This is a genomic window from Streptomyces sp. R44, from assembly GCF_041053105.1.
Classification (GTDB): domain Bacteria; phylum Actinomycetota; class Actinomycetes; order Streptomycetales; family Streptomycetaceae; genus Streptomyces.
Window position 1 is genome coordinate 3,779,553 of record NZ_CP163444.1, and the last position, 54,885, is coordinate 3,834,437.

Annotated in this window: 56 protein-coding genes (1 of these 56 cut by a window edge); 26 read left to right on the forward strand and 30 right to left on the reverse strand. The window is 71.1% G+C overall.

What is annotated here, in order from left to right:
* Both mqnE and AB5J54_RS17380 read right to left on the reverse strand, forming a co-directional pair.
* On the reverse strand, window positions 1-388 hold the start of the coding sequence (gene mqnE, locus AB5J54_RS17375) for an aminofutalosine synthase MqnE (protein ID WP_369144822.1). It extends 776 nt beyond the left edge of the window; only the first 388 of its 1,164 coding nucleotides appear in the window; it begins with the start codon at window positions 386-388; the stop codon falls past the left edge of the window.
* A gap of 49 nt (window positions 389-437) precedes the next feature.
* Window positions 438-893 (reverse strand): Lrp/AsnC family transcriptional regulator, encoded by a 456-nt coding sequence (locus AB5J54_RS17380; protein ID WP_017241016.1) that lies wholly within the window; start codon window positions 891-893, stop codon window positions 438-440.
* Between the two features lie 113 nt (window positions 894-1,006).
* Between AB5J54_RS17380 and AB5J54_RS17385 the strand changes: the two genes are divergently transcribed.
* Window positions 1,007-1,144, forward strand: coding sequence for a hypothetical protein (locus AB5J54_RS17385; RefSeq protein WP_189806327.1), 138 nt, complete (start codon window positions 1,007-1,009; stop codon window positions 1,142-1,144).
* Here AB5J54_RS17385 and AB5J54_RS17390 read toward each other — a convergent pair.
* The 3 genes from AB5J54_RS17390 to AB5J54_RS17400 are packed head-to-tail and all read right to left on the reverse strand — an operon-like array spanning window position 1,141 to window position 4,190.
* A complete protein-coding gene (locus tag AB5J54_RS17390; RefSeq protein ID WP_369144823.1) occupies window positions 1,141-1,809 on the reverse strand; it encodes a UbiX family flavin prenyltransferase in 669 nt (222 codons plus the stop codon). The two genes, AB5J54_RS17385 and AB5J54_RS17390, sit on opposite strands and share 4 nt — an antisense overlap.
* 30 nt (window positions 1,810-1,839) lie before the next feature.
* Window positions 1,840-2,742 (reverse strand): menaquinone biosynthesis prenyltransferase MqnP, encoded by a 903-nt coding sequence (mqnP, locus tag AB5J54_RS17395; protein ID WP_369144824.1) that lies wholly within the window; start codon window positions 2,740-2,742, stop codon window positions 1,840-1,842.
* Complete coding sequence (locus AB5J54_RS17400; protein ID WP_369144825.1) at window positions 2,739-4,190, reverse strand: menaquinone biosynthesis decarboxylase; 1,452 nt, start codon at window positions 4,188-4,190, stop codon at window positions 2,739-2,741. Before AB5J54_RS17400 ends, mqnP begins: the two co-directional genes overlap by 4 nt.
* Before the next feature lie 89 nt (window positions 4,191-4,279).
* Here AB5J54_RS17400 and AB5J54_RS17405 point away from each other — a divergent pair, with 89 nt between their 5' ends.
* Window positions 4,280-4,669, forward strand: coding sequence for a PLD nuclease N-terminal domain-containing protein (locus tag AB5J54_RS17405; protein WP_369144826.1), 390 nt, complete (start codon window positions 4,280-4,282; stop codon window positions 4,667-4,669).
* A complete protein-coding gene (locus AB5J54_RS17410; protein WP_369144827.1) occupies window positions 4,669-5,553 on the forward strand; it encodes a LysR family transcriptional regulator in 885 nt (294 codons plus the stop codon). Before AB5J54_RS17405 ends, AB5J54_RS17410 begins: the two co-directional genes overlap by 1 nt.
* On the opposite strand, the gene AB5J54_RS17415 is transcribed toward AB5J54_RS17410, so the two are convergent.
* Window positions 5,456-6,379 carry a DMT family transporter gene (locus AB5J54_RS17415; RefSeq protein ID WP_369144828.1) on the reverse strand — a complete coding sequence of 308 codons (924 nt, stop codon included), beginning with the start codon at window positions 6,377-6,379 and terminating at the stop codon, window positions 5,456-5,458. The genes AB5J54_RS17410 and AB5J54_RS17415 overlap by 98 nt on opposite strands.
* A 161-nt stretch (window positions 6,380-6,540) precedes the next feature.
* On the opposite strand from AB5J54_RS17415, the gene AB5J54_RS17420 reads away from it, so the two are divergent.
* The 5 genes from AB5J54_RS17420 to AB5J54_RS17440 all read left to right on the forward strand — a co-directional run bounded on the left by AB5J54_RS17420 (window position 6,541) and on the right by AB5J54_RS17440 (window position 12,301).
* Entirely contained in the window at window positions 6,541-7,161 is a 621-nt protein-coding gene (locus tag AB5J54_RS17420; protein WP_369144829.1) for a flavodoxin family protein, read from the forward strand.
* Between the two features lie 31 nt (window positions 7,162-7,192).
* Window positions 7,193-7,645: a nucleoside deaminase gene (locus AB5J54_RS17425; protein WP_369144830.1), complete on the forward strand. Its 453-nt coding sequence runs from the start codon at window positions 7,193-7,195 to the stop codon at window positions 7,643-7,645.
* On the forward strand, window positions 7,638-8,546 hold the full coding sequence (locus tag AB5J54_RS17430) for an isopenicillin N synthase family dioxygenase (protein WP_369144831.1): 909 nt from the start codon (window positions 7,638-7,640) through the stop codon (window positions 8,544-8,546). Before AB5J54_RS17425 ends, AB5J54_RS17430 begins: the two co-directional genes overlap by 8 nt.
* A gap of 139 nt (window positions 8,547-8,685) precedes the next feature.
* A complete protein-coding gene (locus AB5J54_RS17435) occupies window positions 8,686-10,749 on the forward strand; it encodes a hypothetical protein (RefSeq protein ID WP_369144832.1) in 2,064 nt (687 codons plus the stop codon).
* Window positions 10,750-10,753: 4 nt separating this feature from the next.
* Window positions 10,754-12,301 (forward strand): ABC transporter substrate-binding protein, encoded by a 1,548-nt coding sequence (locus AB5J54_RS17440; protein WP_369144833.1) that lies wholly within the window; start codon window positions 10,754-10,756, stop codon window positions 12,299-12,301.
* Between the two features lie 3 nt (window positions 12,302-12,304).
* Here AB5J54_RS17440 and AB5J54_RS17445 read toward each other — a convergent pair whose 3' ends face one another.
* The 8 genes from AB5J54_RS17445 to hemL all read right to left on the reverse strand — a co-directional run bounded on the left by AB5J54_RS17445 (window position 12,305) and on the right by hemL (window position 20,753).
* Window positions 12,305-12,835 (reverse strand): SRPBCC domain-containing protein, encoded by a 531-nt coding sequence (locus tag AB5J54_RS17445; RefSeq protein ID WP_369144834.1) that lies wholly within the window; start codon window positions 12,833-12,835, stop codon window positions 12,305-12,307.
* Window positions 12,836-12,880: 45 nt separating this feature from the next.
* Complete coding sequence (gene ccsB, locus AB5J54_RS17450) at window positions 12,881-13,966, reverse strand: c-type cytochrome biogenesis protein CcsB (protein ID WP_369144835.1); 1,086 nt, start codon at window positions 13,964-13,966, stop codon at window positions 12,881-12,883.
* Window positions 13,963-15,663 (reverse strand): cytochrome c biogenesis protein ResB, encoded by a 1,701-nt coding sequence (locus AB5J54_RS17455; RefSeq protein ID WP_369144836.1) that lies wholly within the window; start codon window positions 15,661-15,663, stop codon window positions 13,963-13,965. Before AB5J54_RS17455 ends, ccsB begins: the two co-directional genes overlap by 4 nt.
* A gap of 5 nt (window positions 15,664-15,668) precedes the next feature.
* Window positions 15,669-16,406 (reverse strand): cytochrome c biogenesis CcdA family protein, encoded by a 738-nt coding sequence (locus AB5J54_RS17460; protein ID WP_369144837.1) that lies wholly within the window; start codon window positions 16,404-16,406, stop codon window positions 15,669-15,671.
* Window positions 16,407-16,410: 4 nt separating this feature from the next.
* Window positions 16,411-17,028, reverse strand: a complete 618-nt coding sequence (locus AB5J54_RS17465) for a TlpA family protein disulfide reductase (RefSeq protein WP_369144838.1) — start codon at window positions 17,026-17,028, stop codon at window positions 16,411-16,413.
* 77 nt (window positions 17,029-17,105) lie between these two features.
* Window positions 17,106-18,386, reverse strand: a complete 1,281-nt coding sequence (locus AB5J54_RS17470) for a hypothetical protein (RefSeq protein ID WP_369149372.1) — start codon at window positions 18,384-18,386, stop codon at window positions 17,106-17,108.
* A 331-nt stretch (window positions 18,387-18,717) separates the two neighbouring features.
* Window positions 18,718-19,410 carry a histidine phosphatase family protein gene (locus tag AB5J54_RS17475; RefSeq protein ID WP_369144839.1) on the reverse strand — a complete coding sequence of 231 codons (693 nt, stop codon included), beginning with the start codon at window positions 19,408-19,410 and terminating at the stop codon, window positions 18,718-18,720.
* Complete coding sequence (hemL, locus tag AB5J54_RS17480) at window positions 19,407-20,753, reverse strand: glutamate-1-semialdehyde 2,1-aminomutase (RefSeq protein ID WP_369149373.1); 1,347 nt, start codon at window positions 20,751-20,753, stop codon at window positions 19,407-19,409. Before hemL ends, AB5J54_RS17475 begins: the two co-directional genes overlap by 4 nt.
* Before the next feature lie 231 nt (window positions 20,754-20,984).
* Here hemL and AB5J54_RS17485 point away from each other — a divergent pair, with 231 nt between their 5' ends.
* Window positions 20,985-21,587 (forward strand): hypothetical protein, encoded by a 603-nt coding sequence (locus AB5J54_RS17485; protein ID WP_369144840.1) that lies wholly within the window; start codon window positions 20,985-20,987, stop codon window positions 21,585-21,587.
* Between the two features lie 7 nt (window positions 21,588-21,594).
* On the opposite strand, the gene AB5J54_RS17490 is transcribed toward AB5J54_RS17485, so the two are convergent.
* On the reverse strand, window positions 21,595-23,544 hold the full coding sequence (locus AB5J54_RS17490; RefSeq protein WP_369144841.1) for an APC family permease: 1,950 nt from the start codon (window positions 23,542-23,544) through the stop codon (window positions 21,595-21,597).
* 106 nt (window positions 23,545-23,650) lie between these two features.
* Between AB5J54_RS17490 and AB5J54_RS17495 the strand changes: the two genes are divergently transcribed.
* Entirely contained in the window at window positions 23,651-24,061 is a 411-nt protein-coding gene (locus AB5J54_RS17495) for a MerR family transcriptional regulator (protein ID WP_369149374.1), read from the forward strand.
* A 16-nt stretch (window positions 24,062-24,077) separates the two neighbouring features.
* Here the strand turns inward: AB5J54_RS17495 and AB5J54_RS17500 are convergent, their stop codons facing one another.
* A complete protein-coding gene (locus tag AB5J54_RS17500; RefSeq protein ID WP_369144842.1) occupies window positions 24,078-24,908 on the reverse strand; it encodes an ABC transporter substrate-binding protein in 831 nt (276 codons plus the stop codon).
* 255 nt (window positions 24,909-25,163) lie between these two features.
* Between AB5J54_RS17500 and AB5J54_RS17505 the strand changes: the two genes are divergently transcribed.
* Together AB5J54_RS17505 and AB5J54_RS17510 are read left to right on the forward strand one after the other, a co-directional pair.
* Complete coding sequence (locus tag AB5J54_RS17505; RefSeq protein ID WP_369144843.1) at window positions 25,164-25,412, forward strand: hypothetical protein; 249 nt, start codon at window positions 25,164-25,166, stop codon at window positions 25,410-25,412.
* Between the two features lie 43 nt (window positions 25,413-25,455).
* A complete protein-coding gene (locus AB5J54_RS17510) occupies window positions 25,456-25,971 on the forward strand; it encodes a GNAT family N-acetyltransferase (protein WP_369144844.1) in 516 nt (171 codons plus the stop codon).
* Here AB5J54_RS17510 and AB5J54_RS17515 read toward each other — a convergent pair.
* Window positions 25,968-26,414: an N-acetyltransferase family protein gene (locus tag AB5J54_RS17515; protein WP_369144845.1), complete on the reverse strand. Its 447-nt coding sequence runs from the start codon at window positions 26,412-26,414 to the stop codon at window positions 25,968-25,970. The two genes, AB5J54_RS17510 and AB5J54_RS17515, sit on opposite strands and share 4 nt — an antisense overlap.
* A 116-nt stretch (window positions 26,415-26,530) precedes the next feature.
* On the opposite strand from AB5J54_RS17515, the gene AB5J54_RS17520 reads away from it, so the two are divergent.
* A complete protein-coding gene (locus AB5J54_RS17520; RefSeq protein ID WP_369144846.1) occupies window positions 26,531-27,385 on the forward strand; it encodes an NAD(P)H-binding protein in 855 nt (284 codons plus the stop codon).
* Between the two features lie 106 nt (window positions 27,386-27,491).
* Entirely contained in the window at window positions 27,492-28,232 is a 741-nt protein-coding gene (locus AB5J54_RS17525) for a Mut7-C RNAse domain-containing protein (protein WP_369144847.1), read from the forward strand.
* A 38-nt stretch (window positions 28,233-28,270) separates the two neighbouring features.
* Here the strand turns inward: AB5J54_RS17525 and AB5J54_RS17530 are convergent, their stop codons facing one another.
* Window positions 28,271-28,756, reverse strand: coding sequence for a MarR family winged helix-turn-helix transcriptional regulator (locus tag AB5J54_RS17530; RefSeq protein ID WP_369144848.1), 486 nt, complete (start codon window positions 28,754-28,756; stop codon window positions 28,271-28,273).
* Window positions 28,757-28,809: 53 nt separating this feature from the next.
* Entirely contained in the window at window positions 28,810-29,370 is a 561-nt protein-coding gene (locus AB5J54_RS17535) for a TetR family transcriptional regulator (RefSeq protein WP_369144849.1), read from the reverse strand.
* 128 nt (window positions 29,371-29,498) lie between these two features.
* Here AB5J54_RS17535 and AB5J54_RS17540 point away from each other — a divergent pair, with 128 nt between their 5' ends.
* Complete coding sequence (locus AB5J54_RS17540) at window positions 29,499-30,920, forward strand: FAD-dependent oxidoreductase (RefSeq protein WP_369144850.1); 1,422 nt, start codon at window positions 29,499-29,501, stop codon at window positions 30,918-30,920.
* 14 nt (window positions 30,921-30,934) lie between these two features.
* On the opposite strand, the gene AB5J54_RS17545 is transcribed toward AB5J54_RS17540, so the two are convergent.
* Complete coding sequence (locus AB5J54_RS17545; RefSeq protein ID WP_369144851.1) at window positions 30,935-31,396, reverse strand: hypothetical protein; 462 nt, start codon at window positions 31,394-31,396, stop codon at window positions 30,935-30,937.
* 96 nt (window positions 31,397-31,492) lie between these two features.
* Between AB5J54_RS17545 and AB5J54_RS17550 the strand changes: the two genes are divergently transcribed.
* The 3 genes from AB5J54_RS17550 to AB5J54_RS17560 all read left to right on the forward strand — a co-directional run bounded on the left by AB5J54_RS17550 (window position 31,493) and on the right by AB5J54_RS17560 (window position 33,684).
* Window positions 31,493-31,828, forward strand: a complete 336-nt coding sequence (locus AB5J54_RS17550; RefSeq protein ID WP_369144852.1) for a YnfA family protein — start codon at window positions 31,493-31,495, stop codon at window positions 31,826-31,828.
* A 64-nt stretch (window positions 31,829-31,892) separates the two neighbouring features.
* Window positions 31,893-32,657: an SDR family NAD(P)-dependent oxidoreductase gene (locus AB5J54_RS17555; RefSeq protein WP_369144853.1), complete on the forward strand. Its 765-nt coding sequence runs from the start codon at window positions 31,893-31,895 to the stop codon at window positions 32,655-32,657.
* Window positions 32,658-32,799: 142 nt separating this feature from the next.
* Window positions 32,800-33,684 carry an LAGLIDADG family homing endonuclease gene (locus tag AB5J54_RS17560; protein ID WP_369144854.1) on the forward strand — a complete coding sequence of 295 codons (885 nt, stop codon included), beginning with the start codon at window positions 32,800-32,802 and terminating at the stop codon, window positions 33,682-33,684.
* 52 nt (window positions 33,685-33,736) lie between these two features.
* Here AB5J54_RS17560 and AB5J54_RS17565 read toward each other — a convergent pair whose 3' ends face one another.
* Window positions 33,737-34,930: an RtcB family protein gene (locus tag AB5J54_RS17565; protein ID WP_369149375.1), complete on the reverse strand. Its 1,194-nt coding sequence runs from the start codon at window positions 34,928-34,930 to the stop codon at window positions 33,737-33,739.
* A 174-nt stretch (window positions 34,931-35,104) separates the two neighbouring features.
* Between AB5J54_RS17565 and AB5J54_RS17570 the strand changes: the two genes are divergently transcribed.
* The 3 genes from AB5J54_RS17570 (at window position 35,105) to AB5J54_RS17580 (ending at window position 38,267) form a co-directional block, all read left to right on the forward strand.
* On the forward strand, window positions 35,105-35,998 hold the full coding sequence (locus AB5J54_RS17570) for a DUF3558 domain-containing protein (RefSeq protein ID WP_369144855.1): 894 nt from the start codon (window positions 35,105-35,107) through the stop codon (window positions 35,996-35,998).
* Window positions 35,999-36,077: 79 nt separating this feature from the next.
* A complete protein-coding gene (locus AB5J54_RS17575) occupies window positions 36,078-36,821 on the forward strand; it encodes a DUF3558 domain-containing protein (RefSeq protein ID WP_369144856.1) in 744 nt (247 codons plus the stop codon).
* Window positions 36,822-36,941: 120 nt separating this feature from the next.
* Complete coding sequence (locus AB5J54_RS17580) at window positions 36,942-38,267, forward strand: DUF2637 domain-containing protein (RefSeq protein ID WP_369144857.1); 1,326 nt, start codon at window positions 36,942-36,944, stop codon at window positions 38,265-38,267.
* Between the two features lie 60 nt (window positions 38,268-38,327).
* Here the strand turns inward: AB5J54_RS17580 and lysS are convergent, their stop codons facing one another.
* Window positions 38,328-40,049, reverse strand: a complete 1,722-nt coding sequence (gene lysS / locus AB5J54_RS17585; protein WP_369144858.1) for a lysine--tRNA ligase — start codon at window positions 40,047-40,049, stop codon at window positions 38,328-38,330.
* A gap of 173 nt (window positions 40,050-40,222) precedes the next feature.
* Here lysS and argS point away from each other — a divergent pair, with 173 nt between their 5' ends.
* Entirely contained in the window at window positions 40,223-41,983 is a 1,761-nt protein-coding gene (gene argS, locus AB5J54_RS17590; RefSeq protein ID WP_369144859.1) for an arginine--tRNA ligase, read from the forward strand.
* A gap of 66 nt (window positions 41,984-42,049) precedes the next feature.
* Here argS and AB5J54_RS17595 read toward each other — a convergent pair whose 3' ends face one another.
* Window positions 42,050-42,319 (reverse strand): DUF1876 domain-containing protein, encoded by a 270-nt coding sequence (locus AB5J54_RS17595; RefSeq protein WP_116165466.1) that lies wholly within the window; start codon window positions 42,317-42,319, stop codon window positions 42,050-42,052.
* A 105-nt stretch (window positions 42,320-42,424) separates the two neighbouring features.
* Here AB5J54_RS17595 and AB5J54_RS17600 point away from each other — a divergent pair, with 105 nt between their 5' ends.
* Entirely contained in the window at window positions 42,425-43,207 is a 783-nt protein-coding gene (locus AB5J54_RS17600) for a DUF4253 domain-containing protein (protein WP_369144860.1), read from the forward strand.
* Window positions 43,208-43,213: 6 nt separating this feature from the next.
* On the opposite strand, the gene hemB is transcribed toward AB5J54_RS17600, so the two are convergent.
* The 6 genes from hemB to AB5J54_RS17630 all read right to left on the reverse strand — a co-directional run bounded on the left by hemB (window position 43,214) and on the right by AB5J54_RS17630 (window position 49,933).
* Window positions 43,214-44,218 (reverse strand): porphobilinogen synthase, encoded by a 1,005-nt coding sequence (hemB, locus tag AB5J54_RS17605; protein ID WP_369144861.1) that lies wholly within the window; start codon window positions 44,216-44,218, stop codon window positions 43,214-43,216.
* A gap of 334 nt (window positions 44,219-44,552) precedes the next feature.
* Entirely contained in the window at window positions 44,553-46,223 is a 1,671-nt protein-coding gene (locus tag AB5J54_RS17610; protein WP_369144862.1) for a uroporphyrinogen-III synthase, read from the reverse strand.
* Window positions 46,220-47,206, reverse strand: a complete 987-nt coding sequence (hemC, locus tag AB5J54_RS17615; protein ID WP_369144863.1) for a hydroxymethylbilane synthase — start codon at window positions 47,204-47,206, stop codon at window positions 46,220-46,222. Before hemC ends, AB5J54_RS17610 begins: the two co-directional genes overlap by 4 nt.
* The gene (locus AB5J54_RS17620) at window positions 47,203-48,561 is read right to left on the reverse strand and encodes a glutamyl-tRNA reductase (protein WP_369144864.1); all 1,359 of its coding nucleotides are present in this window, start codon (window positions 48,559-48,561) and stop codon (window positions 47,203-47,205) included. Before AB5J54_RS17620 ends, hemC begins: the two co-directional genes overlap by 4 nt.
* Window positions 48,558-49,364: a redox-sensing transcriptional repressor Rex gene (locus tag AB5J54_RS17625; protein WP_369144865.1), complete on the reverse strand. Its 807-nt coding sequence runs from the start codon at window positions 49,362-49,364 to the stop codon at window positions 48,558-48,560. The genes AB5J54_RS17620 and AB5J54_RS17625 overlap by 4 nt, the downstream gene beginning before the upstream one ends.
* A 272-nt stretch (window positions 49,365-49,636) precedes the next feature.
* The gene (locus AB5J54_RS17630) at window positions 49,637-49,933 is read right to left on the reverse strand and encodes a glutaredoxin family protein (RefSeq protein WP_369144866.1); all 297 of its coding nucleotides are present in this window, start codon (window positions 49,931-49,933) and stop codon (window positions 49,637-49,639) included.
* Window positions 49,934-50,027: 94 nt separating this feature from the next.
* On the opposite strand from AB5J54_RS17630, the gene AB5J54_RS17635 reads away from it, so the two are divergent.
* From AB5J54_RS17635 to AB5J54_RS17645, 3 genes are all read left to right on the forward strand, one after another.
* Window positions 50,028-50,975: an HAD family hydrolase gene (locus AB5J54_RS17635; RefSeq protein WP_369144867.1), complete on the forward strand. Its 948-nt coding sequence runs from the start codon at window positions 50,028-50,030 to the stop codon at window positions 50,973-50,975.
* Window positions 50,976-51,407: 432 nt separating this feature from the next.
* Window positions 51,408-52,199 carry an ECF subfamily RNA polymerase sigma factor, BldN family gene (locus AB5J54_RS17640; RefSeq protein WP_351188926.1) on the forward strand — a complete coding sequence of 264 codons (792 nt, stop codon included), beginning with the start codon at window positions 51,408-51,410 and terminating at the stop codon, window positions 52,197-52,199.
* Window positions 52,200-52,497: 298 nt separating this feature from the next.
* Window positions 52,498-53,739 (forward strand): DUF5667 domain-containing protein, encoded by a 1,242-nt coding sequence (locus AB5J54_RS17645; protein ID WP_369144868.1) that lies wholly within the window; start codon window positions 52,498-52,500, stop codon window positions 53,737-53,739.
* Window positions 53,740-53,794: 55 nt separating this feature from the next.
* Here the strand turns inward: AB5J54_RS17645 and AB5J54_RS17650 are convergent, their stop codons facing one another.
* Complete coding sequence (locus AB5J54_RS17650) at window positions 53,795-54,874, reverse strand: 1-acyl-sn-glycerol-3-phosphate acyltransferase (RefSeq protein WP_369144869.1); 1,080 nt, start codon at window positions 54,872-54,874, stop codon at window positions 53,795-53,797.
* Window positions 54,875-54,885 lie beyond the last annotated feature (11 nt).

Below are 54,885 nucleotides of genomic sequence, written 5' to 3' on the forward strand. Positions count from 1 at the left end.
TGAGCTCGGAGAGGGAGCGCGGGTAGTAGCGCCAGGGCAGGTTGGGGTGCAGCCCGTTGACGATGTGGAGCTCGGTGAGGTTCTCGTTCTCCATCGCCTTCGCGAGGCGCACGGCCTCCTCGATGCGCATGGTGTACGCGTCCTTCTCGCCCGGCTTGCGCTGGAAGGAGCAGTAGGCGCAGGAGGCGGTGCAGACGTTGGTCATGTTCAGATGCCGGTTGACATTGAAGTGGACCACGTCGCCGTTCTTGCGGGTCCGGACCTCGTGGGCCAGACCGCCGAGCCAGGCGAGGTCGTCGGACTCGTACAGGGCGATGCCGTCCTCACGGCTCAGCCGCTCACCGTCCCGGACCTTCTGCTCAAGTTCGCGCTTGAGTCCCGCGTCCATGTACGGCCGCCTCCCTTTATCTCCGAATTCAGGCTTGACCACCGTACTCTCAGCCCTCCTCAGGCAGCTCCCCGACCCGGTTCTCCCACTTCGTGGAGAGCACGATCGTCGTACGGGTGCGGGAGACGCCCTTGGTGCCGGAGAGCCGGCGGATCGTCTTCTCCAGGCCGTCGACGTCGTTCGCGCGCACCTTGAGCATGAAGGAGTCGTCGCCGGCGATGAACCAGCAGTCCTCGATCTCGGCGAGGTCCTTGAGTCGGCGGGCGACGTCCTCGTGGTCGGCGGCGTCCGAGAGGGAGATGCCGATGAGGGCGGTCACGCCGAGGCCGAGCGAGGCGGCGTCGACGGTCGCGCGGTAGCCGGTGATGACTCCGGCGGCCTCGAGTCGGTTGATGCGGTCGGTGACGGAGGGGCCGGAGAGCCCGACGAGCCGGCCGAGCTCGGCGTACGAGGCACGGCCGTTCTCGCGCAGAGCCTGGATGAGCTGCCTGTCCACGGCGTCCATAGGTATGAAGCCTTCCATTGTCCAGCGATACCGCGAGTTTAGGTATAGAATCTAAGGTACACAGGGGAGACACCCTGTGAATCTTTCAGCAGATCAAAGACGATCTTTCAGGAGTGGTGTTCACCGTGTACACGATCGAGATGGCCTACGCACGCATGCGCGAGCTGCAGGACCTGGCCAACCGCTCGCGTGCCCACCAGCCGACCGCCGCCTCGAAGCGCGCCGCGAAGAAGCGCGCCAAGAAGCGCTAATCAGACGAGAGGGCTCCACCGAGCTCTCCCTCCCACCGGCGGTACAGCTGGTGCGGCACTCCCGCCGCGTCCAGCACCCGCCCGGCGACGAAGTCCACCAGATCCTGGATGTGCGTCGCCCCCGCGTAGAACGCCGGAGAGGCGGGCAGCACCACGGCGCCCGCCTCGTCCAGCGCCACCATGTGCTTGAGCGTCTGTCCGTTCAGCGGGGTCTCCCGCACCGCGACCACCAGCGGACGCCGCTCCTTCAGCGTCACGCTCGCGACCCGCTGCAGCAGGTCCTTCGAGAGCCCGAGCGCCACTCCCGCCACCGCCGCGGTCGAGGCCGGCACCACCAGCATCCCCTTCGCCGGGTACGAACCGGAGGACGGCCCCGCGGCCAGATCCCCGGCCGCCCAGTACCGCACGTCGCCCAGGTCCACCGAGAACGTGTCCGGCTTCCCGTCGGCGCCCCGCGCCAGCCAGGCCGCCAGGTCCTCGCGCCAGTGCGCGTCCCGGAAGGCGATCCCCGTCTCGTCGAGCAGCGTCAGCCGCGAGGCCCGCGACACGACGAGGTCGACGCTCTCCCCCGCGTCCAGCAGCCCCCTCAGCACGGCGGCGGCGTACGGCGTACCCGACGCCCCGGAAACCCCGACGATCCAGGGGATGCGCTTGCCGTCGTTCATGCCGTCGACCCTATCCGTCCTCGCACCGGGCTACGGGGTGAGCCCGCGGACCAGCAGATCGAGCAGCGCGCACACGAACAGGCTGATCCCGATGAAGCCGTTCGTCGTGAAGAACGCCCTGTTCAGCCGGGACAGGTCGTGCGGCTTCACGATCGTGTGCTCGTAGCAGAAGGCGACGACCACGATCACCAGACCGACCCAGAAGAAGAGGCCCGCGTCCGTCGCCAGGGCGTACCAGACGAGGAGCCCGGTCGTCACGACCGCCGAGGCGCGGGCACCCCACAGCGCGGCCGGCACGCCGAAGCGGGCCGGGACCGACATGACGCCGTGCGCCCGGTCGGCCTGCACGTCCTGGCAGGCGAAGATGAGGTCGAAGCCGCCGATCCAGATGCCGACCGCGAGGCCCAGGATGACCGCGTCCCAGGACCACTCCCCGGTCACGGCCAGCCAGGCGCCGATCGGTCCGATGGACTGGGCGAGGCCCAGGATCGCGTGCGGGAAGTTCGTGAACCTCTTCCCGTACGGATAGACGACCATCGGGATGACGGCGAGCGGCGCGAGCGCCAGGCAGAGCGGGTTCAGGAGGGCGGCGGCGCCGAGGAAGACGACGACGGCGATCCCGGCCCCGGTCCACGCCGAGCGCACGGACACCGCACCGGTCACGATCTCCCGGTTCGCGGTCCGCGGATTACGCGCGTCGATCTCGCGGTCGATGATCCGGTTGCAGGCCATGGCGAAGGTCCGCAGCCCCACCATGCAGACGGTGACGAGGAAGAGCGTCCACCAGTGGATGTTCCGGTCGAGCTGGAACATCGCCGTGAGCGAGGCGATGTAGGCGAAGGGCAGCGCGAAGACCGAGTGCTCGATCATCACGAGCCGGAGGAACGCCTTGGTGCGCCCCGGCTGGGCGCCGGGCACGGCCGCGGTGGTCACAGCCCGTACTCCTTCCAGCGGCGGTCCACCAGGGCCGCGGTCGCCGGGTCCGACTCCACCATGTCCGGCCAGCCGCCGTCCCGGGTGTAGCCCTCCTCCGGCAGCTTCTTCGTGGCGTCGATACCGGCCTTGCCGCCCCAGAACTGCTGGTAGGAGGCGTGGTCGAGATGGTCGACGGGCCCCTCGACGACGGTGAGGTCGCGGGAGTAGTCCGTGTTCCCCAGCGCCCTCCACGAGACCTCGTGGAGATCGTGCACGTCGCAGTCCTTGTCGACCACGATGATCAGCTTGGTCAGCGACATCATGTGCGCGCCCCAGATGGCGTGCATGACCTTCTGCGCGTGCTTCGGGTACTTCTTGTCGATCGAGACGATCGCGCAGTTGTGGAAGCCGCCCGACTCCGGCAGGTGGTAGTCGACGATGTCCGGCACGATGATCTTGAGGAGCGGCAGGAAGAAGCGCTCCGTGGCCCGCCCGAGCGGCCCGTCCTCGGTCGGCGGCCTGCCGACGACGATCGACTGCAGCAGCGGACGCTTCCGCATGGTGATGCAGTCGATCTTCAGGGCGGGGAAGGGCTCCTGCGGGGTGTAGAAGCCGGTGTGGTCGCCGAAGGGGCCCTCCGGCAGCATCTCGCCGGGCTCCAGCCAGCCCTCGACGACGACCTCGGCGTTGGCCGGGACCTGGAGCGGGACGGTCTTGCAGTCGACCATCTCGATCCGCTTGCCCTGCACGAAGCCGGCGAAGAGGTACTCGTCGATGTCACCGGGCAGCGGGGCGGTGGAGGCGTACGTGACGGCCGGCGGGCAGCCGAAGGCGATCGCGACCGGCAGCCGCTCGCCGCGCTCGGCGGCGACCGCGTAGTGGTTGCGGCTGTCCTTGTGGATCTGCCAGTGCATGCCGATGGTGCGCTTGTCGTGCCGCTGGAGCCGGTAGAGCCCCAGGTTCCGCACGCCGGTCTCGGGGTGCTTCGTGTGGGTGAGGCCCAGGTTGAAGAAGGAGCCGCCGTCCTTGGGCCAGGTGAACAGCGCCGGAAGGAGGTCGAGGTCGACGTCGTCCCCGGTGAGGACGACTTCCTGGACCGGGGCGTCCTTCACCTTCTTCGGCGGCACGTGGACCATCGAGCCCAGCTTCCCGAAGGCCTCGCGGACCCCGACGAAGCCGTGCGGCAGCTCCGGCTTGAGGAGCCCGCCGATCTTCTCGCTGATCTCGCCGTACGACTTCAGACCGAGCGCCTTGAGGAGGCGGCGGTCCGTGCCGAAGACGTTCATCGCGAGGGGCATCGAGGAGCCCTTGACGTTCTCGAAGAGAAGCGCCGGACCTCCCGCCTTGTTCACCCGGTCGACGATCTCCCCGACCTCCAGGTACGGGTCGACTTCGGCCTTGATGCGCTTGAGGTCGCCTTCGCGCTCCAGGGCCCTGAGCAGCGAGCGGAGATCGTCGTAAGCCATAGGGGCCAGTATCGGTCACGGGCTAGGCTTGGCCTGTCACCGGGGCCGCCGCAACCGGCCCCGCCGCTGCTTCCAGGGGGCTGCACCACATGCTCAGGGCACTGATGTACATCCTGCCGCTGGCGCTGACGATCTACGCGTTCATCGACTGCCTGAACACCCCCGAGGACGAGGCCAAGCACCTGCCGAAGGTGGTCTGGGTCATCATCATCCTGCTGTTCTGGATCGTGGGCCCGATCGTCTGGTTCGCCGCGGGCAAGATGCGCCGCGCGCCCGCCGGAGGCCGTACGCCCTCCGAGTGGCACAGGAACCACCGCCAAGAGTGGGTCGCCCCGGACGACAACCCGGAGTTCCTGAAGTCCCTCCGCGAGGAGAACAAGAAGGACGAGTCGCTCCTCAAGGACTGGGAGGCGGACCTGCGCCGCCGCGAGGAGGAGCTGAAGCGGCGCGAGCAGGGCGAGGACAAGGGCGAGAGCTGATGGAGCTACGGCTCCTGGCGACCTTCGAGAAGGTGGCCGACGTCCTCTCCTTCACCCGGGCGGCGGCGGAACTGGGCTACGCCCAGTCGAGCGTCACGGCCCAGATCAGGTCGCTGGAGTCCTCCCTCGGGGTGGAACTCTTCGAACGCCTGGGATCCAGGATCCGCCTGACGGAGGCCGGGGAACGTCTCCTTCCGTACGCCCGCCGGATGGCGGACCTGGCGGAGGAGGCGCGTACGGCGGTGGCGGTCACGGAGGAGCCCGCGGGCCCGATCGCGGTCGGCACGATGGAGTCCCTCACCTCGTACCGGCTGCCGGCGCTCCTGGAGTACTTCCACCACCGCTACCCGAAGGTGCGGCTGACGCTGCGCCCCACGCTCGGCGACGAGACCCGGCAGGCGCTGCGGCAGGGCACGTACGACGTGGGCTTCCTGATGGAGCCGGAGACGGAACACGAGGGCCTGGAGTCGGAGGTCCTCGCGCCGGAGCCGCTGGTCCTGGTGGCGGCCCCGAACCATCCCCTGGTCGGGCGTACGGGTCTGACGAGCGCGGACCTGGCCGACGCCCGGCTCGTGGGCACCGAGCCGGGCTGCCCGTACCGCGACCTGTTCGAGGCGGAGCTGCGGGAGTGGGCGCCGCCGTTCATGGAGTTCGGCACGATCGAGGCGACGAAGCGGGGCGTGGCGGCGGGCCTGGGGGTGGCGCTGCTGCCGAGGGTGACGGTCGAGGAGGAACTGGCGGGCGGGACCCTGGTGCCGCTGTCCTGGGAGGCCCCGTTCACCCTGTTCACGCAGCTCGCGTGGCGGCGGGGGAAGCGGCTTCCGGCGCATGTGCGGCTGTTCGTGGAGCAGGCGCGGCGGCTGGTGTCCGAGCAGCGAGGGTGACCTTGAGGCTGGCGAGCACGATCAGCGGGACGCCGAGCGCCTGGACGAGCCCGATGTGATGCCCGTACACCGCCCAGTCGACGCCCATGGCGACGGCGGGGTAGGTGAAGGCGAGGACGGCGATCTTGCTGGTGGGCAGCTTGGCGTAGGCGGCGTACATCAGCACGTACATGAGCCCGGTGTGGATGAACCCGAGCCCGACGAGCCACCCCCACCCGCCCCCGCTGACGCCTCCGAAGCGGACGAAGGGCAGCAGCAACGGCATCCCGACGAGCACCTGGACGAGGGCGATGAGGTGGGGCCGTACGCCGGTGACGCGCTTGGTGACGAAGGTGGCGAGGGCGTAGAGGACGGCGGCGGCGAGGGCGAACCCGAGCCCGGCGAGGGAGCCGGTGTCGCCGGGCCGCACGCCGGACACGAGCACGAGCCCGCCGAAGGCGAGGGCGAGCCACCCGAGCTTGGACCGGGAGATCCGCTCCTTCAGGAGGACGGCCCCGAGGAGCACGAGGAAGAACGGCTGGGTGTGGTAGACGACGGTGGCGAGGGAGATGGAGGTGGCCGCGTACGCCTCGAAGAGGAAAACCCAGTTGAAGACGATGAACACTCCGCCGAGCGCCGCCAGGCCCAGCTTCCTCGCGGTGAAGCCGTGCCCGGTGAAGAAGCCCCGGACGAGGCTGTAGGCGCCGAGGGCGACGGCCCCGAAGAGGCAGCGGAAGAACACCACCTCGAAGGGCGAGGCCCCGGACTCGACGACGAAGACGCCGAGGGTGCCGGAGAGCACCATGGCGAGGGTCAGTTCAAGGGTTCCCCTGGTCTCGTTTCTCATGGGAACGACGCTACGAAGGGCCGGCGGCCCGGTCCACGAGCCAGTGGGGCGTCCTGCCGATGGGCCCGATCGGCGGAGCCGATGGGGGCCCGGAATACCTGCGGGAGAACCGGAGTTGGCACCGGGACACCCCTTGCCTCCCCCTTGGACCCGGAGCAGACATGACCCCCGAAGCCGCACGTGGCACGAACCGCTCGTTCCTCTTCGTCCTCGGCAGCTCCCGCGCCGACGGCAACTCCGAGGCACTGGCCCGCGAGGCCGCCGCGCACCTGCCCGCCGACATTCCGCAGCGCTGGGTGGACCTGAACCGCCTCTCCCTCCCCGACTTCCAGGACGGCCGCCACGAGGCCGCCGGCCGGCAGACCGACGAGGTGGAGGAGGAGCTGCGGCGGGCCACGGTGGAGGCCACCGACCTCGTGATCGTCTCGCCGCTCTACTGGTACAGCCTCTCGGCCCAGACCAAGCGGTACCTGGACTACTGGTCGGGCTGGCTCAACGTGCCGGGCTCGGACTTCAAGGAGCGCATGGCGGGCGGCACGCTCTGGGGCGTGACGGCGATGGCGCACGACGAGCACGAGGTCGCGGACGGCCTGGTGACGACCCTCAACCACTCGGCGGCCTACCTGCGGATGCACTTCGGCGGAGTCCTGAAGGGAAGCGCCTCCCGCCCCGGCCAGATACAGGAGGACGAGCAGGCCCTGATCCGCGCGAAGACCTTCTTCCACCAGCAGACCCCTCTCGCCCGCTTCCCCTACGAGGAGGAGTCCGACGCGGTCGCGTGAGGCCGGCTCCCCGGTGGGGAAGGCTCCCCGTATGGATCTGGAACTGGCGCGGCGGTGGCTCGGGGTCGCGGTCGGCGAGGCGCGGGCCGGGGGCTCCGAGGGCGGGATCCCCATCGGGGCCGCCCTCTACGGGCCCGACGGGGTGCTGCTCGGGCGCGGGCGCAACCGGCGGGTGCAGGACGGGGACCCGTCCATGCACGCCGAGACCGCCGCCTTCCGGGACGCCGGCCGGCAGCGCTCGTACCGGGGGACGACGATGGTCACGACCCTCTCGCCCTGCTGGTACTGCTCCGGGCTCGTGCGCCAGTTCGGGATCTCCCGGGTGGTGGTCGGGGAGGCCGAGACCTTCCACGGCGGGCACGAGTGGCTCGCGGAGCACGGGGTCGAGGTCGTCGTGCTCGGTGATCCCGGGTGCGTCGAGCTGATGCGTACCTTCATCGAGAAGAACCCGGCGCTGTGGAACGAGGACATCGGGGATGAGTGAAGCCGACCTTCCTGTCATCGACCTCGGCCGCGACCCGGCCCCGCAGCTGCCCGCCGTCGACCGTGCCCTGCGCGAGGCCGGGTTCCTGCTCGTCACCGGGCACGGTGTGGATGTCGGGCTGCGGGCGGAGATCCGGGACGTCGCCCGGCGGTTCTTCCGTCTTCCCGCCGCCGTCAAGGAGCCGTACGCCGTGCGGGTCGGCGGGCGGGGGTGGCTCGGACCGGGGGCGGAGGCCAACGGGTACGCGGAGGGTACGGCGACCCCGCCCGATCTGAAGGAGTCGCTCTCCTTCGCGGCCGACGAGCCGACCGGGGACCCCGCCGTGGACGCGGAGTGGTTCCTGCCCAATACGTGGCCCGCCGAGGTGCCCGAGCTCAGACCGCTCGTCGAGACCTACCTGGTCGCCATGAAGTCGCTCTCCGACCGGGTGCTCGATCTGCTCGGTGTCGCGCTCGGCGAGGAGCGGGACTTCTTCACCCGGCACACCGGACATCCCACCTTCGGTTTCAACGTGAACTGGTATCCGGGGCGGGAGCGGACCGGCGATCCGGAGCCCGGGCAGTTCCGTATCGGACCGCACACGGACTTCGGCACGGTCACCGTCCTCGACCGGGAGGCGGGGAAGGGGGGACTGCAGGTGTTCACCGACCGTGCCGGGTGGCAGGACGCTCCGTTCGACCCGGCCGCGTTCACCGTCAACATCGGCGATCTGATGGCGGGATGGACCGGTGGGCGGTGGCGGTCCGGTCGGCACCGTGTGCTGCCGCCGCCGGCCGACGCGCCCTCCGAGGAGCTGATGTCGCTGGTGTACTTCTACGAGTGCACGCCCGGGACGACGATCCACGGCATCGAGTCGCACGCGTACCTGCGCGCCCAGCTCGACGCCATCGCCGCCGACTGACCTGCCCCGGGCCCACTGCCGGCCGAAGCACCCCTGAAGAGAAGAACGAAAAGCCGGGCTACTTCCCAACACCCTGTCGATATCCTGGAATTGACGATGTGACGGGGCACATCTCGTGGGGAAGCAGGGGGGGTTGCGGGTGGACAGAGAGCTGTACGGCCGCGAGGCGGTCCTGGACGACGGCGGGCTCGTCGCGCGGCTCGTCGGGCTCACCGCCAAGGGGGCCGCGCGCGTCGCGTACGAGCACGGGGACGACCCGCCGGTCACCGTCTTCACCGGCGGGCGCGGCATGGGGAAGACCGCCCTGCTCAAGGAGGTCCGCAACCGCTACAAGGGCTACACCCCGCTCGCGTTGCTCGACTGCGCCCACCTCGAACCGCCCGCCGACCACGGCCCCGGCTGGACCCCGGTCACCGGCGCCCTCGCCGAGCTGGCCGTACAGCTGTCACCGAAGGTCCTCGGCGCCCGGCCCGTCCGCTTCCCCCGGCTCTCGCTCGGCCTGGTCGCGGTCGCCGCGCTCGGCTGGTCCCAGGAGGACGACGAGCGGGCCCGGCGCGACCTCCAGCGGCTCGGGCCGCTCCTCGCGACCGTCGACGCGACCCGCGGTGCCGCCGCCAACTGGGTCGGCAAGGTCCTCGCCAAGCTCGCCGCCACCTTCGCCGACGCCGCCGTCCCGCTCGCCGGACTGCTCGCCGAGGCCACCGTGGAGACCGTCCTGGAGGAGGTGTTCGGCCGGCTCCAGCGCGCCTCCGAGAGCTGGTACGGCGCCTATCGCAACGCCGGCGGACGCGGCAAGGCCGGACTCCAGCAGCTCGCCGTCGACTTCGAGCAGGGCGGCAGGCGCCGCCGCGAGGCCGAGGACTTCCTCGTCGGCGCCCTCACCGAGGACCTGCTGACCGCCTACACCGGCCTCCGCCGCGGCAGCCGGATCGGCAGGCCCCTGCTCCTCCTCGACAACGCCCACGAACCGCTCGGCCGGCAGCTCGTCGAGCCGATCCTGCGCGCCCGCTCCGCCGAGGGCCGCCGCGACAAGGTCGTCGTCCTCGCCGGCTCCCGGGTCCGCGACCACGAGGGCCTGCGCCAGGCCACCCGCACCCGGCTGCCGGAGACCGCGCACCGGGCGCCCTGCCCGCGCGGGACGAGCGTCGGCTCCGGCATCCTCGCCGTCGAACTGACCCCGCTCTCCCCCGCCCAGACCCGGTCCGCCTTCGACCGCCACGACCCGGCGGGCCGCACCCACGCCGAACTCTCCCGCGCCGTCCACCGGCTGACCGGCGGCCGCCCCCTCGGCGTCGCCCTCCTCGGCCAGGCCGTCCGCCAGACCCCCGCCGAACTGCGGGCCGGCCTCACCCCCGGCGGGCTCCTCGACCTCACCGTGGAGCTGCGCGAGGACGCCCCGCCGGTGCCCGTCGCCCCCACGCTCCTCGCCGAACTCCTGCCGGTGCGCCGACCGGGGCCGTACGCCGTGCTCGCCGCGACCCACGACGAGGAGTCCGCCCGGATGCTCGCCCACGCCCGGCTCCAGGCCGAGTCCCTGGACGGGGACGTGGCGCTGCGGGTCCGCGACCAGCTGCGCGCCGAGAACTGGGGCGAGGGCCCCGCCCACTTCGTCGCCGACCCGCTGCTGCGCGCGCTGCTCCTGTACCGGCTCCGCTTCGAGGACGACGACCATCCGCGGTACGCCGCCTGGCACGCCGTCCACGAGACCCTCTACCGGCACTACGGCCCGGCCCCCGGCCCGTACCGCCTCCACCACGCCCTCGCCCTCGGCCGCGCCGAGGAGGCCGTCACGCACCTGCGGGAGACCTTCCCCCGGCAGGACGTGCTCGGCTGGCTCGGCACGCTCCGGTTCGTCGCCGCCGCCCCGTATCCGCGTGAGCGCGGCCGGCCCGGCCCCGACCCGCGCCGTGCGGTCGCCCTCGGCGAGGAGCCGGCCGGCGCCCTCCCGGACGGCCTCGACGCCGACACCACCGCGCTCCACCTCTCCGTACGGCGCCTGCTGCACGCCGTATGGCTGCTCACCGATCCGCTCGCACTGCCCGACGACGAGGTCGCCGACCTGCTCGCGCACGAGCTGCGCCGGCTCTCCGGCCGCCATCTGACGGGCAGCGGTTCACTCTGGGACGCGGCGGGCCAGTGGCCGCGCGACATCCGTGCCTGGCGGGAGCTGTCGCTGCCGCCGGCCCGTGAGATCGGAGTCTGACGCCATGCCCGACCCCTTCACCCGCCGGCTGCGCCGGCGCGTCCGCACCCCCCGCCAGAAGCTCGTGGCCTCCCTGGCCACCGCCGCCGTCGTCCTCGGCCTCGGCGGTTACGGCTTCGCCCGGCTCACCCAGCCGGAAAACCGTTCCTGCGCACAGGGGGTGGCCCGCCCCGCCGACAGCGACGAATGCGTCGGCGTCAACGGCACCGGCCACGACTTCGGCTTCGCCGACCTCAAGGACATCGCCGAGACCATCCGCGCCGAGAACGCCACGCTGAAGGACGGCGAGTACGTCACCGTCGCCGTCCTCCTCCCCCTGACCTCCACCGACGCCGGCATGCGGATCAAGGTCCTGCACGAGGTCCAGGGCGCGTACGCCTACCAGCGCCGGGCCAACCAGGAATCCAACGGCCGGCGGCCCACGATCCGCCTCGTCCTCGCCAACACCGGCCAGGGCAACGCCCACTGGCGCACCACCGTCGACCAGCTCGTCGCCATGGCCGACGGCCCCGAACGGCTGCGGGCCGTCTCCGGCATCGCCACCTCCTCCACCGAGATGCGCGAGGCCGTCACCGCCCTCACCCGGGCCAAGGTCGCCGTCGTCGGCACCACCATCACCGCCGACGACATCGCCAACGGCCCCGGCCGCAAGCCCTACCCCGGCCTCGCCCGCGTCTCCCCCACCAACGGCGACGAGGCCAAGGCGCTCGCCCACTTCGGCCGCGTCGACGCCGCGAAGGCGCTCCTCGTCCAGGACACCCGCAGCGGCGACCACTACGTCGACACCCTCAAGGCCGCCTTCGCCGCGTCCCTCAAGAACGCGCCCCTGGAACCGCAGGAGTTCACCTCCGCCGCCGACCCCACCCAGGAGGGCACGACGGCCAACACCTTCACCAACATCACCCACCTGATCTGCGACACCCGCGCCGAGACCGTCTTCTTCGCGGGGCGTCACACCCAGCTGCGCCAGTTCATCAACGCGCTCGGCGACCGCGGCTGCGTCGACCGCGCCTTCACCGTCCTGACCGGCGACGAGGGCTCGTACCTGGGCGCGGACGCGAAGCTCGACCGGAAGGCCCTCAAGGGCCGGCTGACCGTGCGGTACGCGTCCCTCGCCCACCCCGACGCCTGGAAGCCGGCGCCCGGGCGAAAGGTTCCGGCGACGGGCGGCTCCGAGCAGGCGTACGCCGACTTCGTGCAGGACATCGCCAAGGCCGCCCCGAAGGACCGGCCGGTGGCGCTCGCGGACGGCCAGGCGATCATCGCGTACGACGCGATGGCGACGGCGGTCCACGCGATCCGCCAGGCCACCCCGGAGGGCGCCGCCCACCCGTCGAAGGAGGACGTCGGCACGCAGTGGCCGCAGGTCAAGGGTTCACTGCGGGTGGAGGGCGCGAGCGGCTGGATCTGCCTGGACAACTACGGAAACCCGTACAACAAGGCGGTCCCGATCGTGGAACTGACCCAGGACGGCGCCCAGCGCTTCGTCCAGATGGCCTGGCCGGAGGGACACCCCCCGACGGACACCTGCCTGCCGCCGAAGCGGGGGTGAGGCTCACGGCTCCCACTTGGGCCAGGCCGCCTCGTCGCGCTCGTACAGGTCCCGCAGGTGCTGCCACCGCTCGGGCGACCAGTCACGCCAGTCCGTGGGGTGACCGTCCAGCGCCGCGACGAGGCGCTCGAAGTGCTCGTGCCATCCGGCGAGGCAGTCCAGCCGGTACTCCGTCGACCCGGTGAACTCGTTCGTGAAACGCAGCACGGTCGACCCGTCGCCGTCGGACCCCGGCTCCAGATGGAACCGGATCCGCCCGTGCGAAGGGCCGACCGTGTACTCGGCCACCACGTCGGGGTCCCAGGCAGTCACCTGCCCGGAGACCTCCGTGTCGCTGTTGAGCCAGCGGAGAGTGACCTTCCCGCCCAGCCGCGGCTCCAGCGGATCCGCCTCGCAGAGCCAGCTCGGCAGGCCCTCGGGCGAGGCGACGGCCGCCCAGACCACCGGTACCGGATGCGGAAGGTCCACCACGAACCGCAGCAGGTGCGCGTCGCCGTCGTGGGTCTCGCTCCTGCCCCGGGGGATCTCGCTCATACCTCCAGCGTCACCCCGGGACAGGCCCGCTGCCAGCTCAGCGGCTCAGACGCCCGCGTACGAGTGCTTGCTGCTGACGAAGATGTTGACGCCGTAGTAGTTGAAGAGGAAGCAGCCGAAGGCGATGAGCGCGATGTACGCGGCCTTCCGCCCCTTCCACCCGGCCGTCGCGCGCGCGTGCAGGTACGCCGCGTAACCGACCCAGGTGATGAAGGACCAGACCTCCTTGGCGTCCCAGCCCCAGTAGCGGCCCCACGCGTCGCCGGCCCAGATCGCGCCGGCGATGATCGTGAAGGTCCAGAGCGGGAAGACGGCCGCGTTGACCCGGTAGGCGAACTTGTCGAGCGAGGCCGCGGCGGGCAGCCGCTCCAGGACGGAGCGGGCGAAGGAGCCCGGGTTGCCGCCGGTCGCGAGCTTGTTCTCGTACGAGTCGCGGAAGAGGTACAGCAGGGTCGCGACCGCGCCGATGTAGAACACCGCGCCGCAGAAGATCGCGGTGGAGACGTGGATCCACAGCCAGTACGAGTCGAGCGCCGGGACCAGCTGGTCGCTGGGGGTCTTCAGCCAGGTGACCGCCATGCCCAGGTCGAGCAGGACGGTGGTGACCAGGGGAAGGCCGATCCAGCGGACGTTCTTCTTCGCGAGGAGGAAGCCGAGGTACGCGCCGACCGCCACCGTCGAGAAGGTGGTGGAGAACTCGTACATGTTGCCCCAGGGGGCCCGCTGCACGGACAGCGCCCGCGAGACCACGCCCGCCGCCTCGATCGCGAAGGCGAGGACGGTGAGCGAGATGGCGATACGGCCGTACAGATCGCCCTTGACCGTGCCGCCGGCCGCGCCGGGACCGTCCGGCACGTCACGGGTGCCGGCCGAGGAGCGCGTGACGACCTTCGGCTTGTCGAGGACGGCGGTGCCGCCGGCCTTCTTGACCTGCACGGTCACGGCGGCGGCCGGGGCGGCGGAGGCCTGCTGCGTGAGGGCGGCGGCGGTGCGGCCGACCTTGCTGCGGCTGCCGAACACCCACTCGGCGATGTGGGCGAAGAAAGCCAGGGTGTAGACGGCCATCGAGGAGTAGATGAGCAGGTCGCTCATCCGCGCCAGGCTCTCGTTGGTCGTGGCGGCGAGGATCACTTGTCGGCCTCTCCAGAAGGGGCAGGGTCTTCTGCGGGTTCTTCCGCGGGTTCCGGTACTGAGGCCGTCGGCGGGGCCTGTGCCGTGAGGGCGAGGGCGAGGTCGCCCAGCTCCTCGGGCAGCTTGGCGGACTCGCTCCGGCCGAGCCCGGCCATCTCGACGACGGTCACGCCGTCCTCACCGCGCACGGCCCGGACCCAGACCCGGCGCCGCTGGATGAACAGCGAACCGGTCAGGCCGGCGATCGCGGCGATCGCGCCGGTGAGGGCGAGCCCGTTGCCGGGCTGCTGCGAGATCTGGAAGCTCGCCCACTCCTTGATGTCCTTCTCGAAGGTGATCGAGCCGGCGCCGTCGGGCAGCGTCATGGTCTCACCGGGCAGGAGCCGGTTGGCCTTGCCGGTGCCGCCCGTGACGTCGAACTGCTTCATCTTGGAGGAGTCGAGCTGGTACACGTTCTGCGGCAGGCCGGAGTTCACGCGCAGGTCGCCGTGGAAGCCGGTGAGCGCCATGACGGGGAAGTCGAGCGCGGGGAACTGCGAGAACATCGTGCCCTTGCCGGCGCCCGCGAACGTCGGCACGAAGAAGGCCTGGAAGCCCAGCTGCTCCTTGTCGCCGTTCTTGTCGCGGTAGCCGTCCATGACCTTGATCGCGCCGGTCGACGTGATGTTGTTGTCGATCGGCAGCAGCGGCACGGCGCCGTGGAAGACGGTCTTGCCGCGGCCGTCCTTGACGGTGACGACGGGCGCGTACCCGTGGGCGATCAGATAGACCTTGGAGTCGCCCACCTTCAGCGGCTCGTTGACCTTGATGACCGCCTTCTTGTCGGCGCCGCCCTGCGAGTAGCTGACGGCCGCCTCGAAGGTGCGCGGGGTGCCGCGCTGGGGGCCGTTCCTCTCGTACGTGCCGTTGAAGGACTCCAGCTTGAAGCTGAACGGCTCCAGCTCGTCGGTGCCGAACTGGGAGCCGGACTTGAAGTCGTCGTACTGGGTGAGCGTGTTGGAGAAGCCGTCGCCCTCGACGATCAGCTTGCCGCCCTCGGACTTGAAGAGCTGGCCCCAGGCGAAGGCGACGAGCATCACGATCAGGGCGACGTGGAAGGCCAGGTTCCCGGTCTCGCGGAGGTAGCCCTTCTCGGCGGCGACCGCGTTGCCTGCCGTGTGGGCGCGGAAGCGGCGGCCCTTGAGGACGGCGAGCGCGGCCTCGCGGACCTGCTCGGGCTCGGCCTCGGTGCGCCAGGTGGTGTACGCGGGGAGCCGGTCGAGGCGCCGCGGGGCGCCCGGCGGGCGGCTGCGGAGCTGGCCGACGAACTGCCAGCTGCGGGGCAGGATGCAGCCGATGAGGGAGACGAACAGCAGGATGTAGATCGCGGAGAACCACACCGAGCTGTAGACGTCGAAGAACTGCAGCTTCTCGTACAGCGGGGTGAGCGTCCGGTGGGCGTCCTTGAAGGTCTGCACCTTCAGCTCGTCCGCGCTGGTCTGCGGGATGAGGGAGCCCGGTACGGCGCCCAGGGAGAGCATGAACAGCAGGATCAGCGCGACCCGCATGGAGGTCAGCTGCCGCCAGAACCAGCGGATCCAGCCGATGACCCCGAGGGTGGGACCGCCGACGGCGGTGTCCTCCTGGGGGGCCGTCGACAGCTGCGCGCCGGCGCTGCCGAGGCTCTCCTGCTGCTCCGTCGTATCGGTCTTGCTCATGGAACTCAGATCCCCACCGTGAAACCGCTGGACCAGCCCTGCATCGTGGCCACCATGCTGTCCCACGCGCCCGTCAGGAGCAGGACACCGGTGACGATCATCATGCCGCCGCCGATCCGCATGACCCACACATAGTGCTTCTTCACCCAGCCGAACGCGCCGAGCGCCTTGCGGAAGGCGATGGCGGCGAGCACGAACGGTACGCCGAGACCGAGGCAGTACGCGAAGGCGAGGACCGCCCCGCGTCCGGCGCTGGCCTGCTCCAGGGCGAGGGCGTTGACGGAGGCGAGGGTCGGGCCGATGCACGGGGTCCAGCCGATGCCGAAGAGCGCGCCGAGGAGCGGGGCGCCGACGAGTCCGGCGACGGGCTTCCTGTGGAAGCGGAACTCCCGCTGGGTGAACCAGGGCATCAGGCCCATGAAGAAGACGCCCATGAGGATCATGAGCACGCCGAGGACCGTGGTGAGCGTCTCGCGGTACTCCTGGAGCGTCGACCCGAAGTAGCCGAAGAGCGCGCCGCCGGAGACGAACACGGCGGTGAAGCCGAGGACGAAGAGGACGGCACCGGCGGTCATCCGGCCGCGGCGGCTCTCGGCGAGGTCGGTGCCGGTGACCCCCGTCACGTACGAGAGGTAGCCGGGGACGAGCGGGAGCACGCACGGCGAGAAGAAGGAGACGAGGCCGCCGAGCACCGCGAGGGGCAGGGCGAGCAGCAGGGCTCCGCTGGTGACCGTCTCGTTCACGGGCTCACTTCTCCTTGAGGAGAGGCTCGATCATCGACCGGAGCTTCTTCTCGTCGAGCGCCATGAGGGAGCGGGCGGCGATCTTGCCCTCCTTGTCGAGGACGACGGTGGAGGGGATCGCCTGCGGGTTCAGCGTGCCCTTGGGGAAGCCGAAGAGGATGAGCTTGCCCTGCGGGTCGTAGAGGCTCGGGTAGGGGATCCCGTAGTCCTCTTCGAAGGCGATCGCGGGCTGCTTGTTGGGGTCGCGGGTGTTGAGGCCGACGAACTCGACGTCCTGCCCCTTGAGGTCCTTGGCGACCTTCGCGAAGTGCTTGGCCTCGGCGCGGCAGGGGCTGCACCAGGAGCCCCAGACGTTGAGGACGACGACCTTGCCCTTGAGGTCGGCGACGTCGAGCCGCTTCCCTTCGAGGGTTTCGCCGGCGATGTCGTTCGGGGCCGTGCGCTCGCCCTTGGCGACGGTGGAGATGCCCCCCGTGTTGGTCACGAAGTTGGTCTGGCCACCGCCGCCGGACTTGCCGTTGTCGTCGCCGCCGCAGGCCGAGAGCGTGAGGGCGGCGGCGGACAGCATTCCGACGGCGACCAGGGTGCGCCGGGTGCGTCGTGGGGCACGGCTAAGGCTCATGTGAAAAGTTTCGCATGGGCGTTTGGGGGATCTTGGGCGCCCCCCTACGTGCCCGTAAAGCCCCTTGTCAAGATCGTCTAAGCGGTCGGGGTGGAAGAGGTGGCGGGGGAATCGGGCCTGAGGAAGGCATTCCATCCGCCGGCGGGCTGCTGACCCACCTCCAGGCTGCGCAGTTTCTCCAGGATCTTCGGGTCCTGGACGTCGAGCCAGTCCACGAACTGCTTGAAGGAGACGAGCCGTACGTCCTTCTTTCCGGCCATTCCCTTGAGCGCCTCTTCGACGGCGTCCATGTAGATGCCGCCGTTCCACTGCTCGAAGTGGTTGCCGATGAAGAAAGGCGCGCGATTCGACTCGTACGCGCGCGTGAAGCCGGAAAGGTACGCCTCGGCCGCCTGCTTGCGCCAGCCGGGATAGCGCGAGGGCATGCCCTTGGTCGTGTTCTTCGACTGGTTGGCGAGCATGTTGTAGTCCATGGACAGGACCTCGAAGGAGTGCCCGGGGAAGGGCACGGCCTGGAGCGGCAGGTCCCAGACGCCCTGGCGCTTGGTGGGCCACATCTGGCGGCCGCCGGGCGAGCTGGCGTCGTAGCGCCAGCCGAGGCGCTTGGCGGTGGGGAGCAGGTTGTCCTGGCCGAGGAGGCAGGGGGTGCGGCCGCCGACGAGCTCCTTGGAGTAGTCGAAGGGCAGCGGGTCGAGGTCGGTCCAGCCGCTGTTGGTCTTCCACTCGGTGACGAACTTCGTCGCCTGGTCGATCTCGCTCTGCCACTGGGCCGGGGTCCAGTTGCCGACGGAGCCGGAGCCGCCGCAGAAGTGTCCGTTGAAGTGGGTGCCGATCTCGTGGCCGTCGAGCCAGGCCTGCCGGACGTACTTCAGGGTCTCCTTGATGTGCCCGTCGGTGAGGTAGCCGATGTCGGAGGCGCCGACGCGGTTGTTCGGCGGGCGGTAGAGGTCCTTCTTGGACTCGGGGAGGAGGTAGATCCCGGAGAGGAAGAAGGTCATCGCCGCGTCGTTGTTCTTGGCGAGTTCGAGGAAGCGCGGGAAGAGGCCGTTGCCGACCTCGCCGGCGCCGTCCCAGGAGAAGATCACGAACTGGGGCGGGGTCTGGCCGGGTTCGAGCGGGACGGGGGCGTCGGGCTGGTGCGGCTGCTTGCCGGTGTCGGCCGTGGAACCGTCACCGATGAGGCGGGCGTCGTCCTTGGTGGGGGTGGGCGTGCCCGGGTCCGCCGAGACGTCACCCCCCTTGCCGGGCCCGGAACGTCCCGGCTTGTCCTGACCGGGGGTACTGCATGCGGCGAGCCCCATCGCCGCGGCGGCCCCAACGCCTGCCCCGAGCAGCCCCCTTCGACTGATCCCGCTGATCCCGCGCATGACATCCCCATTCGCGCTGACGTATGACCGAAACGTCATCCAAACCGACAATGAGTGAGATGCCGGGAGGAACACGGAGGTTCCGGGAAATCGCACAAAAATTTTAGGGCGACCGGATGACGTGAACATCATCATCCGATCGCCCTGAACTGTGGACCCCGGGTCCACCGCTGTCCAGTGGCCGGCGCGTGAGGGTTTGTCGAGTGGCCGGCGCGTGAGGGTTTGTCCCGTGGCCCGCGTGAGGGTTGCCCGGTGGCCGGCGCGAGAGGGTCTGCCCCGTGGCCGGCGCGAGAGGGTCTGTCCAGCGGCCGGCGCGTGAGGGTTACGCGCCGAAGGCCTTCGACTTCCCCTTCACCGGCTTCGCGCCCGCGAGCAGGTGCGCCGGGACCAGGTCCCGGGCCGGCTCGCTGTACCCGACCGAGACGATCTTGTCGCCGCGGTACGTGAACGAGGTCAGCGAGGCCAGCGTGCACTGCCGGCGCCGCGGGTCGTGCCAGAGCCGCCGCTTCTCCACGAAGCTGCGGACGATCCAGATCGGCAGCTGGTGGCTGACACAGACCGCCTCGTGCCCGCGGGCCGCGTCCTTCGCCGCGTCCAGGGCGCCCATCATGCGGACGACCTGCTCGACGTACGGCTCGCCCCAGGACGGCTGGAACGGGTTGGTGAGGTGCTTCCAGTTCGCCGGCTTGCGCAGCGCGCCGTCACCGACACCGAAGGTCTTGCCCTCGAAGACGTTCGCCGCCTCGATGAGCCGCCCGTCCGTGGCCAGATCCAGACCGTGCGCCTTGGCGATCGGCTCCGCCGTCTCCTGCGCCCGCTCCAGCGGGGAGGCCACGACGTGCGTGATGTCCCGGCCGGACAGGTGCTCGGCGACCCGGTCCGCCATCTGCCGGCCCAGCTCCGAGAGGTGGTAGCCGGCACGACGCCCGTACAGCACGCCGTCGGGGTTGTGGACCTCGCCGTGGCGCATCAGGTGGACGACGGTGAGTTTCTGGTCACGGGTGTTCTCGCTCATGCCGTGGCCTCCGCGGCGGCACGGGCCGCGGCCGGCAGGGCGGCGGCGATGCGCTCGATCGCCCGCTCGTCGTGCGCGGTCGACACGAACCAGGACTCGAACGCGGACGGCGGCAGGTACACGCCGTCGGCCAGCATCGAGTGGAAGAAGGCGTTGAAGCGGAACGCCTCCTGCTTCTTCGCGTCGTCGTAGTTCCGCACCTCGTCCTCGGTGAAGAACACCGAGAACATGTTGGAGGCGGTCTGCAGCCGGTGCGCCACGCCCTCATTGGCCAGCGCGCCCGTGACCAGGCCCTGGATCTCCTTCGAGACCGCGTTCACCTTGTCGTACGCGGCCTCGTCGAGCAGCCGCAGCTGCGCGAGGCCCGCGGCGGTCGCGACCGGGTTACCGGAGAGGGTGCCCGCCTGGTAGACCGGACCGGCCGGCGCCAGGTGCCCCATGACGTCCGCGCGGCCACCGAACGCGGCCGCCGGGAAGCCGCCGCCCATGACCTTGCCGAAGGTCATCAGGTCGGGCTTCACGCCGTCGACGCCGTACCAGCCGGCCCGGCTCGTACGGAAACCGGTCATCACCTCGTCGGAGATGTACAGCGCGCCGTTCTCCCGGCACAGGTCCGCGAGCCCCTGGTTGAAGCCCGCCACCGGCGGCACGACGCCCATGTTGCCCGGCGAGGCCTCGGTGATCACACAGGCGATCTCGCCCGGGTGCGCGGCGAACGCGGCCCGCACCGCGTCCAGGTCGTTGTACGGCAGCACGATCGTGTCGCCGGCCTGAGCGCCGGTCACACCGGGCGTGTCCGGGAGACCGAAGGTCGCCAGACCGGAACCGGCCGCGGCGAGCAGCGCGTCCACGTGCCCGTGGTAGCAGCCCGCGAACTTGACGACCTTCGCGCGCCCGGTGAAGCCGCGGGCGAGCCGGATCGCGGACATGGTCGCCTCGGTGCCCGAGGAGACCAGGCGCACCTGCTCGACCGGCTCGATCCGCGCGACGATCTCCTCGCCGAGCGCGACCTCGCCCTCGCCGGGCGTGCCGAAGGAGGTGCCACGGGCCACGGCGGCCTGCACGGCGGCGGTGACCTCGGGGTGCGCGTGGCCGAGGATCATCGGTCCCCACGAGCAGACCAGGTCGACGTACTCACGACCGTCCGCGTCGGTGAGGTACGGACCGGAACCGGACACCATGAACCGGGGCGTTCCGCCCACGGCCCGGAAGGCACGCACCGGTGAGTTCACGCCGCCGGGCGTCACGAGGGAAGCGCGGTCGAAAAGCGTCTGTGAGACTGGGGCTTCGTATGAATACGGCACTGTGATCCTGACCTGCGAGAACGACTTCGGGCACGACATCGGGAACGGAGGGACGGTGGTGAGCATCCTCTGTATTACGCCGGGGCGCTCGCCCTCCGCGTCTGCGAAACTGGGGCGTCATAGGGATGGCTCACGGAATCCATGGTGTCAGAGGCCACGGCGTTCTTGCGGACAGGTGTTTCACCGTACGAACGCGGGGGAGGTCACTGACACGATGATCGGGTTGCGCGGCGGGGTCGTGTTGCCGAGAAAAAGCAGTCGGGTGGAGATATGCATCGCGGTGGCGGACCGGGCGAGGGGACGGGCGACCTGGGTCCGGAGTCTGCCCGGCGGGGGAGGCACCGGCGCCGGCGTGCGGAGGAACCCACCTCGGCGGAGGGCCGGCCGAAGCCGGAGCCCGCTGCGGAGCCGCCCCCTGCGACCGGGGGCCGGAGCTTGGGGGTGACGTACAAGTACTTCGGCGCGCCCAACAGCGCCACGGCGGCGCAGGTCCCGATCTCGATGCGCCCCGAGGAGCTCGGCGGGGACGAGCTCGGCATGGGCGGCATGTTCACCAAGATCAAGCCCGAGACGATAGCGGCCATGGTCCTGACCGGCATCCAGGGCATGCCCCTGCACAAGGTGCCGCCGCTCGAGCTGGTGGTGCTGCACCCCGACTACGCGGTGGTGAAGCTGCCGATGACCGTGGTCGACCCGCTGCGCGGGATCGGCGAGGAGTCGGTCGGCGCGGCCGCCTTCATCTGGTCGACCGTCCCGGACCGCGGCGGCCCGCGCGACGCCTTCGACGTCTACCAGCTCCTCCACGAGTGGCAGGACTTCTCGGTCCGCCTCCACGAGGCGGGACACCAGCCGTACTGTCTGGTCTGGCCGTGACAGCCCCCTAGCGGGAGGACGCCTCCGCGCGCTCGGCGGCCAGCTCGCGGGCGGAGGCGAGCCGGTAGGGGACGTCGATGACCACGACGTTCTTCATGAACAGCAGACGGGTCTTGAGACGCAGCGCGCTCTGGTTGTGCAGCGGCTGCTCCCACCAGCGCCCCACCACGTACTCGGGGATGACCACCGAGATCACCGAGTCCGCCGTGCGCTCGGGCGCGTCGCGGATGTGCCGCAGGACGGGCTGGACGATCGAGCGGTACGGGGAGCTGAGCACCCTCAGCGGTACGTCGATGCCGTGCGCCTCCCAGGTCGCGCGGAGCACCTCCACCTCCGCCGGGTCCTCGGCGACGGTGACGGCGGTGAGCGAGTCGGGGCGCAGGGTCTTCGCGTACGACAGCGCCCGCAGGCTCGGCGCGTTGACGGAGGCCACCAGGACGAGGACGTGGTTCTCGGCGAGGGTGTGCGGCCGGTCGCCGGGGGCGACGGCGACCTCGGCGGCGACGGTGTCGTAGTGCCGCCGCACCCCCTTCATCCCGGCGTAGAGGACGGGCATCGCGATGACGACCAGCCAGGCGCCGTGGGTGAACTTGGTGATGAGGACGATGACGAGGACGACCGCCGTCAGACAGGCTCCGAAGGCGTTGATCGCGAGCCGGCGCCGGATGTTGTGACGGTCGGCGGCCCCGGCGGGGGTGGCGAGTTCTCGCCTCCAGTGCTTGACCATGCCGGCCTGGGAAAGGGTGAAGGAGACGAAGACGCCGATGATGTACAGCTGGATGAGGCGGGTCAGCTGCGCGTCGAAGGCCACGATCAGGGCGATCGCGGCGAGCGCGAGGAGGACGATGCCGTTGGAGTAGACGAGCCGGTCGCCGCGGTGGACGAGCTGCCGGGGCGCGTAGCGGTCCCGGCCGAGGACCGAGGCGAGCATCGGGAAGCCGTTGAAGGCGGTGTTGGCCGCCAGGACCAGGACGCCCGCGGTGACGGCCTGGAGCGCGTAGAAGAGGACGTGCCAGTCGCCGAAGGTGGCCCGGCCGATCTGCGCCAGCGCGGTGGACATCGGGGTGCCGGGAGGCAGACCGAGCTCGGTGGGGTCCTCCGCGACGTGGACCTCGTAGACCATGGCGAGCACCGTGATCCCGAAGAACATGGTCGCGGAGAGCGCGCCCATGATCGCCAGCGTCATGGCGGCGTTGCGGCTCTTCGGCTTGGCGAACGCCGGTACGCCGTTGCTGACGGCCTCGACGCCGGTCAGCGCGGTGCAGCCGGAGGCGAAGGCCCGCAGGGCGAGCAGCACGAGCGCGATCCCCGAGTAGGTGGAGACCTTGTCCACGGGCAGGGCCGCGGACTCGGCGCGGATCGTCGCGCCCGTCGCCATGCGTACGGCCGCCACGGCGAACATCAGGTAGATGACGGCGATGAAGGCGTAGGTGGGGACGGCGAACCAGCGCCCCGACTCGCGGACCCCGCGCAGGTTCATCCAGGCGAGGAGCGCGACGAAGAACACCGACATGGCCACGGCGTGCCCGTCGAGCGAGGGGGCGGCGGAGGTGATGGCCGCGACCCCGGAGACGACGGAGACGGCGACGGTCATCACGTAGTCGATGAGCAGCGCGGAGGCGGCGGTGAGCGCCGCCCGCTGCCCGAGGTTCTCGGCGGAGACCACATAGGCCCCGCCGCCGCCCGGGTAGGCGTAGCAGGTCTGCCGGTACGAGGCGACGACGACCAGGAGCAGGACGACGATGCCGACCGCCGCGTACCAGGCCAGATGGAGCACGGCGAGGCCGCCGAGCGCCAGGACGAGGAGGATCTCCTCGGTGGCGTAGGCGACCGAGGAGAGCGGGTCGCTGCAGAAGACCGGGAGGGCGACCCGCTTGGGCAGCAGGGTCTCCCCGAGCAGTCCGCTGTCCAACGGACGACCTACCAGCAGGCGTTTCGCCGCACTTCCAGCTCTCATAAGTGCTGAAGTTAGGACGAATGGTATGTAATGCGCGGAAGCCGCGCCCTGTGGGTTGCCCGTACGTCCCCGACGAGGAAGGACCTGACGCGTGAGCGGAGTACGCATGACCGGCCGGCCGATGCAGATCGGCGAGGTCGCCGCACGGACCGAGCTGTCGCTGCGGACCATCAGGCAGTACGAGGACAGCGGCCTGGTCGTACCGTCCGCGGCCTCGCCGGGCGGCTTCCCCCTCTACACGGACGCGGACGTGTCCCGGCTGATGGTGGTCCGGCGGATGAAGCCGCTCGGTTTCACCCTCGACGAGACCCGCGAACTCCTCACGGCCGTGGACCGGCTGGCCGACGACCGCCCGGGCACGGCCACCGAGCTCGAACCGGACGAGCGGGCGGCACTGGTGGCCCGTGTCCGCCGCTACGAGACGGCGGCGGCGGAACGGGTCGCCGCACTGCGGGCCCAGCTCGCCCGCGCGGAGGAGTTCGCGGACTCGCTCCGCACCAGCCTCGGCGCGGCTTAGCCCGGCACCTCACGGCTCAGGTCAGCGCCTCCGCGAGAACGCGGAAGAACCGGGCGTAGGCGGCGGGGCTGGGCGGGGTCTCCGGGCTCCAGGGCGTCAGACGGACCCCGGCGGGGAGCTCGTACGGCGGCGTCGCGTGCTCCCGCTCGTCGAAGAGGACCAGACCGGGGCGGAGCTCGGCGGCCCGGGCCCAGTCACCGCTGAGCCAGTTGGCGCCGGGCCCGGGGCCGGGGTCGAGCAGCCGGACGCCGAGACCGGCGAGGTGTGCCAGCTCGGGCCAGGCCTGCGGACGGGCCAGGTGCACCTGCTCGGGCCCGGCCCCGGAGAGCGCGAGGACGTCGAGCCCGGACCGGGCGGCGACGCCCCGGAGGGCTGCCTCGGCGGCGGCGAGCTCGGCCTTCCGGTCCTCCACGGGCTCCGCCCCGAGCGTGGCGGCCAGCGCCGCGAAACGCCCCAGGATGGCCGGCAGGGCGAGCTCGTTGCCCACGGACAGCGCGACGAGCGGAACCCCGAGCCGCTCGGCGAGGGCCTCGTCGAGCGCGTACGGGCTCTTGCCGTCGTAGGTCACGTCGACGATCACGTCGGGGCGCAGCTCCCGCAGCGGCCCCTCGTCCAGCGCGCGCCCCGGCCCGACGTACGGCACCCCGGCCTCCGCGAGCCCGCCCGCCTTGGCCGGATCGAGCCCCTCGCCGTCGTGCCCGGAGCCGTACACCGCGACGGGCGTCACCCCCAGGTCGAGCAGCGCCGCACCGGCCCGCGCGTACGCGACCACCCGCAGCGGCACGCGGGCCGCCCCCAGCTCCGTGCCCCTGTCGTCCGTGAATCCCCATGCCTGTGCTCCGGACATGCGGCTGCTCCCTCCCCGGCCGGAATCTCCCTCGCCCGTCACCTTGGAGGGGTTCCGGGGCCCGCACAAGAGGGCCTCCGAGGCGGCGCGGTCCGGGACTTCGGTCCCGGATCCCCCTGCCGAAAGACCCCCAGGGTGGTGTTAACTGAACGGGTCGGGAGGAAGCAGCAGGAATCGCCAGTGCCGTCGTGCACGCGCGCGCCACCTGCCGGGGCGCGCCGGGTACGGGCGGCCCTCACGCCCGTGGAGTGAGCCATGTCCTTGCCCGGCCAGTTCTCGGACCCCCGTGTGATCACTCTCTTCGGCCTGCTCGCCGTCTCGACGGTGGCGTGGCTGGCGCTGAGCCTGCGCGCCCGGGCCGCCGCCCGCCACGAGCGGGCGGGCACTCCGCTGGAGCGGGTCTGGCACCCGCAGGAGTCGGTGGAGCTGACGCCGGCGGAGGAGCACGCCTTCGACCAGGTCGTCTCCCGGCTCTCCCCGGGCCGGCCGGGCCGCCTGCGCTGACGGCGTCCGGGGCACTGTCAGTGCCCCCGCGTACGGTACGGACATGACCGACGACACATCACGGGTACGGCTCGACCGCTGGTCCGAGGGGGACGCGGGTCTGCTGCGCGCCCTGAACGCACCGGAGCTGACGGGGCACCTCGGCGGCCCGGAGACCGAGGAGCAGCTCGTGCGGCGGCACCGGCGGTACGTGGACCTGAGCGCCGACGACACGGGCGCGGGGCGCATGTTCCGGATCGTGCTGCTGCCGGAGGAGGCCGTCGTGGGCAGCATCGGCTTCTGGGCGCAGACCTGGGACGGCGAGCCGGTGTACGAGACGGGGTGGGCGGTGCTGCCGGGCTTCCAGGGCCGCGGCGTGGCGACGTCCGCCACGCGCGCGGTGATCGCCGAGGCCCGGGCCGCGGGGCTGCACCGCCGGCTGCACGCCTTCCCGTCGGCGGACAACGCCGCGTCGAACGCGGTGTGCCGCAAGGTCGGTTTCGAGCTGCTGGGCGAGCGGGACTTCGAGTACCCGCCGGGGCGCCCGATGCGCTGCAACGACTGGCGCTACGACCTCTAGGAGGCGTCCGGGCCGGGGAGCGGCCGGGTGAAGTGGAAGGCCACGATGTCGAAGCGCTCGCGCAGGTAGAAGCGGTGGGCGCCGGTGCGGTGGGTGCCGGAGTCCAGATTGAGCTCGTGGCAGCCGGCCGCGCGGGCGTGGCCGTCCAGGTGGGCGATGAGCGCGTGCCCGACGCCGGTGGACCGTTCGGCGGCGGCGGTCACCAGGTCGTCGACGTAGAGCTTGCGCAGGGAGCTGGTGTTGTTGATGATCCGCCACCCGGCCGCGCCGACGCAGCGGCCGTCGTCCGTGTAGGCGGCACTGAACCGCAGCCCTTCGGGGTGCCCGGCCTCGTAGACCTCGCGGAAGAGCTCCGGGGTGAGGTGGGGGCGGAGCTCGGAGAGAACCGGCAGGAGCTCGCTCTCGAGGCGGGGGTCGCCGGGCGCGAGGTCGATGATCTTCATGCGGGGACGGTACCCCAGGTTTTTTCAGGGTTGACGGGCAGCGGGGAGTCACGGATATTTATCTGCACAGCGCAGTCGATGCGCAACGCAGCAACTATCCATGGGAGGGACTCCTCATGACCGTTCTCGTCACCGGCAGCCGCGGCCGCGTCGCTTCGACCCTGCTCGGCCTGCTGGACGCCGCGGGCGTCGAGGCCAGGGCCGGCTCCAAGAACCCCGCGGACCTGTCCCCACCACCGGGCGTGGACACCGTGCACTGCGACCTCGGCGACCCGGCGACCTTCGACACCGCGCTGAAGGGCGTCGACTCGGTCTTCCTGTACGCCGAGGCCGCGCACCTCGGCACGTTCGCCGACCGGGCCCGCGCGGCCGGCGTCGAGCACATCGCCCTGCTCTCCTCCAGCTCCGTCCTCGCGCCGGACGCCGCCGAGAACCCGATCGCGGCGTCCCACCTCGCGGCCGAGCGCGCCCTGTCGGCCGCCGCGGCATCGGGCGCCTTCGAGGCCACACACCTCCAGCCGGGCGCCTTCGCGACCAACGCCCTGCAGTGGGCGGGGGCATTGAAGGAGGGCCACGTCCCGGCGCTGCCGTACCCGCACGCCCACAGCGACCCGATCCACGAGCGCGATGTCGCCGAGGCCGCCTTCGCTGCCCTCACCGAGCCCCGCCTGCGCGGCTCGTCGTACCTGCTGACGGGCCCGGAGTCACTGGACTTCACGGAGCAGCTGGCGATCCTGGCGGAGGTGACGGGCCGCCCGGCGCGGTACACGACGGTGACCCCGAAGGAGTGGAAGAAGTCGGTGGCGCCCTTCATCCCGGAGCGGTTCGCGGACGCCCTCCTCTCCTACTGGTCGTCCCACGACGGCCGCCCGACCCCCCTGACGAACACGATCGAGGACCTCACGGGCCACCCCGCCCGCACGTTCACCACCTGGGCGGAGGACCACGCGGAGGAGTTCCGCCCCGCCTGAACCCGCACCACCTGCACCGAGCCGGCGGTGCGGGCACGCACACGAGCACGACGGGGGGACCGAATTCCCTGGCGACCCCCGACCCCCCGATGACATCCTGGTCCCCGTGAACGGACCGGAGATCCAGATCAGCTTCGCCCCCGCCCTGCACCTCTTCGTCCCGGCGGAGCGCCGCGCGGGCCGGACCCCCCTGACCACCGACGGCACGTCCTCGCTCGGCCACGTCGTGGAGTCACTGGGAGTGCCGCTCACGGAGACCGGCCGGCTCCTGGTCGACGGTCGCCCCGTGGACACCTCGCACGTCCCCGCCGCGGGCGAGACCGTCGAGGTGGAGGACGTCGTCCGCCCGCAGCCGGCACGGCCCGGCGCACCGCTCCGGTTCCTGCTCGACGTGCACCTCGGCACCCTGGCCCGGCGACTGCGCCTGCTCGGTGTGGACGCGGCGTACGAGAGCGAGGACATCGGCGACCCGGCCCTCGCCGCACTCTCCGCGAGCGAGCGGCGCGTGATGCTGTCGCGGGACCGGGGCCTGCTGCGCCGCCGGGAGCTGTGGGCGGGGGCCTACGTCTACAGCGACCGCCCGGAGGACCAGCTCCGCGACGTACTGGAGCGGTTCGCGCCGCCGCTCGCGCCGTGGACGCGCTGCACGGCGTGCAACGGGGAGCTGAGCGACGCCGACAAGGACACGGTGCGCGAGCAGCTGGAGCAGGGCACGGAGAAGACGTACGACGTGTTCGCGCAGTGCGTGGAATGCGGCAGGGTCTACTGGCGCGGCGCCCACCACGCCCGCCTGGAGGCGATCGTCTCGGACGCGGTACGGGAGTTCGGCGAGCCGGCGGCCCGCTGAGGGACCACCGGCCCAGCCCGCCCGGCCCCGGCACCAGGTCAGTCCAGGTCGCCGCCCCGCAGCCGCTCGATCTGCGCGGCGCTGACCTCGACGGTGCGCCGCATGTGGGCGATGAGCAGGGCGAGCTCGGCGTCGCTGTACACGCCGAACATCGTGCCCCAGGTGCTGTTGAGCTTCCGCCAGAGCGTGCCGAGCTCGGCCATCCGCTCGGGGACGAGCGAGACGAGCACCCGGCGCCGGTCCTCGGTGGAGCGCTCGCGGGTCACGTAACCGGAGCGTTCGAGCCGGTCGACGAGCCGGGTCGCGGAGCCGGTGGTGAGCCCGGTCAGCTCGGCGACCCGCCCGGTGGTGACCGGCCCCTCCTCCAGGCTGAGGAGGTTCAGGCACTGCACATCGGTCGGGTGGAGCCCGAGGTGGTCGGCGACGGCCTGGTTGAACAGGGCGTAGGCGGCCATGTAGCGGCGGGCCTCCCCGTACAGCTCGGTCATGAGCGCCTCGCGCCGGACGGAACTCTTCTGCGTCATGCAGAGATTGTACGGTTCAGGCACCGTCCGGTCACGCCCCGGTCCCGGACGGCTCAGGGCGTCTCGGCGGTCAGATAGCGCTGCACGGTGGGGCCCAGCCAGGCGACGACGTCCTCGGTGGACATCTCGACGGCCGGCGGCAGGCGCAGCACATAGCGGGCGAAGGCCATGCCGAGGATCTGGGAGGCGACGAGCGCCGCGCGGCGCGGGGCGTCCGCCGGGTCGGGGCAGACACCCCGGGCGATCGGCCCGACCTGCTGGGCGAAGATCTCCTGCATGCGCGCGGCCCCGGCCTCGTTGGTGACGCCGACCCGCAGCATCGCGGTGAGGATCTCGTCGCGCTCCCAGCGCTCCAGGAAGTGCGTGACCAGGACGGCCCCGATGTGCCGCGCGGGCAGGGCGGCCAGATCGGGCAGGCCGATCTCGACCTCGGAGGCGGCGGCGAAGAGCCCCTCCTTGTTGCCGTAGTAGCGCATCACCATCGACGGGTCGATCCCGGCGTCGCGGGCGATGGCCCGGATGGTGGCGCGCTCGTACCCGTCGGAGGCGAAGCGCTCGCGGGCGGCCTCCAGGATGGCGGCCCGGGTGGCGTCGGAGCGGCGGACGGTCGTCATATCAACAACTGTAGGCCAACAAGCGTTGACACGCCATGCGGACCGGCCTACCTTTACCAACAAGCGTTGACCAACAAGCGTTGACCAACACCTGTGGGCAAACGATCGCGGGCACCCCGGAGGCAGCCATGAGCACCAGCACCACGGACACCGACGTACTCGTCATCGGCGCGGGCCCCACCGGCCTCCTGCTCGCCGGCGACCTCGCCGCCGCCGGCATCGACGTCACCCTCGTCGAGCGCCGCCCCCACGGCCTCGGCAACATGACCCGGGCCTTCGGCGTCCACGCCCGCACCCTGGAGCAGCTCGACGCCCGCGGCCTCGCGGACGAACTCCTCACCACCGGCACCACCCTCACCACGGCCCGGCTCTTCGGCCGCCTCGACCTGGACCTGAGCCGCCTGCCCAGCCGCTTCAACCACCTCCTCGTCACCCCGCAGTACGAGGTCGAGCGCCTCCTGGAGCGCCGGGCCGTCGCCGCGGGCGTCACCTTCCGGTACGGGACGGAACTGCGCGGACTGCGCCAGGACGCCACCGGCGTCACCGCGGAGCTCACCGACCCCGACGGCACCCCCCTCACCGTCCGCACCCAGTACCTGGTCGGCACGGACGGCCACCGCAGCGCGGTCCGCACCGCCCTCGGCCTGCCGTTCCCCGGCCACTCCGTGATCCGCTCCATCGTCCTCGCCGACGTCCGCCTCACCGAGCCGCCCGCCGACGCGTTCAGCGTCCGCGGCTCCGGAGACAGCTTCGCCTTCCTCGCCCCCTTCGGCGACGGCTGGTACCGCGTCATGGGCTGGACCCGCACCCGCCAGGTCGCCGACACCGAACCCGTCGACCTCGACGAGATCCGCGAGATCGCCCGCAAAGCCCTCGGCACCGACCACGGCATGCACGACCCCCGCTGGATCTCCCGCTTCCACAGCGACGAGCGCCAGGCCCCCGCCTACCGCGTCGGCCGCGCCTTCCTCGCCGGAGACGCCGCCCACGTCCACTCCCCCGCCGGCGGCCAGGGCATGAACACCGGCCTCCAGGACGCCGCCAACCTCTCCTGGAAGCTCACCGCCGCACTCCGCGGCGAGGCACCCGACCCCGAGGCCCTCCTCGACAGCTACCAGGCCGAGCGCCACCCCGTCGGCGCCATGGTGCTCCGCAGCAGCGGCGCCATCGTCCGCCTCGCGATGGCCCACACCCCGCTCACCCGCGCCGCCCGCTCCCTCGCCGCCCGCTTCCTGAACGCGGTCCGGCCCGCCTCCGCCCGCGCCATGGGCATGCTCAGCGGCATCGGCATCTCCTACGCCCCCGCACCGGGCGCCGGGCGCCCCTCCGGCCGCCGCGCCCCGGACGTCCAGCTGCGCGAAGGACGACTCTACGAACTGCTCCGCCAGGGCGAGTTCGTCCTGATCGCCCCTGAGGGAGCGAGCCCGACACTGCCGACGACCGCCCCCGTCACCCCGAAGCACCTGGTACGAGCCACCTGGACGGACCCGACGAAGCGGGCAGCCGTCCTGATCCGCCCGGACGCCTACGTCCACTGGACCAGCGTCTGACCCACCCGCACGCCTCAGAAGACGTAGGGATCCCCGGTGGCGAGCACCAGCACGCGATGCCGGTCGTTCCGCGGATTGCGGTCGGCGACCCCGTCCCGCCAGACCGTGGCGATCTCGACCGTCATCTCGTCCGGCAGGGCCGCGGTCCGCAGGTCGAGCGCCAGCTCACCGGAGCCCCCCGCGGCCCGCAGCGCGCCCGTCCGGCAGGACACCACCCGGTCACTGCTCCACAGACAGGCCGGCGGCAGCTCCTGCCCGCCGGCCATCGGCGCGGAGAAGGCGAGCCGGACCGTCGCCTGGGAGACATCGGAGGGCCCGTGGTTCTCGCTGACCAGCCAGACACCGACCCGCCCGTCCCAGAGGGAGATCTGACCGTGATGGGACAGATCCGCCTCCCCCCGGGCGACCCGCCCCGCAGCACCGGCGGGCACACCGGCCCCCATCACCACCACGGCCGCGAGAACGACCCCGAACACACCCTTCCGCAATCCACACATAACCCCAAAATACCGACAGTCGATAACATCCCCTGACAACCCATCAGCCCGCGTGTCCCATGGCACGCTGCCCCCATGCTGATCGCCCGCTCCACCGCCCTGTTCGCCCTCGCCGCCCTCTTCGAGATCGGCGGCGCCTGGCTCGTCTGGCAAGGCGTCCGGGAACACCGGGGCTGGATCTGGATCGGCGCGGGAATCATCGCCCTCGGCATCTACGGCTTCGTCGCCACCCTCCAGCCCGACGCCGAATTCGGCCGCGTCCTCGCCGCCTACGGCGGAGTCTTCGTCGCCGGCTCCCTCGCCTGGGGCATGGCCGCCGACGGCTACCGCCCCGACCGCTGGGACGTCATCGGCGCCCTCGTCTGCCTCACCGGCATGGCCGTGATCATGTACGCCCCGCGAGGGCGCTGACGCGCCCCGCCTATCCTGACCGGGCGATCCACCCGCAATCGACCACACGCGCGAGGAGCACGTCATGACTGCCGCCGGCACCCCCATCGCCGTCATCACCGGAGCGAGCAGCGGAATCGGCGCCGCCACCGCCCGGCAGCTGGCCGCCGCCGGCTACCGAGTGGTCCTCACCGCCCGCCGCAAGGACCGCATCGAGGCCCTCGCCGCCGAGATCAACGAAGCCGGCCACCAGGCCACCGCCTACGCCCTCGACGTCACCGACCGCGCCGCCGTCGACGACTTCGCCACGGCCTTCCGCACCCTCGCCGTCCTCGTCAACAACGCCGGCGGCGCCCTCGGCGCCGACCCCGTCGCCACCGGCGACCCCGAGGACTGGCGCCAGATGTACGAGGTCAACGTCCTCGGCACCCTCCACATGACCCAGGCCCTGCTCCCGGCCCTCACCGCGAGCGGCGACGGCACGGTGGTCGTCCTCTCCTCCACCGCCGGCCACTCCACCTACGAGGGCGGCGCCGGCTACGTCGCCGCCAAGAACGGCGCCCGCGTCCTCGCCGAAACCCTCCGCCTGGAGATCGTCGGCACCCCGGTCCGCGTCATCGAGATCGCCCCCGGCATGGTCAAGACCGACGAGTTCGCCACCACGCGCTTCCGCGGCGACACGGACAAGGCGGCCAAGGTCTACGCCGGCGTCGCCGAACCCCTCACCGCCGACGACGTCGCCGACACCATCACCTGGGCCTGCACCCGCCCCCCGCACGTCAACATCGACCTCCTGGTCGTCCGCCCCCGAGCCCAGGCCTCCAACACGAAGGTCCACCGCGAACTCTGACACGTCAGGGTGAATCCCCTCGATCACCCACACGCCACCCGAAGACGCGCCCTAACGTCGAAAACAACTCCATACAGAACGGCCCCCGGCAGGGATTGCAGTCCCAGCCGAGGGCCTCACCAGCAGGAAGAGACGACTTCCCATGGCTGAACAGGACCCTAGCGCGCCCGCACTGTTCGACATCAGCGCACTGACACCCACCGCGCCGTCCTTCATGGACCTCAAGGACCCCGAGTACGCCTACATGTACGGCTTCCTCCAGGCCGACGGCCACCTCAGCCAAGGCACACGGGACCGGGGACGACTGGCCGTCGAGATCAACATCCGGGACATCTCCATCCTCCGCGAGTTCCAGCGACTCACCCCGTACAACAGCAGCATCACCGAACGCGTCAGGGCCACGAACTTCTCCGTGGAACACCACTCGGCGACCTGGTCTCTGTGCGCACTGGAAGCACGCACGCTACTCAACGAGCTCGGGCTTCCCTACGGCAAGAAGTCGACGAAGATCAAGCCGCCCCGTTTCGAGTTCTCCCGCCGCGACTACCTGCGGGGCGTGATCGACGCGGACGGCTCAGTCGGGTACACGGGACAGGGCCTCCCGTTCATCTCACTGACCACGTCCAGCACGGCAGTCGGTGCCTACCTCTGCCACTACGCGAAGAAGGTCACCGGCACAGAACGGCGAATCAGCCGGAACGCACGGGACGGGGTCTACAACATCGTGTACCTGAAGGAAGCGGCCATCACGCTGGCAGAACACCTCTACTACCCCGGCTGCCTCGCCTTGCAGCGAAAATTGGACGCCGCCGCGTCGCTGTCGTCCTGGGTGCGCCCTGCGGCGATGCGTGTCAGGCCACCAGGACGCCGGTGGAACGCCCGAGAGGACCGCATCCTCCTCGCTCACGGCAATGCTGCATCGGCCGCCGAAGAGCTGGGCCGGACCGAGCAGAGCTGCTCGCTGCGTCTGTGGCGGCTGAAGACGGGACGTGTCCCCATGCCGCCTCAGGCGCCCGAGCTCCCCTGACCGCAGACGGTGGGCCCTGGCGCACACGCCAGGGCCCACCGTCATGCCGCTCTCAGCCCTTCACACAGATGAACTGCTTCAGCTTGGCGACCACCTCGACCAGGTCCCTCTGCTGCTCCATCACCTGCTCGATCGGCTTGTACGCGCCCGGGATCTCGTCCACGACGCCCGAGTCCTTACGGCACTCCACGCCCCGTGTCTGCTCCTCCAGGTCCCGCACCGTGAAGCGCCGCTTCGCCGCGCTCCGGCTCATCCTGCGCCCCGCGCCGTGCGAGGCGGAATTGAAGGCCTTCTCGTTGCCGAGCCCCTTCACGATGTACGAGCTGGTGCCCATCGAGCCGGGGATGATCCCGAAGTCGCCACGGCCGGCACGGATCGCGCCCTTGCGGGTGACCAGGAGGTCCATACCCTCGTACTGCTCCTCCGCCACGTAGTTGTGATGGCAGGAGATCTCGGTCTCGAAGGTCACCTTCGCCTTCCGGAACTCCCTGCGGATCACTTCCTTCAGGAGCGCCATCATGATCGCGCGGTTGTACTTCGCGTACTCCTGCGCCCAGTACAGATCGTTCCGGTAGTCCGCCATCTGCGGAGTGTCCGAGACGAACACCGCCAGGTCGCGGTCGACCAGCCCTTGATTGTGGGGCAGCTTCTGAGCCACACCGATGTGGTGCTCGGCGAGCTCCTTGCCGATGTTCCGGGACCCGGAGTGCAGCATCAGCCAGACCGAACCTGACTCATCGAGACAGACTTCGATCATGTGATTGCCACTTCCGAGCGTTCCCATCTGCTGACTTGCACGTTCGCGACGGAACTTGACCGCTTCGGCGACGTCGTCGAACCGCGACCAGAAGTCCTCCCACCCCGCCGTCGGGAACTGGTACAGCCGCTTCGGGTCCACCGCCTCGCGGTGCAGGCCCCGGCCCACCGGGATCGCCTGCTCGATCTTCGAGCGGAGGCGGGACAGGTCGCCCGGCAGGTCGTTGGCCGTCAGGGACGTCTTGACCGCCGACATCCCACAGCCGATGTCCACACCGACCGCCGCCGGACACACCGCACCCCGCATCGCGATCACCGAACCGACCGTCGCGCCCTTGCCGTAATGCACGTCCGGCATCACGGCCAGGCCCTTGATCCACGGCAGCGTCGCCACGTTCTGCAGCTGCTGCATGGCGCCGCCCTCCACCGAGGCAGGGTCGGCCCACATCCTGATCGGTACTTTCGCGCCCGGTACCTCTACATACGACATACTTCCTCGATTCCCCCGAAAAGTCTGATAACGCAAAAACTGGAGCCAAAGCCCGTACAGGTGACAGCGGACCGGCATCAACAGCTGCGTGTGCGATAGACATTGTGTCCACCGGCCGGGTTCGCGCGGCAAACAGTTTTCGGGAACGACTTCGGGTGAAGGGAGCCTGGGACCGTGCAGCGAAAGAGGTACGCACCCGGCCGCACCGGGTCCACGGCGCGCACCGCCGTCGCCCTCGCACTCGGCCTCGGTCTGGGCGCCGGCCTGACCGCCTGCTCGGCCGGCGCCCCCGCCGACGACATCGCCGTCGACGCCAAGGCCGGCCCCGCCGCCGCCCCCGTCGCACCCCCCGGCCGCTACCGCACCCTCTTCGAGCCCTGCGGCGCCGTCCCGCAGGCCACGCTCAAGGATCTGCTGCCGGGCGCCGCCGCGCTGCCCGACGGGGAGCGCGAGAAGGCGTACCGGGGCGTCGCGGCCGTCACGTACGACACGGACCGGCGCGTCGGCTGCTCGTGGAAGGCGGACACCCCGGACGTCTCGCACCGGCTCACCCTGGACATCGAGCGGGTGGTCTCGTACGACGCGGCCGTCAGCGACGACAACCGGGCGCAGGAGGTGTACGTCCGCAAGCAGCTCGCGGCGGGCATCCCGGTGCCGCCCACGGCCGCGCCCACCCCGACGGAAACCCCCACGGGAACACCCACGGGAACCCCGACAGGAGCGCCCGCGGGGACGCCGGGAGCCCCCTCCGCCACGGGCAAGCCCACCGCGGCCACCACCCCGGCGGGCACGCCGCCCACCGGCTCCCCCGACCCGGAGACGACCGGTCTGGAGCCCCGCGTCCTCGAAGGTCTCGGGGACGTCGCGTACGTCGACGACGTGCTGAGCACGGTCGGTGCGAGCAGTCATCAGCGTGCCGTGAGCGTGGTGTTCCGCACATCGAACGTGATCGTGACGGTCTCCTACCGGGAGCAGACCACGGGTTCGACCGAGGCCCCGGACAGCGCGGAACTGCAGGAAAAGGCCCGGAATCTGGCCCGGCAGCTCGCGGAGCGGCTTGAGGAGTAGCCGTTCGCATCCGCTCCGTGAGCGGAGGGTGAGCACGTAACGTGTCGGCCGGACCGTACGACAAGCGACTGAAGGAACCATGCAGCGATCAGCTCAGCGAACGCGACTCTCCCGCATACTCGCCTGCGCCGCCGTCCCGGTGATGCTCGTCGCCGCGGGGTGCTCCTCGGACTCCGGCGACTCCGGCAAGAAGGAGGGCGGGGGGCAGGACAAGACGTCGGCGTCGGCGTCCGCGGCGCCTTCGGCGTCGCAGTCGACGAAGACGGTGGAGCCGGCGAGGTTCGCGAAGCTGCCCGAGGTCTGCAAGGCGATCTCCGCGAAGACGACGGCGGCGCTCGTGCCGAAGGCGAAGACGAAGAACGGCACGCCGGCTCCGTCCAGTGACCTGACCAGCCGTGGTGGCTGCTCGTGGAACGGTCTGGACGACAAGGGCGTGAAGGGTTCGCAGTACCGCTGGCTGGATGTGTCGTTCTACCGGTACGACTCCGACGCGGCGCTGGGCAGCGGTCAGGAGCGTGCGCAGGAGAACTTCGCGAAGGAGCTCGCGAAGGTCCAGGGGACCGAGGGCGCGAAGAACCTCCGTACGTTCGAGGCGTCGGGCGTCGGTGACGAGGCGAAGACGGTGACGTACCAGCTGCGGAAGACGGACGCGGACTTCGTGTACGCGTCGATCGTGGCGCGTACGGGCAATGTGCTGGTTCTGCTGTCGTACAACGGCGCGGGTTACGCGGGCGCGGCGAAGCCGTCGGACCGGACGATCGCGGAGGGTGCCCTGAGCGCGGCCAAGGAGGCGGTCGCGGCGGTCGCGGCGGCCAACAAGTAGTCACAAAACGTCACAGACGGATGTGTTCGTGCGGAGCCCGTCCCTCCCCCGGGGGCCGGGCTTCGCGCACATGTGCCAGTCTGTGCGCGCCGGATGTCGATTGACGGGAGGGGATCGCGGGTGGCCGCGATGCAGCTGACACGCACACACCGAATACTCATCGGCCTCGTCATCGGCGGTGCGCTGATCATCGCGGGGATCGGTTTCGCGGGTTCGTACGCCGCCGTGCGCGAGCTCGCTCTGCAGAAGGGCTTCGGTACCTTCTCGTACTTCTTCCCGATCGGCATCGACGCGGGCATCTGTGTGCTGCTCGCTCTGGATCTGCTGCTGACCTGGCTGCGGATCCCGTTTCCGCTGCTGCGTCAGACGGCCTGGGTGCTGACCGCGGCGACGATCGCGTTCAACGGCGCGGCGGCGTGGCCGGACCCGCTGGGTGTGGGTATGCACGCGGTGATCCCGGTGCTGTTCGTGGTGGCGGTGGAGGCCGCGCGGCACGCGGTGGGGCGGATCGCCGACATCACGGCGGACAAGCACATGGAGGGTGTGCGGATCACCCGCTGGCTGCTGTCGCCGGTGCCGACGTTCCGGTTGTGGCGGCGGATGAAGCTGTGGGAGCTGCGTTCGTACGAGCAGGTCATCAAGCTGGAGCAGGAGCGGTTGATCTACCAGGCGCGGCTGCAGGCCCGTTACGGGCGGGGCTGGCGGCGCAAGGCTCCGGTGGAGGCGCTGATGCCGCTGCGTCTCGCCCGGTACGGGGTGCCGCTGGCGGAGACGTCTCCGGCGGGTCTGGCGGCGGCGGGGATCGAGCCGGCGGTTCTGCCGGCGGATCCGCAGTCGGCGTCGCAGCCGCAGCCTGTGGCGCTGGCGCAGCCCCAGCAGGCGGCGCTGCCGGCGCAGGTACAGGTTCCGGTTCCGGGCCAGGTACAGATGCCGGGCCAGGTACAGATGCCGGGTCAGGTACAGGTTCCGGCGCAGGTGCAGGCGCCGGGCCAGGTGCAGGCCCCGGTCCCGGCGGGGCCGGTGGGGGCGGCGGGGCCGGTGAATCACGAGAGCCACTGGTTCGACGCCTCGCAGGTCTCCCCGGAGTCGTACGAGGGCAGCTACAACCCGCAGATCGTGGAGGGCCTGGAGCCCATGCCGGTCCCGGTGCCGCAGGGGCCGGAGGACGTCCCCCCGGCGGGTCCGGAGGAGTTCGTGGAGTACCCGGAGTACGTGGAGGAGCCGGAGCCGCGGAACGACGAGTTCGAGGACGTCGTCTACAAGGTGATGGGTTCGTACGTGCTCGAGCACGAGCGGTTCCCGGCCGAGGCCGAGCTGGCGCGGCTGGTGGCCGAGCAGTACGGCCTGCCGGAGTTCCCGGCGTCCGACATCGATCTGCTGCGGCAGGCGGTGCCGGCCGCGCAGCAGCGGGTCCAGCAGGCGAGGGCCGACGTGGACACCCCGTAGGACGTACGCGAAAGGGGCCGCCACCCGGATGGATCCGGGTGGCGGCCCCTTTTCACTGCGTCAGGCGCCGAGCAGCTTCCTGACTCGCTCCGCGCCCACCGCGAGCAGCAGCGTCGGCAGACGCGGGCCGGTCTCGCGGCTGACGAGGAGCTTGTAGAGCAGGGCGAAGAACGCGCGCTGGGCGAGCTTGAGCTCGGGCGTGGGCTTCGCCTCGGGGTCGAGGCCGGCCATGACCTTCGGGACGCCGTAGACGAGGGTGGTGAGCCCGTCGAGCGACCAGTGGGTGTCGAGGCCCTCCAGGAGGAGGCGGAGCGATTCGCGGCCTTCGTCGTCGAGGGAGCCGAGGAGTTCGGTGTCGGGCTCGTCGCGGACGATGGTGCGCTGGTCGGCCGGGACCTGGTTGGTGATCCAGTTCTCGGCGCGGTCGAGGCGGGGCCGGACCTCGTCGAGGGTGGTGACGGGGTTCTCGGGGTCGAGTTCGGTCAGGATCCGCAGGGTCTGCTCGTCGTGGCCGGCGGTGATGTCCATGACCGAGGCGAGCGTGCGGTACGGGAGGGGGCGCGGGGTGCGGGGCAGCTCTCCGGCGGCGGTGCGGGCGGCACGCGAGTGCGCCGCCGCGTCCGCGGGCAGGACGGAGCCGTCGGCGACCTTGGCCTCCAGCTTGTCCCACTCGTCGTAGAGCCGCTGGATCTCCTGGTCGAAGGCGATCTTGAAGGACTGGTTGGGCCTGCGGCGGGCGTAGAGCCAGCGCAGGAGCTGGGGCTCCATGATCTTCAGTGCGTCGGCCGCGGTGGGCACGCCGCCCTTCGAGGAGGACATCTTGGCCATGCCGCTGATGCCCACGAAGGCGTACATGGGGCCGATGGGCTGGACGCCGTCGAAGATGCGGACGATCTGGCCGCCGACCTGGAACGACGAGCCGGGCGAGGAGTGGTCGACGCCGGAGGGCTCGAAGATGACGCCCTCGTAGGCCCAGCGCATGGGCCAGTCGACCTTCCAGACCAGCTTGCCGCGGTTGAACTCGCTGAGCTTGACGGTCTCGGCGAAGCCGCAGTTGGTGCAGGTGTAGGCGAGCTCGGTGGTCTCGTCGTCGTACGAGGTGACCGTCGTCAGGTCCTTCTCGCACTGCCCGCAGTACGGCTTGTACGGGAAGTAGCCGGAGGCGCCGCCGGAGCCGTCGTCCTCGGCGGCGGCGCCGGAGCCCTCCTCGGCCTCCAGCTCGGCCTCGTCGACGGGCTTCTGGGACTGCTTCTTGGGGGCCTTCTTCGTCCGGTACTGGTCGAGGATGGCGTCGATGTCGCCGCGGTGCTTCATCGCGTGCAGGATCTGCTCGCGGTAGGTGCCGGCCGTGTACTGCTCGGTCTGGCTGATCGGGTCGTACTCGACGCCCAGCTCGGCGAGCGACTCGACCATGGCGGCCTTGAAGTGCTCGGCCCAGTTGGGGTGGGGCGAGCCGGCGGGGGCCGGGACGGAGGTCAGCGGCTTGCCGATGTGCTCGGCCCAGGACGCGTCGATGCCCTCGATGCCGTTGGGCACCTTGCGGTAGCGGTCGTAGTCGTCCCAGGAGATGAGGTGCCGGACCTCGTACCCGCGGCGGCGGATCTCGTCGGCGACCAGGTGCGGGGTCATGACCTCGCGGAGGTTGCCGAGGTGGATGGGGCCGGACGGGGAGAGGCCGGAGGCGACGACGACCGGTTTGCCAGGCGCACGTCGCTCCGACTCGGCGATGACCTCGTCCGCGAAACGGGAGACCCAGTCGGTCTCGGTGCTGCTCTGAGCCACGGTCGGTACGTCCTTCTTCCTGAGGGGTTCTGCCTGACAGCCCTACGTGAGCCATTCTCCCAGACGGAACGAGACTCTCCGAGGTTGTCCACAGGCGGGGAAATCACGTTGCGCCGCCATGGGACACTTGACAAGCGAATTAGACCTGACGGACTCAACAGGAACGGAAGCTCATGGCCTCGGTCCCTTCCCTCGCTTCGACCGTGCAGCAGCGCCTCGCGGACGGCCTCTCGGCGGCTCTGCCGGACGCCGCGTCCGCCGACCCGCTGCTGCGACGAAGCGACCGGGCCGACTTCCAGGCCAACGGCATCCTGGCGCTGGCCAAGCAGCTCAAGGGCAATCCGCGTGAGCTGGCGACGAAGGTCGTCGAGGCGATTCCGGCGAACGACGTGCTGAAGGAGATCGAGGTCTCGGGCCCCGGCTTCCTGAACATCACGGTGACGGACGCGGCGATCATCGACACCCTCGCGGCCCGTGCGGCGGACGCGCGTCTGGGCGTTCCGTTCAACGAGTCGGCGGGCACGACGGTCATCGACTACGCCCAGCCGAACGTGGCGAAGGAGATGCACGTCGGCCACCTGCGGTCGGCCGTGATCGGCGCGGCGATGGTCGAGATCCTGGAGTTCACGGGCGAGACGGTGGTCCGGCGCCACCACATCGGCGACTGGGGCACCCAGTTCGGCATGCTCATCCAGTACCTGATCGAGCACCCGCACGAGCTGGACCACTCCTCGGAGGCGGAGGTCTCCGGCGAGGAGGCCATGTCGAACCTGAACCGGCTGTACAAGGCCTCGCGGGCCCTGTTCGACTCCGACGAGGAGTTCAAGACGCGGGCGCGTGCCCGGGTCGTGGACCTCCAGGCGGGCGACGAGGAGACGCTGGCGCTGTGGCAGCGGTTCGTCGACGAGTCGAAGATCTACTTCTACTCGGTCTTCGACAAGCTGGACATGGACATCCGGGACGGCGACGTCGTCGGCGAGTCCGGCTACAACGACATGCTGCAGGAGACCTGCCGCATCCTGGAGGAGTCGGGCGTCGCGGTCCGCTCCGAGGGTGCGCTGTGCGTGTTCTTCGACGATGTGAAGGGCCCGGACGGCAACCCGGTGCCGCTGATCGTCCAGAAGTCCGACGGCGGTTTCGGTTACGCGGCGACGGACCTGTCGGCGATCCGGGACCGGGTGCAGAACCTGAAGGCGACGTCCCTGCTGTACGTGGTGGACGCCCGCCAGTCGCTGCACTTCAAGATGGTCTTCGAGACGGCCCGCCGGGCGGGCTGGCTGAACGACGAGGTGAAGGCCGTGCAGCTGGCCTTCGGCACGGTCCTGGGCAAGGACGGCAAGCCGTTCAAGACCCGTGAGGGCGAGACGGTCCGGCTGGTGGATCTGTTGGACGAGGCGATCGACCGGGCCTCGGCCGTGGTCCGCGAGAAGGCCCAGGACCTCACGGAGGCGGAGATCGCCGAGCGTGGTGCGCAGGTGGGCATCGGCGCGGTGAAGTACGCGGACCTGTCGACGTCGGCGGCGCGTGACTACAAGTTCGATCTGGACCAGATGGTCTCGCTGAACGGCGACACCTCGGTGTACCTGCAGTACGCGTACGCCCGTATCCAGTCGATCCTGCGGAAGGCGGGCGACGCGAAGCCGGCCGCGCACCGGGAGCTGGACCTGGCGGCGTCGGAGCGGGCGCTGGGTCTGCACCTGGACGGTTTCGGCGAGCTGATCGCCGAGACGGCCGCGGAGTACGCGCCGCACAAGCTGGCGGCGTACCTGTACCAGCTGGCCTCGCACTACACGACGTTCTACTCGGAGTGCCCGGTCCTGAAGGCGGACACCCCGGAGCAGGTCGAGAACCGTCTCTTCCTGTGCGAGCTCACGGCCCGCACGCTGCACCAGGGCATGGCGCTGCTGGGCATCAGGACGCCCGAGCGCCTCTGACGGACTGCAGACGACGAAGCCCCCGGTACGGAGCCCCGTGCCGGGGGCTTCGTCGTCACCGGGTCGTCAACGAATGGCGTGCGAGGTCCGGCCGGACACCTCGTCGATCTCCTTGTGGGCCTTCTGGAGCAGCTGCGAGGCGAGATCCATCAGGGCCCGGGCGCCGGCGATCTCCTCGCCCACGCGCAGCTGGTCCGGATCGGACGGGTGCCGGTTCGCGGTGCCGTGGGCCCGGAACTCGGTGCCGTCGGTGAGCCGGACCATGGCCGCGGCCCGCGTCCGGTCACCCTCTTCCTTGAACTCCATCTCCACATGCCATCCGACAAGCGTGTGCATCATGAGGACCACCTCCACCGAGGTACCTGTCGGCTACTTCTCCAGGGTGCGCCGCGGAGTGCCGCCCCACCACTCGTTGTCAGTGGTGCCCCGTACGTTCTGATCATGGCGATGATCCCGAACCAGCTGCCCAGGCTCGCGTCCGATCCGACCGGCCGTTCCCTGGGCCTCGACCTGCCGCCGGGCACCCTCACGGGCCCGGCGGACGCTCCGTACTTCTGGTCGGGGCACGACCCGGCGGGGCCCGCGGCGTGGGCGGCGCTGCGTCCGGCGGCGCGGACGGCGGGGCTGCTGCCGGTGCTGTTGGGCGGGGGCGGCCTGGACGAGGGGCAGCTGACGCCCGGGGCGATGAGCGACCCGGCGGACCACGACGCCGAGGAGGTGCTCGCCGAGTTCTGGGAGGGCTGCGCGGCCTCGGAGGAGGTCATCGCGCCGTTCACGGCGGGCTGGCCGGGCCTGGCTGCGGCGCAGCCCTCGGGCAGCGACCCGGACCGGGCGGCGGCCGAGGTCGCCGAGGCGCTGACGGAGCCGGGCACCTGGTTGGCGGAGGCCCGCCCGGCCCTGGTCCCGGCGCGGCGCAGTGCCGACATACCGGCGGTCATCGGCTGGACGGGGCCGTTGAACCACGAGAACGACGTGGCCCGGTTGTGCGCGGTGCTGCGCTCCTGGGAGGACCGTTTCGGTGCCCGGGTCGTGGCGCTCACCCCCGGCCAACTGCTGGTCTCGGTGGCGGCTCCGCCCCTGACGGTCGAGGACGCCGAGGCGTTGGCGGCGGAGCACTTCGCGTTCTGCCCGGACAACATCACGCAGGGAAGGCACAGCATCCTGCGCGACTATGCGCGCGGGATGCTGCTGGACGTCCCGGTCTGGAGCTTCTGGTGGGACTAGCCGCGGCTAGCGGCGACCGGCGGACAGCTTCTGGGCGACCTCGGTGGCCCAGTAGGTGAGGATCATCTGGGCGCCGGCGCGGCGGATGCCGGTGAGGGTCTCCAGGATGGCCTTGTCGCGGTCGATCCAGCCCTTCTCGGCGGCGGCCTCGACCATGGAGTACTCGCCGCTGATCTGGTAGGCGGCGACGGGCACGTCCACGGCGTCGGCGACCTTGGCGAGCACGTCGAGGTAGGGCCCGGCGGGCTTGACCATGACCATGTCGGCGCCTTCCTCCAGGTCGAGCGCGAGCTCGCGCATCGACTCGCGGAGGTTGGCGGGGTCCTGCTGGTAGGTCTTGCGGTCGCCCTTGAGGGAGGAGCCGACGGCCTCGCGGAAGGGGCCGTAGAAGGCGGAGGAGTACTTCGCGGTGTACGCGAGGATCGCCACGTCCTCCTTGCCGATGGTGTCCAGGGCGTCACGGACGACCCCGACCTGGCCGTCCATCATCCCGGAGGGGCCGACGACGTGGACGCCGGCGTCGGCCTGGACCTGGGCCATCTCGGCGTAACGTTCCAGCGTGGCGTCGTTGTCGACGCGGCCGTCGGCGTCGAGGACGCCGCAGTGGCCGTGGTCGGTGAACTCGTCGAGACACAGGTCCGACATGATCACGAGCTCGTCGCCGACCTCGGCACGGACGTCGCGGATGGCGACCTGCAGAATCCCGTCGGGGTCGGTCCCGGCCGTCCCGGCGGCGTCCTTCTTGGCGTCCTCGGGCACGCCGAAGAGCATGATCCCGGAGACCCCGGCCTCCAGCGCCTCCACGGCGGCCTTCCGCAGGGTGTCCCGCGTGTGCTGTACGACGCCGGGCATGGCCTGGATCGGGACGGGCTCGGTGATCCCCTCGCGCACGAACGCGGGCAGGATCAGGTCGGCGGGATGCAGCCGCGTCTCGGCGACCATCCGGCGCATGACGGGCGTCGTCCGCAGCCGCCGCGGCCGCGCCCCGGGAAAGGATCCGTACGAGTTCATGAACCGAGGCTACGCCCGAGAACCGAGTGCCCTTACCAACACGTTGTGGGCATACACCCCCGCTGGGCGGTGCCTCGCACCCGTGTGGGCAATCGTCCCGCTGGGGCGGGACGGGTGGGCACACGGGACGGCGCGCTCAGCGGCGCCTCCGCGTTCCGAGCCTGGACCCGCACCGACCGCGCGGCGCACGACGTGGTGTCGGTTCAGGCGCGGAAGCCTCTGGCGCCGGTAGGGGCGCCGTTCCGTTGTGCCCACCCGTTCCGCCCTGCGGAACGATTGCCCACAACGAGCGGGGTGCGGGCCCGGAGAACCGGACCCGCACCCCAAGCAACCGCTACGTCGTCCGACGTCTCCGCGCCCCCGGCCGCCGCTCAGACGGCCGCGTCACCGGATCCCCCGCCTCCAGCGCCGACTCCCGCCGCCGCAGACCGAAGTCCGCGAGGGCCTCGGCGAGCTTGTGGACGGACGGCTCGGGCGAGAGCACGTCGACCCGGAGCCCGTGCTCCTCGGCCGTCTTGGCCGTGGCGGGCCCGATACAGGCGATCACGGTCACGTTGTGCGGCTTGCCGGCGATACCGACCAGGTTCCGCACCGTGGAAGAGGACGTGAAGAGCACCGCGTCGAACCCGCCGCCCTTGATCGCCTCGCGCGTGTCCGCCGGCGGCGGCGACGCCCGTACGGTCCGGTAGGCGGTGACGTCGTCGACCTCCCACCCGAGCTCGATGAGCCCGGCGACCAGCGTCTCGGTCGCGATGTCGGCGCGCGGCAGGAAGACGCGGTCGATCGGGTCGAAGACCGGGTCGTACGGCGGCCAGTCCTCGAGGAGGCCCGCCGCGGACTGCTCACCGGAGGGCACGAGGTCCGGCTTCACACCGAAGTCGACGAGCGCCGCCGCGGTCTGCTCGCCCACCGCCGCGACCTTGATCCCGGCGAAGGCGCGGGCGTCGAGCCCGTACTCCTCGAACTTCTCCCGTACGGCCTTGACCGCGTTCACCGAGGTGAAGGCGATCCACTCGTACCGTCCGGTGACGAGCCCCTTGACCGCCCGCTCCATCTGCTGCGGGGTGCGCGGCGGCTCGACGGCGATGGTCGGCACCTCGTGCGGCACCGCGCCGTACGAGCGCAGCTGGTCGGAGAGCGACGCGGCCTGCTCCTTGGTGCGCGGCACGAGGACCCGCCACCCGAAGAGCGGCTTCGACTCGAACCACGACAGCTGGTCCCGCTGCGCCGGGGCGCTGCGCTCGCCGACCACGGCTATGACCGGGCGGTGGCCCTCGGGCGAGGGGAGGACCTTGCCCTGCTTGAAGACCTGGGCGATGGTCCCGAGCGTCGCGTTCCAGGTGCGCTGGCGGGTCGTCGTACCGGCGATGGTGACGGTGAGCGGGGTGTCCGGCTTACGGCCAGCCGCCACCAGCTCACCGGCCGCCGCGGCGACCGAGTCCAGGGACGTGGAGACGACGACGGTCCCGTCCGAGGCACCGACCTCGGTCCAGCACCGCTCGTCGGCGGTGCGGGCGTCGACGAAGCGCACGTCGGTGCCCTGGGCGTCGCGCAGCGGCACACCGGCGTACGCGGGCACGCCGACGGCGGTGGCGACGCCGGGGACGACCTCGAAGGGGATGCCCTCGGCGGCGCAGGCGAGCATCTCGGCTCCGGCGTTGCCGTCGAGGCCGGGGTCGCCGGTCACCGCACGGACGACCCGCCTGCCGCCCCGCGCGGCCTCCATGACAAGATTGGCGGCATCCCTCAACACGGGGACTCCGACGGTTGTTGACGCCTCGTCAACGACCGTCAGCTCAGGCGTGCTCACCCCCGCGCGCGCATGGCCGCGAACGACCTCGAGCACCTCCGGCTCGGCGATCAGGACGTCCGCGCCCGCGAGGGCCTCGACGGCCCTGAGGGTCAGGAGTCCGGGGTCGCCCGGGCCTGCGCCGAGGAACGTGACGTGCCCATGGCCCGCGAAGGCCGGGGACAGGGGGCTGGTGGTCGGGCTGGTGGGGCTCAAAGTGCTCGCTCCCCCATAAGACCGGCCGCACCCTTGGCGAGCATCTCGTCCGCGAGTTCGCGTCCGAGCGCCAGGGCCTCGTCGTGCGAGGTGGGTACGGGTCCGGTGGTGGACAGCTGCACCAGCGTCGTGCCGTCGGTGGTGCCGACGACGCCGCGCAGGCGCATCTCGGTGACAACCTGCCCGTGACCGGGGTCGTCGGCCAGCAGGTCGGCCAGCGCACCCACGGGTGCGGAGCAGCCGGCCTCCAGGGCGGCGAGCAGGGATCGCTCGGCGGTCACGGCGGCCCGCGTGTGCGGGTCGTCGAGCGGCGCGAGCGCGGCGACGAGTTCGGTGTTCGACGCCAGGCATTCGACGGCCAGGGCGCCCTGGCCGGGGGCGGGCAGGACGGTGTCGACGGACAGCGGCTCGGCGGTCAGGCCGCCGAGGAGCTCGTCGGTGCCGCCGATGCGGTTGAGTCCGGCCGCGGCCAGGACGACCGCGTCCAGCTCGCCCTTGCGGACGTAGCCGACGCGGGTGTCGACGTTGCCGCGGATGGGGACGCAGGTGAGGTCCAGACCGTGGTTGCGTGCGTACGCGTGGAGCTGGGCCATCCGCCGCGGGGAGCCGGTGCCGACGCGCGCGCCCGCGGGCAGCGTGTCGAGCGTGACGCCCGCTCCTGCGATCAGCACGTCGCGCGGGTCCTCGCGCGGCGGGATCGCGGCCAGCACCAGGTCGGGGTGCTGTGCGGTCGGCAGGTCCTTCAGGGAGTGCACGGCGAAGTCCACCTCGCCGGCGAGCAGCGCGTCGCGGAGCGCGGCGACGAAGACGCCGGTGCCGCCGATCTGCGCCAGGTGCTCCCGGGAGGTGTCCCCGTACGTCGTGATCTCCACGAGCTCGACGGGCCGGCCGGTCAGCTGCCGGACGGCGTCGGCCACGTGCCCGGACTGGGCCATGGCGAGCTTGCTGCGCCTGGTCCCGAGCCTCAGTGCCCTCTCGGTCATACTCGCCCTCGGTTCTTGACGTCGGCGTCATTCAGGTCGGCCCGGCTGACAGAAGCCACCGTCTCCGGGTCGAGGTCGAAGAGTGTCCGCAGCGCGTCCGCGTACCCGGCGCCGCCGGGCTCGCTGGCCAGCTGCTTGACCCGCACGGTCGGCGCGTGCAGGAGCTTGTCGACGACGCGGCGCACGGTCTGGGTGATCTCGGCGCGCTGCTTGTCGTCGAGGCCGGGGAGGCGGCCTTCGAGGCGGGCGACCTCGCCCGCGACCACCTCGGCGGCCATCGTGCGCAGGGCGACGACGGTCGGGGTGATGTGGGCGGCGCGCTGGGCGGCGCCGAAGGCGGCGACCTCGTCGGAGACGATGCCCCGGACCTGGTCGACGTCGGCGGCCATGGGCGCGTCGGCGGATGCCTCGGCGAGCGACTCGATGTCGACGAGCCGGACACCGGGGATGCGGTGGGCGGCGGCGTCGATGTCGCGGGGCATCGCGAGGTCGAGGAGGAAGAGCGGGGCCTCGCGGCGTCCGCGTACGGCGTCCTCGACGGCCTCGCCGGTGAGGACGAGTCCGGTGGCGCCGGTGCAGGAGACGACGACGTCGGCACGTGTCAGTTCGTCGCCGACGGCAACCATCTCGGCCGCGCGTGCGGCGACCCCGGTACCACCGGGCTCGTTGAGGATCTGCGCGAGCCGCTCGGCGCGGGCCAGGGTGCGGTTGGCGATGACGATCTCGGTGACGCCGGAGCGCGCGAGGGTGGCGGCGGCGAGCGAGGACATCGAGCCGGCGCCGATGACGAGGGCCTTCTTGCCCTTGGCCCAGGTCTCGATGTCGGTGTCCTGGGCGAGCTGTTCCAGGCCGAAGGTGACGAGCGACTGCCCGGCCCGGTCGATCCCGGTCTCGCTGTGGGCGCGCTTGCCGACCCTCAGGGCCTGCTGGAACAGGTCGTTGAGGAGCCGTCCCGCGGTGTGGAGGTCCTGGCCGAGGGCGAGGGTGTCCTTGATCTGGCCGAGGATCTGGCCCTCGCCGACGACCATGGAGTCCAGGCCGCAGGCCACCGAGAAGAGGTGGTGGACGGCCCGGTCCTCGTAGTGCACATAGAGATAAGGAGTGAGCTCGTCCAGGCCGACGCCGCTGTGCTGCGCGAGCAGCGTGGACAGCTCGGCGACCCCGGCGTGGAACTTGTCCACGTCGGCGTAGAGCTCGATGCGGTTGCAGGTGGCCAGGACGGTGGCCTCGGCGGCCGGTTCGGCGGCGAGGGTGTCCTGGAGGAGCTTGGCCTGGGTGTCCGCCGACAGCGAGGCCCGCTCCAGGATGGAGACCGGGGCGCTGCGGTGGCTCAGTCCGACGACGAGAAGGCTCATGCCGGCATCACCGCGGGGACGTCCCCGTCGGGTCCCTTACGGCCCGTGCCGCCCGTGGCGCCGCGGGGGGCCGGCGGCGCGACGGCCGCGGCGGCCTCGGGCTCGGCGCCCGCGTCGGGGCCCTCCTCGGCGCCCGGCTCCTCGCCGGCCTTGCGCTGCTCGTGGAAGGCGAGGATCTGCAGCTCGATGGAGAGGTCGACCTTGCGCACGTCCACGCCGTCGGGCACGGAGAGCACGGTCGGGGCGAAGTTCAGGATGGAGGTGACTCCGGCGGCGACGAGCCGGTCGCAGACCTGCTGGGCGACGCCGGCCGGGGTCGCGATGACGCCGATGGAGACGCCGTCCTCGCTGATGATCTTCTCGAGGTCGTCGCTGTGCTGGACCGGGATCCCGGCGACCGGCTTGCCGGTCATGGCGGGGTCGGCGTCGATGAGCGCGGCGACGCGGAAGCCTCGGGAGGCGAAGCCGCCGTAGCCGGCGAGCGCGGCGCCGAGGTTACCGATGCCGACGATGACGACGGGCCAGTCCTGGGTGAGCCCGAGCTCACGGGAGATCTGGTAGACGAGGTACTCGACGTCGTAGCCGACACCGCGGGTGCCGTACGAGCCGAGGTAGCTGAAGTCCTTGCGCAGCTTCGCGGAGTTGACCCCCGCCGCGGCTGCGAGCTCCTCGGAGGAGACCGTGGGTACGGAACGCTCCGAGAGCGCGGTGAGTGCGCGCAGATACAGCGGAAGCCGGGCGACGGTGGCCTCGGGAATTCCTCGGCTACGGGTCGCCGGTCGGTGAGTTCGGCCAGTTGCCACGGTGCTCCTGCGGGATGAGCGGGGCTGCAGGCGGCCATATGTCCCAAGACCGCCCCGTCGAATGCAGGCTATGTCTTTGTGAACGCGTGCACAAAGATGGTGTCCGTTTTGTCTGCCCAAAGTGACCGGGGTCACGCGGCCGGTTCGTATCGTCCCGGAACCGCGGAGCGTGTCAGTGCGTTGAGATCCCGAAGGGGGCAAAGCCGCACACTCTCCTCACGATGCCGCCCCCGAAACCCAACAAAACGTCCATGATGGTAACCGCCTTTCGGTCACGCACCCAGTTCGCGCCGGAGCCGTCCGGCGTCCACGCGCCAGAAGGTGTGCTGCTCGCCGTCGACGAGGACCACGGGAATCTGCTCCCAGTACGCCCGGTGGAGCTCCTCGTCCCGGGTGATGTCCTTCTCCTCCCAGGATGCTCCGGTCTCCGCGCAGACGGCCTCGATCACCGCGCGTGCGTCGTCGCAGAGATGGCATCCCGGCTTGCCGATCAACGTCACGGTGCGCGACGCGGGATCGCCCTTGGCGCCGGCGTCCTTCTTCTTCGTACGTCCGAACATGGCGTCCATTCTGGCCTCAGGTAACAGGGGAGCCCCCCACTGTTCACACCACGGCATCCTCACAAGTCGGGAAGTACCGAACAGACTGGCTATGCTCAACGACATGGCCGCTCTGGGATGGCTCACCCCCCGTAGGCGCTCCGCCACCGCGCGCAGCGTCCTGGCAGGCGAGGCCGCCGCCGAGGCGGCGCGCAAGTCCTCGCTCCAGCTGGAGCTGGAGCGCGAGGAGTCCGCCGCCGCCGAATCCGAGGCCGCCGAGCCCGAGTTCCCGGTCGTCGGGGACGTGCGGGCCGCCGCCTTCTTCGACCTCGACAACACCGTGATGCAGGGCGCCGCGATCTTCCACTTCGGCCGCGGCCTGTACAAGCGGAAGTTCTTCCAGCGCCGTGAACTCGCGCGCTTCGCCTGGCAGCAGGCCTGGTTCCGGCTCGCCGGCGTCGAGGACCCCGAGCACATGCAGGACGCCCGCGACAGCGCCCTGTCCATCGTCAAGGGCCACCGCGTCTCCGAACTGATGTCGATCGGCGAGGAGATCTACGACGAGTACATGGCCGACCGCATCTGGCCCGGGACCCGCGGCCTCGCCCAGGCGCACCTGGACGCGGGCCAGAAGGTCTGGCTGGTCACGGCCGCCCCGGTGGAGACGGCCACGATCATCGCCCGCCGGCTCGGCCTGACCGGCGCGCTCGGCACGGTCGCCGAGTCGGTCGACGGCGTCTACACGGGCAAGCTGGTCGGCGAGCCCCTGCACGGACCGGCGAAGGCCGAGGCGGTACGGGCTCTCGCCGCCGCCGAGGGCCTCGACCTGGGCCGCTGCGCCGCGTACAGCGACTCGCACAACGACATCCCGATGCTGTCGCTGGTGGGACACCCGTACGCGATCAACCCGGACACCAAGCTCCGCAAGCACGCCAAGGCCCGGGACTGGCGGCTGCGCGACTACCGGACCGGCCGGAAGGCCGCGAAGGTCGGCATCCCCGCGGCCGCGGGCCTGGGCGCGCTGGCCGGCGGCACGGCCGCCGCGGTCGCCCTGCACCGCCGCCGCCACTGACGCCGGTACGGAAGCCGCCCCTCCCAGGAGGGCCCTGCCGATACGTTTCGGCTGCGATCATCTGCGACAACCCCGGACCAGGCGCGCTCACCCGTCCGTGGTCGAACAGCACCGCACAGGTCGACTCGCGGGCATTCCGCCCTCCTTACCCCGCAGCGGCCCGGTTCACTCACCCGCCCCGCACTTGAGCACAACGCAACGTGCACGTAGTCACAGTCGGAAGCAAACCGATCAACAACTAGTCATGAACTGCGACTTGATGCGACTACAACCAGTAACAGAAACAACGTAACCGGTGATTTGAGCAACTGGGTGTAGCGCTGCCTGTACGAAGCGTTATTCTCCTCAGACGCACAAAGGACCCCTCACGTCGCCACGACGGGTGAACGGTCCCGCACTGCACGTGATGGAAGCTCTGCCTCTGGGAGTCCCGTGTACCCACACGTCGGGGTTGACACCTCGGGCCTGGCTACGCTGCGCGCAACGGTCCTCGACCACTTGCGCGGCTTCGTCCCCACCGCGTACGCCGGCCCTGTCCCCGCCTTCGCCTTCGCCGCACCGGCACCCGCCGGCCCTTGCTACGCCCTGGCCGACGGCGGCGCCGCCGTGAGCAGACGGGGCGCACGCTCCGGCTCCGGAACCTCGACCACCGCACGCCGCCCCACCGCCGACAGCGACAGCGCCCGCATGATGGACCTGGTCGAGCGCGCCCAGGCGGGCGAGGCCGAGGCCTTCGGCCGCCTGTACGACCAGTACAGCGACACGGTGTACCGCTACATCTACTACCGCGTCGGCGGGAAGGCGACGGCCGAGGACCTCACCAGCGAGACCTTCCTGCGCGCCCTGCGCCGGATCTCCACCTTCACCTGGCAGGGCCGCGACTTCGGCGCCTGGCTGGTCACCATTGCGCGGAACCTGGTCGCGGACCACTTCAAGTCCAGCCGCTTCCGCCTGGAAGTCACCACCGGCGAGATGCTCGACGCCAACGAGGTCGAGCGCAGCCCCGAGGACTCCGTCCTGGAGTCCCTCTCCAACGCCGCGCTCCTCGACGCCGTCCGCCGCCTCAACCCCCAGCAGCAGGAGTGCGTGACCCTGCGCTTCCTGCAGGGCCTCTCGGTCGCCGAGACCGCCCGGGTCATGGGCAAGAACGAGGGTGCGATCAAGACCCTCCAGTACCGGGCCGTCCGCACCCTGGCCCGCCTCCTTCCGGACGACGCCCGCTGACCGCTCCGCGCCCCCCACACGCGCCCCCTTGCCCCGGTCCGCGCCCCCATGCCCACCCCTCCCCCCACGTCCCCACTACCCCCGCCCAACTCACAGTCGGTGACGACTCGATGACGCACTGGTCCGATCATCTTTCGCGCGTAACCCAAGTGCCGCGCCGCTCGTTGTGCGGGATGCAGGCTCCCTGTGGTCACGCCATGTCCACAGCCACTCACTCTTTCGTGTGGATGTGCTCAAGGTGTGCAACCTTCCGGACACCCCGGGGAGTCGACCGTCATGACGAGAGGAGGTGCCGCCAGTGATCGCGAACGTGCACCGGCGGGCGAACGCCTTCGCCCAGGCCCTGGAGGACCGGGCGTCCGAGGACGCGGCGGCCGAGCAGCCCGAGGCCCCGGCGGAACCGGCCGAACCCGCGGAACAGGGGCGGCTGTTGGCCTTGGCGAACGGCCTGGGCGAACTGCCGAAGCCACAGTTCGACCCCGAGGTCAAGGTGGTGCAGCGAGCCCAGCTCGTCGCCGCCATGGAAGCGATGCTCATGGAGGGGAGCGCCTCCGCGGGCCCTACGGTGCCGGAGCAGCGGACATCCACCGGCAAGGGAGCCCACCGGGCATCCCCACTCCGCAGACTGCGGCCCCGGTCCCGCTGGACCAAGGGCCTCGCCGCCGGCGGCCTCACGGTCGGTGTGGCGGCGGGCGCCTTCGGCGGAGTGGCCGCTGCCAGTTCCGACGCCCTCCCCGGTGACTCGCTCTACGGACTCAAGCGGGGCATGGAGGACATCAAGCTGGGCATGGCGGACGACGACGCGGACCGCGGCGGCATCTACCTCGACCAGGCCTCCACCCGCCTCAGCGAGGCCCGACGGCTCATGGAGCGCGGCCGCGCCGGCGAGCTCGACCACGAGTCCCTCGCCGAGATCCGCCGGGTCCTGGGCGGCATGAAGCACGACGCCTCCGAGGGCCACCGGCTGTTGCGCGAGGCGTACGAGCGGGACGGCGAGATCGGCCCGATGGCCCGGCTCAACTCCTTCGCCCAGGCCCACCGGGCCACCTGGAACGGCCTCCGCGACCGGCTCCCCGTACAACTGGCGGACGTCGGCAGCGAGGTGACGGACGTCTTCGACGCCATAGACGAAGAGGTCGAGCCGCTCCAGTCGGTGCTCCCCCGCACCCCCCAGAAGGGCGCGGTCGGCTCCGAGGGACCGCGCAACAGGCCCGGCACCCCGCAGGACACCCAGGGCACGGACACCCAGAGTCCGCCGTCCGGCCAGGAGACGTCCCCCTCGGGCAGCCACTCCGCCCCCGCCCACTCCTCCGGGCCCAGCACGGGAACCAGCCCGAGCACGTCCAGCGGCTCCGGCTCGACGGAGGACGACGGACTGCTCGGCGGCAGCGCCGGCGGACTGCTCAAGCCCTCCCCGACCGGCACACCGACGGCCCCCACGGAAGGCCAGTCGACCCCGGACATGCCGGACGTGACCCTTCCGCCACTCCTGCCGGGCCTCCTTCCGGGCCTCGGCATCGACAGCGAGGACGCTCGCTAGCAAGAAGAAGGGGCGCCCCCACGGACGGGGGGCGCCCCTTCTTCCGTACCACCGCTCAGAAGAACACCGAGCGCCGCTGCACCAGCAACTTGTAGAGCGTGTGCTGGATCTGCTCCCGCACCTGATCCGTCAGGTTGAACATCAGCATCGGGTCCTCCGCCGCCTCCGGCGCGAACGAGTCCGTCGGAATCGGCTCGCCGAACTGGATCGTCCACTTCGTCGGCAGCGGCAGCGCCCCCAGCGGCCCCAGCCACGGGAAGGTCGGGGTGAGCGGGAAGTACGGGAACCCCAGCACCCGCGCCAGGGTCTTCGCGTTCCCGAGCATCGGGTATATCTCCTCCGCGCCCACGATCGAGCACGGCACGATCGGCACCCCGGCCCGCAGCGCCGTCGAGACGAACCCGCCCCGCCCGAACCGCTGCAGCTTGTACCGCTCCCCGAACGGCTTCCCGATCCCCTTGAAGCCCTCCGGCATCACCCCGACGATCTCGCCGGCCCGCAGCAGCCGCTCCGCGTCCTCCGCACAGGCCAGCGTGTGCCCCGCCTTGCGGGCCAGCTCGTTGACGACGGGCAGCACGAAGACCAGATCCGCCGCGAGCAGCCGCAGGTGCCGCCCGGCCGGATGGTGGTCATGGACGGCGACCTGCATCATCAGCCCGTCCAGCGGCAGGGTCCCGGAGTGGTTGGCGACGATCAGCGCCCCGCCCTCGGCCGGGATGTTCTCGACGCCCTTCACCTCCACCCGGAAGTACTTCTCGTACAGCGGGCGGAGCAGCGACATCAGGACCTGGTCGGTGAGCTCCTCGTCGTAGCCGAACTCGTCGACCTCGTACGCGCCGGTGACCCGCCGCCGGAGGAACGCGAGCCCACCTGCGAGCCGCCGCTCCCAGCCGCTCCTCCCACTCCCCGCGGGCTCCGGCTCCCCGGCCGGGGACTCGGCCGGGGACGGGGCCCGGGACGGGGCCGGAGAAGCCACGGCGGAGGCCTCAGGCCCCCCTGGCGCTTCCGGCTCCCCCGGGGCCTCCTTGGCCCCCGGCAGGGCCCGTACGGCCGCCGCCTCGCCCTCGGCCCTGGCGGGCCGCCGGCGGGCCCGTGAGCGGTCGTCGTCGAACGGAATGACCTTGGCGTCCGCCATCGCAGTCGGGT

Excerpts from the sequence above, each read along its gene's own strand:
- AB5J54_RS17380 (WP_017241016.1), bottom strand. The coding sequence starts at position 893 with ATGGACGCCGTGGACAGGCAGCTCATCCAGGCTCTGCGCGAGAACGGC.
- AB5J54_RS17390 (WP_369144823.1), bottom strand. The coding sequence starts at position 1,809 with ATGAACGACGGCAAGCGCATCCCCTGGATCGTCGGGGTTTCCGGGGCG.
- AB5J54_RS17400 (WP_369144825.1), bottom strand. The coding sequence starts at position 4,190 with ATGGCTTACGACGATCTCCGCTCGCTGCTCAGGGCCCTGGAGCGCGAA.
- AB5J54_RS17405 (WP_369144826.1), top strand. The coding sequence starts at position 4,280 with ATGCTCAGGGCACTGATGTACATCCTGCCGCTGGCGCTGACGATCTAC.
- AB5J54_RS17410 (WP_369144827.1), top strand. The coding sequence starts at position 4,669 with ATGGAGCTACGGCTCCTGGCGACCTTCGAGAAGGTGGCCGACGTCCTC.
- AB5J54_RS17415 (WP_369144828.1), bottom strand. The coding sequence starts at position 6,379 with ATGAGAAACGAGACCAGGGGAACCCTTGAACTGACCCTCGCCATGGTG.
- AB5J54_RS17420 (WP_369144829.1), top strand. The coding sequence starts at position 6,541 with ATGACCCCCGAAGCCGCACGTGGCACGAACCGCTCGTTCCTCTTCGTC.
- AB5J54_RS17425 (WP_369144830.1), top strand. The coding sequence starts at position 7,193 with ATGGATCTGGAACTGGCGCGGCGGTGGCTCGGGGTCGCGGTCGGCGAG.
- AB5J54_RS17430 (WP_369144831.1), top strand. The coding sequence starts at position 7,638 with ATGAGTGAAGCCGACCTTCCTGTCATCGACCTCGGCCGCGACCCGGCC.
- AB5J54_RS17440 (WP_369144833.1), top strand. The coding sequence starts at position 10,754 with ATGCCCGACCCCTTCACCCGCCGGCTGCGCCGGCGCGTCCGCACCCCC.
- AB5J54_RS17445 (WP_369144834.1), bottom strand. The coding sequence starts at position 12,835 with ATGAGCGAGATCCCCCGGGGCAGGAGCGAGACCCACGACGGCGACGCG.
- AB5J54_RS17455 (WP_369144836.1), bottom strand. The coding sequence starts at position 15,663 with ATGAGCAAGACCGATACGACGGAGCAGCAGGAGAGCCTCGGCAGCGCC.
- AB5J54_RS17465 (WP_369144838.1), bottom strand. The coding sequence starts at position 17,028 with ATGAGCCTTAGCCGTGCCCCACGACGCACCCGGCGCACCCTGGTCGCC.
- AB5J54_RS17475 (WP_369144839.1), bottom strand. The coding sequence starts at position 19,410 with ATGAGCGAGAACACCCGTGACCAGAAACTCACCGTCGTCCACCTGATG.
- hemL (WP_369149373.1), bottom strand. The coding sequence starts at position 20,753 with ATGTCGTGCCCGAAGTCGTTCTCGCAGGTCAGGATCACAGTGCCGTAT.
- AB5J54_RS17485 (WP_369144840.1), top strand. The coding sequence starts at position 20,985 with ATGCATCGCGGTGGCGGACCGGGCGAGGGGACGGGCGACCTGGGTCCG.
- AB5J54_RS17490 (WP_369144841.1), bottom strand. The coding sequence starts at position 23,544 with ATGAGAGCTGGAAGTGCGGCGAAACGCCTGCTGGTAGGTCGTCCGTTG.
- AB5J54_RS17495 (WP_369149374.1), top strand. The coding sequence starts at position 23,651 with ATGACCGGCCGGCCGATGCAGATCGGCGAGGTCGCCGCACGGACCGAG.
- AB5J54_RS17500 (WP_369144842.1), bottom strand. The coding sequence starts at position 24,908 with ATGTCCGGAGCACAGGCATGGGGATTCACGGACGACAGGGGCACGGAG.
- AB5J54_RS17505 (WP_369144843.1), top strand. The coding sequence starts at position 25,164 with ATGTCCTTGCCCGGCCAGTTCTCGGACCCCCGTGTGATCACTCTCTTC.
- AB5J54_RS17510 (WP_369144844.1), top strand. The coding sequence starts at position 25,456 with ATGACCGACGACACATCACGGGTACGGCTCGACCGCTGGTCCGAGGGG.
- AB5J54_RS17515 (WP_369144845.1), bottom strand. The coding sequence starts at position 26,414 with ATGAAGATCATCGACCTCGCGCCCGGCGACCCCCGCCTCGAGAGCGAG.
- AB5J54_RS17520 (WP_369144846.1), top strand. The coding sequence starts at position 26,531 with ATGACCGTTCTCGTCACCGGCAGCCGCGGCCGCGTCGCTTCGACCCTG.
- AB5J54_RS17530 (WP_369144848.1), bottom strand. The coding sequence starts at position 28,756 with ATGACGCAGAAGAGTTCCGTCCGGCGCGAGGCGCTCATGACCGAGCTG.
- AB5J54_RS17535 (WP_369144849.1), bottom strand. The coding sequence starts at position 29,370 with ATGACGACCGTCCGCCGCTCCGACGCCACCCGGGCCGCCATCCTGGAG.
- AB5J54_RS17540 (WP_369144850.1), top strand. The coding sequence starts at position 29,499 with ATGAGCACCAGCACCACGGACACCGACGTACTCGTCATCGGCGCGGGC.
- AB5J54_RS17550 (WP_369144852.1), top strand. The coding sequence starts at position 31,493 with ATGCTGATCGCCCGCTCCACCGCCCTGTTCGCCCTCGCCGCCCTCTTC.
- AB5J54_RS17555 (WP_369144853.1), top strand. The coding sequence starts at position 31,893 with ATGACTGCCGCCGGCACCCCCATCGCCGTCATCACCGGAGCGAGCAGC.
- AB5J54_RS17560 (WP_369144854.1), top strand. The coding sequence starts at position 32,800 with ATGGCTGAACAGGACCCTAGCGCGCCCGCACTGTTCGACATCAGCGCA.
- AB5J54_RS17565 (WP_369149375.1), bottom strand. The coding sequence starts at position 34,930 with ATGTCGTATGTAGAGGTACCGGGCGCGAAAGTACCGATCAGGATGTGG.
- AB5J54_RS17575 (WP_369144856.1), top strand. The coding sequence starts at position 36,078 with ATGCAGCGATCAGCTCAGCGAACGCGACTCTCCCGCATACTCGCCTGC.
- argS (WP_369144859.1), top strand. The coding sequence starts at position 40,223 with ATGGCCTCGGTCCCTTCCCTCGCTTCGACCGTGCAGCAGCGCCTCGCG.
- AB5J54_RS17595 (WP_116165466.1), bottom strand. The coding sequence starts at position 42,319 with ATGCACACGCTTGTCGGATGGCATGTGGAGATGGAGTTCAAGGAAGAG.
- AB5J54_RS17600 (WP_369144860.1), top strand. The coding sequence starts at position 42,425 with ATGGCGATGATCCCGAACCAGCTGCCCAGGCTCGCGTCCGATCCGACC.
- hemB (WP_369144861.1), bottom strand. The coding sequence starts at position 44,218 with ATGAACTCGTACGGATCCTTTCCCGGGGCGCGGCCGCGGCGGCTGCGG.
- hemC (WP_369144863.1), bottom strand. The coding sequence starts at position 47,206 with ATGACCGAGAGGGCACTGAGGCTCGGGACCAGGCGCAGCAAGCTCGCC.
- AB5J54_RS17620 (WP_369144864.1), bottom strand. The coding sequence starts at position 48,561 with ATGAGCCTTCTCGTCGTCGGACTGAGCCACCGCAGCGCCCCGGTCTCC.
- AB5J54_RS17630 (WP_369144866.1), bottom strand. The coding sequence starts at position 49,933 with ATGGACGCCATGTTCGGACGTACGAAGAAGAAGGACGCCGGCGCCAAG.
- AB5J54_RS17635 (WP_369144867.1), top strand. The coding sequence starts at position 50,028 with ATGGCCGCTCTGGGATGGCTCACCCCCCGTAGGCGCTCCGCCACCGCG.
- AB5J54_RS17650 (WP_369144869.1), bottom strand. The coding sequence starts at position 54,874 with ATGGCGGACGCCAAGGTCATTCCGTTCGACGACGACCGCTCACGGGCC.